We start from the raw sequence: 57,671 nt of genomic DNA, 5'->3' as shown, positions 1-57,671 counted from the left end.
CAGCTGTCAAGATGCCCTCCTACTATGATCTTTTCTTCTGGCAACTCCGAACCTTTTAAAGTAGCTATTACATTCCGTGCTTTAATAGTCCCCGAAAAATTAGTCATATCTAAACTGCCGTATTGATTTTGTGTTTTTAGTTTTTCTTTGGTACGCATACCGTTCTCCAGGCCAATGCAGACTGCCGGGATGGGAATCAATTTACCTGTCACAGAGGCTGTACCTGTCAGCAAGACCCCACCCTTTACTCCATTTATAATGATGATGCCGACTGCACCGTACTTTGTGGCAATAGCTGCTTTTTCCGAACGGTGTAAGGTTTGTGTACCCGGAGCTGAGCCTGGAAGCACGCCAAGATATACCAGTGCTATCTTACCCTTTACATTACCTGAATCCAGGAGATAATCATCTTCCAATCCATTTCCCATATCTCTGATCTCGGCAGTTACATTAGCCTTTACAGGAGAATGCGCTAATGTGACTGAAGTTATCTTTGTCAGATTATTTATATCATTCCCAATTTTCGTTTCATTCGTAAGTCTGCTCCAGCTTTCGACTTCAAATGGCTGAAATTTCACCTCGTAGCCATATGATTTAAGTAATTTAAATGCATAGTCCTCCGCTTGAGCTCCATTTACAGAACCTGTGAGGCGATGACCAATTGTTTCTGTAGCATTCTTTAAGTTGATATAAGCCTTTGAATTGAGTTGCACTTCATTATAAATAGCACTAAAAGCCGAATTAAAATCGTCCTGTGCATAGGCGAATGTTGCCATACAGGACATGAGTAATGACAGCAAGGTTTTCATAATGGTTTACTTTTTACGTTCAGTTGTATAGCGGACCAACTGCTCCAGTCCGGTTCTGGCTTCTCCTGCTTCAAAACTATACAGGATATCGAAAGCTTCTTGCTGGTATTGAAGCATTTTCTGATTGGCATAATGAACGCCATCTTTTGCATTCACAAAATCTATGATCTCCTGTATTTTTTTTGGATCATCCTGATGGTTCTTTACCAGACTCACTATTCTCTTCTTTTCTGATCTTTCTGCTCTGTTTAATGCATAAATAAGCGGAAGCGTCACTTTCTTTTCCTTGATATCAATACCAAGCGGTTTGCCTACATCATCTGTCCCGAAGTCAAACGTATCATCTTTAATCTGAAAAGCAATTCCCACTTTTTCACCAAATAACCTCATTTTCTCCACTGTCTGTTCATCTGCACCTGCAGAAGCAGCTCCACATGCGCAACAGGAAGCAATCAATGAAGCAGTTTTCTGGCGGATCACATCAAAGTACAACGCTTCGCTAATGTCCATCCGCCTTACTTTTTCAATCTGCAGAAGTTCTCCTTCGCTCATTTGTTTCACAGCCTCCGACACAATCTGCAGCAACCTGAACTCACCATTATTAACCGAAAGCAGCAAGCCCTTTGCCAGCAGATAATCTCCCACCAGCACAGCTATCTTATTCTTCCATAAAGCATTGATGGAAAAGAATCCCCTGCGTTCGTAGGCATTGTCCACTACATCATCGTGCACCAAAGTGGCGGTATGTAACAGCTCCACCAAAGCAGCACCCCGGTGTGTAGATTCTATGATCCCGCCACACAGTTTAGCGGCAAAGAACACAAACATCGGACGAATCTGTTTACCCTTCCTTTTTACAATATAATGAGTAATCCGGTCCAATAAAGGGGCGTCACTATGCATAGAAGCTTTAAACTTTTCTTCAAAGACATCAATGTCAGCGGCTATAGGCAGTTTTATTTGATTTATTCCCGGCATTCGTCTAAAAAATGTGTGTGCAAACATAAATTAAATTCCTTTAAAAGCGTACTTTTAGTAAAAAGTTTAAGGTGAAAATAACTTTAGGAATACTATTCTCGCTGCTGCTGGTTGCAACCACGGTCTACCTACTTGGCCCAAGACCTTCCCATCCACACTATGCAACAAAAATGCTCCCTATACCAGAAATTGGACAATTGGAAGAATACATTGACCATATAGAAAGCCTGCACAAAATAAGACCGGATAATGAGGCAGAGATTGTTTGGGCAGACAGCATCCTTAAGCGCCAAACAGAATATGCTGTCGTTTATCTGCACGGATACTCGGCCTCAAAAGAGGAAGGCAATCCGGTCCACAGGTATCTGGCAAAAACACTAAAGGCCAATTTGTATTTGGCCAGGCTGGCAGACCATGGGATAGATACCACATCGGCAATGGAATATATGACGGCCGACCGTCTTTGGGAAAGTGCAAAACAAGCCCTTCAAATAGGAGAAAGACTTGGCAAAAAAGTAATTATTGCAAGTACTTCCACTGGTGGCACACTGGCGCTAAAACTGGCGGCAACTTATCCTGAGGTTAACAGCCTTATTTTGTTATCCCCCAACATCGCCATAAATGACCCCCTCGCCTTTATGCTCAACGATCCCTGGGGTCTGCAGATTTCCAGAATAGTAATGGGAGGAAAGGAAAGAACCCTCGACTGGAGATCTGAAGCTTACAAAAAATACTGGTATGCGAAATACCGTCTGGAGTCTGTAGTTCAGCTACAGGAATTATTAGAGACCACCATGACCAGAGAAACATTTCAGGCAGTTAAACAGCCCGTGCTGTTGCTCTATTATTACAAGAATGAAAAGGAGCAGGACCCTGTGGTAAGGGTGGATGCCATGCTAAAAATGTATGATGAACTCGGCACGCCTTCACACCTGAAATCAAAGAAAGCAATACCCAATGCTGCAAACCATGTAATGGGATCTTACATTACCTCAAAAGACCTTAAAAGCGTAGCGCAGGAACTTAAAATATTTGCGACTAAGATTTCATCGCCTTAGAGGAACAGGCAAAATCGGTTCGTTCGAGCCCTGTAGATTGAATGGCTTCATATCCCCCTGCAATGTCTATTACATGCTCAGCACCCCTTGCCTTGAGTATTGAAGCGGCTATCATAGACCGATACCCTCCGGCACAATGGATGTAGTAAGTTGCTTTTAGATCGATTTCATTAGTCCATTCATTGATGTAATCTAAAGGACGTGTAAGGGAAGATGCTAAATGCTCAGACTCATACTCACCTGGCTTTCTCACATCAAGGATATTGGTGTTTGCATCTTTTTTTAAGATTGCCTCAAATTCCGAAGGGGACACAGATGTAACGCTATCCAACTCTTTTCCTGCAGTTTCCCATGCCGCAATACCGCCATCAAGATAACCTATGGTGTTGTCATAGCCAACGCGTGCCAGCCTGGTGATTGCCTCCTCTTCTTTTCCCTCATCCACAATCAGCAGCAAAGGCTGCTTAAGGTCAGTGATCAACGCTCCTACCCAAGGGGCAAACTGTCCGTTCAGCCCAATATTTACCGATGATGGAATAAAGCCTTTTGCAAAAATCTGAGGTGGCCTCGTATCTAATATCAACGCGCCTGTTTGATTCGCAAGTAATTCAAACGCTGCTGCAGACAATCCATTCAGGCCTTTCTCATATACTTCATCAAAACTTTCATAACCATGTTTGTTCATGGCTGCATTCTTGGCAAAGTATTGGGGGGGTGGCAATATATCGGAAGTGACTTCACGAATAAACTGCTCCTTTGTAGCCGCTTTAAGTGCATAATTGACCTCCTTCTGATGTCCAAGCGTATCAAATGTTTCCTTGCTCATGTGTTTACCACAAGCCGAGCCTGCGCCATGGGCGGGATATACCAACACATCATCTGGCAAAGTCATGATTTTATTATGCAGAGAATCATACAAAGTTGCCGCCATATCTTCCATAGTAAGCGAACCCTGCTGTGCAAGGTCAGGTCTTCCTACATCTCCTATGAACAGGGTATCGCCGGTAAAAATACAATGAGGCTTACCATGCTTGTCCAGCAATAAATAAGTAGTTGATTCAGGTGTATGACCTGGCGTATGTAAAACAGTAATGGTTAATTCTCCAATGTTAAACTGTTCGCCGTCTGCTGCAATGTGCGACTTAAAAGAAGTTTTAGCTGTTGGCCCGTATATGATTTCTGCTCCTGATTTTTCAGAAAGATCAATATGTCCAGATACAAAATCAGCATGAAAATGGGTCTCAAAAATAAACTTTATTTGTGCATTGGCTTTCCTTGCCCTTTTTAAATAAGGCTCAACCTCACGTAGCGGATCAATTATGGCCGCTTCTCCATTGCTTTCAATATAGTATGCGGCTTCGGCCAGACATCCAGTATAAATTTGCTCAATGATCATACAACAAAATTAATATTAAAATTTCCCTGCGAACAACAAATACTTAAGTTTTACTTTAAGCAGTTAATTCACCCCTTAATGGTTGCTCCATCAGTCTCATTACTTCAGTCCGGGGTAATCCTTGTCCCATTAAGTGCATTAATTTGGCAATAGCTGCTTCAAAAGTCATGTCGTATCCGCTAACAATACCTATTTGCTGAAGTTTTTTACTCGTCTCATACATACCAAGCTCCACAGAGCCTTGTTGACACTGGGTAATCCCTACGATGATCTTACCCTCATCCAGCGCTTCCTGAAGACATTCAATGAACCAGCTGGCAGTAGTAGTATTTCCGGCCCCAAAACTTTCCATAACAATAGCATCCACAGGGGAATGTGTAATTGCCTTTACCGCCTGCGATGTGATTCCGGGATACAACTTGAGTACCCCTATGTTTGAATTGACCTTTAAATGAACCTTTAATGGGCAGACCGGGTAAGGCAAAATATAGTTACGAAAGAAAGATAAAGTAACTCCCGCCTCGGCCAGCAAGGGATAATTTGGAGAAAGAAATGCCTCAAATTTTTCTGAATTGTATTTTATCGACCTGTTGCCTCTGAACAATTGATAGTCAAAATAAATACAAACCTCAGGGATCATTGCTTTCCCGTTATTCTTAGTAGCAGCGATTTCCAGTGCGGTAATTAAGTTCTCCTTAGCGTCTGTCCGGATTTCCCCTATAGGCAGCTGAGAGCCTGTAAGCACTACCGGCTTGCTCAAATTTTCGAGCATAAAGCTTAGGGCAGCTGCGGTAAAAGCCATCGTATCAGAACCATGCAGTATTACAAAGCCATCAAAATCATCGTATTTTTTCTCTATCAGTTGCGCCAGCTCCGCCCAGATCACCGGTGTCATATTAGAGGAATCTATTATGGGATCAAATGAATGTACATCCAGGTTGTAGTTTAGCCGCTCCAGTTCAGGTACATTCTGCTGAATCTGTGCAAAGTCGAAAGGGATTAGCGCGCCTGTTTTAGGATCGTTAACCATCCCGATCGTCCCCCCCGTGTATATAATAAGTATGTTGGTCATTACTAAATATTAAAGACAGCGATAGAATTGGCAGTGGTTATCTCAGCCACTTCTTCTGTACTGATCTGGTAAATCTCAGCCACTTTTTCTGCAATATACAGCAGGTAGCTGCTCTCATTGGGCTTACCTCTGAATGGTACCGGCGCCAGGTAAGGAGAGTCTGTTTCAAGAACAATGTGCTTTATGTCAATACCCTTCAGCACCTCTGCCAGTCCGCTATTCTTATAGGTCACCACACCACCGATCCCAAGATAAAAACCCAGGTCAATTGCATGCTTTGCCTGTTCAGTATCACCTGTAAAACAATGAAATATCCCTCTTAACTTTTCATCCTTTTCTTCGTCCAGCACTTCAAATATCTCATCAAAAGCTTCACGGCAATGAATTACAATGGGCAGATCCAGATCTTTGGCCCAGTTGATCTGTTCCTTAAATGCTGCTTTTTGAAACTCAAGCGTGGTCTTGTCCCAATGCAGGTCTATTCCAATCTCTCCAATAGCATACACCTGCCTGTCGGCAATGCGGCCACAGATCTCGTCCAAAACCAGCTCATAATCCTCCTTTACATCACAAGGGTGCAGACCGGCCATGGCAAAGCAGTTTTTCGGATATTTAGTTACCAGATCATCAATTTTGCTAATTGATGCAATATCTACATTAGGAAGGAATAGTCTTTCTACCTTATTATCAAAACAACGCTGCATGAGCAAAGCTTGTTTTTCCTGATCTGTTTCGTAATAAAGGTGCGTATGGGTATCCGTTAAAAGCATGAGCAAAGTTAATAAAAAAACCTACCCTGAACCAATAAATGAAAAACCCTGCCGGTACTATACCAGGCAGGGTTTTTCATTTATTTAATCCAGGAACTTGTCCTTTATCAATTATTTCTTAACTACCGGTGGTGGTGGCGGCGCTATAGTAGCTCCTGCTTTCGGTTTGATGATATCCACTACTTCAACATCAAAATACAAAGGTGAATAAGGGCCGATCTTAGCCTGAGGCTGGCCACCTTCACCATAAGCAAGTGAAGAAGGGATTAGTAAAGTTGCTTTTCCGCCTTTACCCAATAATTGTACACCTTCATCAAATCCAGGAATTGCATTTCCTACTGTAAATGCACGAGGAGCATATTGGGCCATTGCATTGTGAATACCAGCGTCTTTAGCTACTTTCTCGTCTGTGGTATCAAATACATTATCTTTACCGTCAGACTTTTTAGTCAGCAATTTACCAGTATACTTTAATTTGATGGTATCACCAGGCAATGGTTTTACAGCACCTCCCGGTGTGGTAATCACATACTGTAATCCTGAAGGAGAAGTTTGCAGTTTCAAGTTACTATCACCCACAAATTTCTTGATCTTTCCTGCTTCAGCATCTTTCATCTTAGCTACACCTGCAAGGTAATCTTTCTGGAAAAATTCCTGAGCTCTTTTCTGGAATGTAGAATCAGCTTCATTTGCTCCTTTCTTGAATACCTTTTCAATTTTAACTGTAAAAATCAGGTAGGTATCTTTAGCATTCGTCGGTGGCTTTGGCTGACCGGTATTTTTTGCCATTGTATCAAGGTTCAACTTGAAAGTAGCACTATCGCCTTCACCAAAAAGGAAAAGTACGTCATTCATGTCACCAGGATATGCCATTTTTCCAACCGGAAAGATTTGGCCCTGGCCAACATCATATGTATTGAACATCACTGAATCTTTTTCACTTTTCTGAATAAAGTTCACTTTGATTACATCCCCTTCTTTAATTTTCTCATTACCACCATCTTTGTGGATCTGATACACTAAACCTCCCGGTCCTTTTTTGTAATTGTTACAAGCAGCCAATCCAAGTGTAGCTGCGAAAAGAATAATTATACCTTTCTTCATGTGGTTGTTTTAATTTTTCGTTTATATATATATTTTAAAGTTCTCGTTCCTATTGCAATAACTGGGTTTTATACTCTGTCAGTATTGATTTAAATTCAGCTACTGTTTCTTCCAGATTTTTTTCAGAAACACCTCCTGCAGCATTCCTGTGACCACCTCCGCTAAAAAATTTCTTGCAAATTTCATTAGCCGGAAAATCTCCGGTGGAGCGCAAAGATAATTTAACTTTATCAGTTCTTTCAATAATAAATGCAGCTAGTTTAATACCATTAATAGAGAGCGCATAATTCACTATTCCCTCAGTATCACCCGTTACGATATCAAACCTGTTCAATTCTTCTTTGGTAACCGATATAATTGCCGTATTAAATTCTCTCAATACTTCTAATTTATTGCTTATGCAATGACCCAAAAAGCGTAAACGGTTTTCTGTTGCATTATCGTATACCAGCTGATGAATTCTCCAGTGCTCTGCACCGGCATCTATCAAATCTGCAGCAATACGGTAAACAGCAGAGTTAGCAGAAGCAAACCTGAAAGAACCTGAATCCGTCATGATGCCTGTATATAAGCAGGTAGCGATGTCTTTATTCATGCGTGCTGCATCGCCCAGTTCATTTACAATAAAATCATAAACCAGCTGTGCAGCCGCACACGCATTGATATTCCAGTGGCGGTAATCGTCAAAATCTTCCGGTTCCAGATGATGGTCTATCATCAGCTTATAGGCATCTGAGGACCTGACCAGTTCACCAAGCTGATTGATTCTTGTCAGACTGTTAAAATCGAGACAAAATATCAGGGCCGCTTCAGCTACCAGTTTTGCAGCTTCTTCAAGCTGCTCTGTATAGATAATTACATCAGAATTATTGGGCAGCCAATGCAAAAAATACGGATAATCAGTTGGTGTGATTACCTTTACATGATGTCCTAATTGTATTAAATAAGCATATAAACCTAAAGACGAGCCCATGGCATCACCGTCAGGTTTATGGTGCGTAGTAATCACAATTTTCTGCGGCGTAGCCAGCAATGTTTTTATTTCTGAGATCGACAACATAATTTTCGGTCGCAAAGCTAATGAATTAATGATAAATTGAAGCCTATTAAATTTTTATGTAGGTTTCAACCTTTAATATTATAACTATAAAACGTATTTTTGCACAAAATATCAAAATTTAAAGATGAGTACAAACAGAACTTTTACCATGATCAAGCCTGATGCAGTAGCAAACGGCCATATTGGTGCGATTATCAATGACATTACTACAGCCGGATTTAAGATCGTAGCATTAAAATACACCAAACTTACGGCTGAAACAGCAGGTCAGTTTTACGAAGTACACAAAGATCGTCCATTCTATGCTGACTTGGTAAGCTTTATGTCTTCAGGACCCATCGTTGCCGCTATCTTAGAAAAAGACAATGCTGTGGAAGATTTTAGGACTTTAATAGGTGCTACCAATCCTGCTCAGGCAGCCGAAGGAACCATTCGTCAGAAATATGCAAAATCTATCGATGCAAATGCCGTTCACGGTTCAGATTCTGACGAAAATGCTGCTGCAGAAGGAGACTTCTTCTTTACAGCTGGCGAGCGTTTTTAAGATATTACACACGTTAATTAGCCAATAAGCACCCCAACAGGTGCTTATTTTTTTATTTACTTTGTATCTTTCCACACAATTTTATAAAGATGAAGAAGATCATTATCACATTTTTATTGCCGTTATGCGCTTTTACGGCCATGTCGCAAACCAAGAAAACCACAACCGCAGCAAAAAAAGTAACTCCGGTTAAGACGGCAGTAAAAGCGGGCACACAGCCTATTTTCAAATCAAATCTTGATTCTGCAAGTTATGCATTAGGCGCCAAGATGGCATCAGGCATGAAGCAAGACGGACTTACCTTGTTAAACTACGATCTTTTAGTAAGAGGCTTTAAAGACGCATTTGCAGGATCGGCATTTTCTATCCCTGAGGAGAAATTTAAGCAGGCAATCGGTGATCTTTTCAATAAAGTGACCCAACAAAAATATGCTCCCGCAATCGCAGAAGGAAAAAGCTTTTTAGAGAAAAACAAAACACAGACTGGTGTACAGACCACCCCAAGTGGCTTGCAGTACCTGGTGCTTACAAAAGGCACGGGCATAAAGCCGGCAGCATCCGACACGGTACTGGTACACTATAAAGGAACTTTACTTAACGGAACCGAATTCGATAGCTCTTACAAAAGAGATCAACCACTATCATTGCCATTAAACAATGTGATCCCAGGATGGACGGAAGGAGTACAACTTATGTCTACCGGTTCAAAATACAAATTCTTTATCCCTTACAACCTGGCGTATGGCGAGGGGGGTCAGGGCGAAATTCCACCTTACAGCACCTTGGTATTCGAAATAGAATTGCTTAAGGTAAATGGCAAGTAAATTTAAAACCATTATCATAAATATTTGTTAGGTACTAAAAAAACAAAGTTTATGACAATTAAAAGATACTTTCCACTCGCAATTATTGCTTTCCTGTGCACAACTTTAACAAGTTGTGAAGTAATTGGTGACATCTTTAAAGCTGGTATGGTAACCGGAATTATCGTTGTCGTATTAGTTATTGCCGTGATTATCTGGCTGGTAAGCAAAGTATTCTAAAACAGGGTTTTACAGAAATACAATATCCGTAATCACTTCAGTTCCGGCTCGTTCATTAATTTTTTGAATGATGCCGGTCCTGACCATTAGCAATTCGTTTTTTACTACAGACGATTCAATTCTCACAAAAAGCTTCTTCTGGGCTATATAGATCTGCGTAGTCCGGTTTGCAACTGCTTTTCCCATTAATTCCGGCCAAAAGTTAATAACAGAAGTTTCATCAAATCTTCCTTTTAATTTATAGACATTCAGCAGTTTCCCTATTCCTTCTTTGAGGGTAATGTCATTGGGCTTACGCATGATTTTCAATAGCTAGGTTGAATGTTTCCACCATACAAACCTAAATAATATCCTTCATATTTACCATATAAATTAAATCAGCTATGCATGGTTTACTGATCCATTATTTACCTCAAACAGGGTCACCGGCACATTAATTTTATTAAAGATGAACAGCAACCTTTCCCTGCCTGTATCTGTAATAAATATCTGTCCAAAGTCCTGATGAGATACCATTTCCATCAACTTGTGCATCCTATTGTCATCCAGCTTGTCAAAAATATCATCCAGCAACAGTAAAGGTTTAAACCCCTTGTGTTTTTGGAGATACGCATATTGAGCCAGTTTTAGCGCAATTAGAAAAGACTTCTGCTGGCCCTGCGATCCAAATTTCTTTAAAGGCATGTCCGCAATTGTAAAGATCAGTTCATCTTTATGGATTCCGGTAGTGGTCCGCTCCAGTATTTTATCTTTTTCTACAGACTGTGCCAGCAAATGTTTAAAGGCCGTATCGCTAAGCTGGCTATGGTAATGAAGGCTTACACGCTCAATCCCTTCCGTAAGGAACTCATAATATTTATCAAACAAGGGGATGAAATCCAGCATAAACTGCTGTCTTTTAGCAAAGATCTTGATTCCCGAAGCTACCAGCTGCTCATTGTAAATCTCCATGAGTGCGGGATCATAACTCCTCGTTACGGCAATCTGTTTTAGCAAAGCATTCCGGTTTGCCAGGTGACGATTGTACAAGATCAGCTCATCCAGGTAGTATGCGTCGGTCTGCGAGATAACATTGTCCATAAAACGCCTCCTTTCCTCACTACCTTCCATGATGATATTGGTATCATAGGGAGAGATCATTACCAGCGGGAAAAGTCCTATATGACTGGCCAGCTTATCGTATTCTTTTTTATTTCGTTTAAAGGATTTTTTCTGGTTGCGCTTTACCCCACAGGTGATCTTTTCATTTTTGTCTTTACGGTCAAAATCCCCCTGTATCAGGAACAGGTCTTCAGCAGTCTTGATCTGTTGGCTGTCGATGGGGTTAAAATACCCTTTACACAGGCACAAATAGTGGATAGCATCCAGCAAATTCGTCTTACCTGCCCCATTATTACCTACAAATGCATTTACAGTTTTAGAAAAACTAATACTTGCGTCTGTATAGTTTTTGAAGTTGAGAAGAGTAATATTTTTTAACCACATAATGTATCCCTCCAAAGTTACCGTTTACCTTTGTTATATCAATAGAAAGTGTGATGCTTTATACTCAGCGTATTAAATGTTAAAATTAATCGACAAAAGAGGTTGATACTTTGACCGAAAAATGTATTTTTGCAATCCTTAATTTTTTTAAATAAAATGTCCACAACAGAAAAAGAAACAAATGTAGCCGCAAAAAAGGGCTCTTTTTTACAAGAAAACTCTAAGAGTCTTTTGTTTATTGCAGGCGCCATAGTTATACTAATAGGAATATACATCTGGTATCAAAACGTTTACTTAACAAACAGAGCAGAAGAAGCTTCAGCTAAAATGTACAAAGCAGAGCAGTTTTTGGGTGCAGATTCTTTAGCAAACAAAGCCATAAACGGCGAAGGTGGGTATCCTGGATTAGAAACTATAGCAGACGAGTATGCAAATACTAAATCAGCAAACCTTGCCAATCTTTATTTAGGCGGAATTTACCTGCGTAAGGGAGAATACAAAAAAGCCATTGAATCTCTGGGTAAATATTCAGATACCGGCAGTCCTGTAGCAGATCCATTGGCATTAGGTTTATTAGGTGATGCTTACAGCGAACTAAAAGATTATAAACAGGCAGCCACTTATTATAAAAAAGCTGCCGACAAAGCCAGCAACAAGTTTACCTCACCAATGTTTCTTAAAAAACTTGGTTTAGTTTACGAAGCTCAAAAAAGCTTTAAAGATGCTGCAGTGTCTTACAATAAGATCAAAGCTCAATATCCTGAAAGTCAGGAAGCGACTATGATCGACGAATACATAGCCCGTGCAGAAGCACAAGATAAGTAATCACACCGTATTTTGACAAAAGGTTAGCGTTTAACGCTAGCCTTTTTTTATGCCCAATCATTATCTTTGCACTATGGCAACACAATTAAAAAACCTTTCAGACTTTTCACACACTACCGTACCCAATGGTACCGCATACAAATTTGCTATTGCTGTGGCGGAATGGAACGCAGAGATCACCGGCAGCCTTTATAACGGAGCACTAAAAACACTTTTAGCGCATGGCGTGTTGGCCGACAACATACTTTCTATTGCCGTACCGGGCAGTTTTGAGTTAACCAGTGCTGCAGATATACTGCTGAACAAACACGAAGAGCTCGATGCTGTAATCTGCCTTGGCTGCGTGATACAGGGAGATACCAAACATTTTGATTTTATCTGCGATGCAGTTGCAAACGGAATTACCCAGCTAAGTATCAAACACAGCAAGCCGGTAATATTTGGCGTGCTGACCACCAACGACCTTCAGCAGGCCATAGATCGTGCAGGCGGAAAACATGGCAATAAGGGGGATGAGGCGGCCATTACCGCACTTAAAATGGCAGAACTTTCTGCAATTGCCTAATTAATTTGATTTATTCTGCAAAAACCGTAGCTTAGATAATAGTATCTACCACTTAACCATTTACTAATGAAGAAAGTTGCAATATTGTTGCTTGGCGTGTTTTTTGCAATAACCGTTTTAGAAGCTTGCTCTAGCAGACTTTGCCCTGCGTATAGTTCATATCCCGAAGGCAAAAGAAGAAGGGCATAGCCAAAAACTATTTTAACAATACACCATGCAGTGGAAGAATATAACTAACCTTACACAGGTTAATGAAATACAAAAACAACCCGGTTATAGTTTAATTTTTAAACACAGCACACGCTGCTCTGTGAGCATGATGGCCAAAAGGCGTTTCGAAATGGATTGGGAAGTAATACCTGCAGATACCTCGCTATACTTTTTAGACCTGATCAGTTTCAGGGATGTTTCTGCTCAAATTGCTGAGACCTTTCAGGTACATCATGAATCGCCCCAGATCCTGCTCATAAAAGATGGAGATTGCGTGTTAGATGCCTCACACAGTGATATATCGGCAGATGAAGTTGCCGAAGTCATCAATAATTAAAAGAGACCGCCTTTTTAATATCAGGATGCAGGCTGTACATTACAGGACAAGTATTGGCCGACCGTTCAATAATCGTTTTTACCTTATCTGAATAATCACTGGCAGGAAACTGAAAGTTTACTACAATTTCCGCAACCCTCCTGGGTCCTTCTGCCATGACCTTTGTGATCTCGCATGTAGTACCATCAATGTTAAACCCATGTTCATTTGCGGCAATTCCAACAATTGTCAGCATGCAGTTTCCTAGTGAGGTTGCCAAAAGATCAGTCGGCGAAAAGGCCTCGCCCTTGCCTTTATTATCTATCGGAGCATCAGTTATGATCTCCCTGCCCGAGCGCTCATGTATTGAAGTGGTTCTCAAACCACCATTATAGGTTATTTTAGACGTAGCCATATATGATAAAAGTATGGTTGCAAGAATAACGTTAATTTTTAAATTCTTCCAAGTATTTTAGTAAATTTACTTAGTTACGAAGCGCCTTATATTATGATACTTACGATAAACAATATACGCCACGAGGTAAATATCGATGCTGAGGCGACTTTATTAAGTATTTTGCGGGATGAATTAGACCTTACCGGTACCAAGTACGGTTGCGGGGAAGGCGCGTGTGGCGCATGCACTGTCCACGTAAACGGATTGGCTGTTCGTTCCTGCACAACTTCCGCAGGATCGGTAGTGGGGAAGTCTGTCACCACCATAGAAGGACTGGAAACCAATGGGATACTGCATCCCGTACAGCAGGCATTCTTAAAATCAGACCCCCTGCAATGTGCCTACTGTGCATCTGGTATGATCATGTCTGCCGCCGCGCTGCTTAGAGAAAAACCCGCTCCTTCAACAGCTGACATCAATACCGCCATGAATGGCAACATCTGTCGCTGTGGCACTTACCCCAACATTGTAAAAGCCATCAAGCTTGCATCAACTATCTTAACTGCCAAATAAATGAATGCTACAGAAAACCCGTTGGCATTGCCTAACATCGACCGCCGTCAGTTTTTCAAACTGGGTGGCGGACTTGCTGTAGCAATTATTTTACAGGATGTGATTGCTTTTGCTGCTGACCCTTCCGGTACAATTTTGAGTCCGGTGCCTTCCGGTCAGGTAGCTGCCTGGATTCACATTGGGGAAGACAATATGGTTACCGTTTTTACAGGTAAGGTAGAAGTAGGTCAAAACATCCGTACTTCACTAACTCAGCAAGTAGCGGAAGAACTTAATGTAGACGTATCATCGATCAAAATGGTCATGGGCGACACTGATCTGGTTCCGTTCGACAACGGTACCTACGGGAGCCTGACTACTCCGCAGATGGGCACCCAATTACGTCATACAGCAGCTACCGCGCGCCAGGCTTTGCTTGATCTTGCCGCAAAGCACTTTAGTAGTGAGGTGACGTCTTTAAAAGCGGCCGGAGGAATGGTCTCTGACCAAAAAAGCGGAAAAAAAATCAGCTTTGGAGCACTAACAAAAGGTCAGCAGATCCTGATTCCTATTTCCAAACAAATCCCGCTTATTAACCCGGCTGAGTGGAAAACGGCAGGCAAAACAACGCCGAAGGTCAACGACCGTACTTTTATCACGGGCGGACATAAATATGTATCCGATATGAAGATGCCGGATATGCTCTATGCAAAGATCCTTCGCCCACCGGTATACCAGGCTAAACTCCTTACAGTAGATCTGGATGCAGCCAAAGCTATGTCTGGAGTCACCGTAATTCAGGACGGCACCTTTATAGCCGTGGCAGCCGCCAGCCTAAGAAATGCAAATAGCGCACTGTTGGCAATCAAAGCGACCTGGGAAAGTCCTGATCAACCGTCAAAAGCGCAGTTATTTGAATACCTGGTTAAAAACGCGCGCGAAACAGAGCCGGAAACTTCAGAAATAAAACAAAGTCTTACAGCATCGGAACAGCAGCACAGCGATACTTATACTATTGACTACATTGCTCATGTTCCGCTTGAAACGAGGTCGGCACTGGCACAGTGGATCGGCGACAAACTTACTGTTTGGACCGGCACCCAGCGTCCTTTTGGCGTACAACAGGATCTTGCGGCAAAATTTGACATCCCAAAAGAGAATGTCAGAGTGATGGTGCCAGATACGGGCTCCGGATATGGTGGCAAGCACAGCGGCGAAGCAGCGTTAGAGGCGGCACACATTGCCAAAGAAACAAAAAGGCCAGTAAAACTGGCATGGACAAGAAAAGAAGAATTTACCTGGGCCTACTTCAGACCTGCAGGTGTGATAAAAGTCAAAAGCGGCTTTAAAAAAGACGGGGCAATTAATGCGTGGAAATTTGAAAACTACAACTCAGGCAACGCAGGATTGAAACCACAGTACCGGATTCCGAACCAGCAAAATAACTTCCATCCTTCACTCACACCGTTAAAACAGGGTTCATACCGCGGTCTGGCCGCTACTGCCAATGCATTTGCAAGAGAATCGCATATTAGCGATATAGCAAGAATGATCGACATGGACCAGCTCGAGTTCAGGTTAAAAAACCTGGACGATGCCAGGCTAAAAGCGGTATTGGAAGCCGCAGCCAAATCCTTTGGATGGCATACCAAACAAAAACGAAAAGGTTGCGGATATGGGATCGCATGTGACTATGTAAAAGGAGGATATGTTGCTACCTGTGCCGAAGTGATGGTAACAGAGGATAATTTGGTCAAAATTGTGCGGATTACCGAAGCCTTTGACTGCGGCGCCATTGTCAATCCACATCACCTCGAACACCAGATCCTTGGCGCCATAGTCCAGGGCCTTGGGGGAGCCTTGTTTGAATCAGTCGACTTTGAAAATGGCAAGATCCTAAATCCTAATCTATCGGATTACCGCGTGCCGCGTTTCAAAGACACACCCGAAATCACCATCGTAATGGTAAACCGCACTGACATCGCACCTTCGGGAGCCGGTGAGGCACCAATAGTAAGTGTAGCACCCGCCATACGCAACGCCATTCTGCAGGCTACTGGCACAGCACTCAGATCACTTCCGCTCCTGCCGACAGGTAAACTGGAAAGATCTTAAGTGTTTTATGATCTTATTGTGATGCTAAACTCACGCTGGCTTTATAACAATTGAATCCTATTGCTTAACTTTGTGCCATGATCGCACTTCCGGTTGTTTCAGAAAACCCAGTACAACGTAAACCAGATTGGCTTAGGGTTAAGCTTCCTGTTGGCAAAGAATATGCCCAGGTACGCAGTCTGGTAGATACCCATAAGCTTCACACCATTTGCGAAAGTGGCAACTGTCCCAATATGGGCGAATGCTGGGGTGCAGGTACGGCCACATTCATGATCCTCGGCAACATCTGTACCCGTTCCTGTTCATTTTGTGCAGTAGCAACAGGACGGCCGCTTGCAGTTGATCTTGATGAGCCCAACCGGGTAGCCAATTCAGTAAAGCTGATGCAGGTTAAACATTGTGTCATCACCTCTGTAGACCGCGATGACTTAAAAGATGGTGGCTCCATCATATGGGCAGAAACCCTTCAGGCCATCAGACGAGAATCACCGGAAACGACTCTCGAAACCTTGATCCCTGACTTCAGAGGGATCTGGGACAATCTTTACCGGGTACTCGAAGAACGTCCTGAAGTAATGTCTCACAATGTAGAAACCGTAAGGCGCCTTACCAAACAGGTACGTATCCAGGCTAAGTATGACAGAAGCCTGGAAGCACTAAAACGCATTTCTGAATTTGGCTTAAGAACCAAAACAGGCATCATGCTTGGACTTGGAGAAACAGAAGATGATGTATTGGAAGCAATGGACGATCTTGTTGCAAACGGCGTTCACATCTTAACTTTAGGGCAATACCTGCAGCCTACACGCAATCACCACCCAGTGATAGACTGGATCCACCCCGACCAGTTTGCTAAATACAAGGAAATTGGTTTGGCAAAAGGATTAAGATATGTAGAAAGCGGTCCATTGGTAAGATCTTCTTACCATGCAGAAAAACATTTATTCGATTTTTAGTATTCAAACAACCGTCACATAACAATAAAAACAATTCCCTCTTTTTTCTTGTTGTTGTTTCTGTATATTAGCAAATCATTGGCAACAACTAAAAAAATAACCTTTACAGAGGAAGAGCTGGTCAACAGACTGAAAAGTAGGGATACACTAGCTATGAGGGCGTTATACGACATGTATTCCGGCGCCCTCCTTGGTGTCATCTCAAGAATTATCCCTCAGATAGAAGTAGCGGAAGACATATTACAGGAAACTTTTATTAAAATCTGGAACTCTGCAGATAGTTATGACAATACTAAAGGCCGGTTGTTTACCTGGATGATGAATATCGCCCGCAATATGTCCATCGATAAACTACGTTCTAAAGATTTTAAAAATTCCGGTAAAAACCAGGACATTGAAAATAACGTAGATTTCATTGATGCACAAAAAAAGGTAACCTTCAATGCTGATCTACTGGGCCTGAAGGAACTGGTCACTTCGTTAAAGCCAGAATACCATAATGTTGTGCAAATGATATATTTTAAAGGGTACACACACGTAGAGGCGGCAGAAGAATTGAATTTGCCATTGGGTACGGTAAAAACCCGTATCAGGAAAGCGATTTTGGAGTTAAGAAAGTATTTTAATTAAGTGGAAGAAGTAAAGGCATATATTGAATCAGGCATACTCGAACTTTACGTTTTAGGGCAGTTAGCTCCTAACGAACGCGTAGAAGTAGAAGCAATGGCGGCTAAATATCCTGAAGTAAAACAGGAAATTACTGCTATTGAGATCGCGATGGAACAGTATGCATTAGCCCAGGCTTTGCAACCTACAGAAGGCTTGGATAAAGAAATCTTCAATCGTATTGAAAACACCCAAGCCGGCAGTGACCATACTGAAAGTGTGACTATACCATTTAAAATAGCGGATGACGCAAAACAATACGAATCGAAAATAAAAACCTTGCGCTTTGCACTTGTTGCCTGTATCGCTTTGCTGGTAGTGAGTACCGTTGCACTCTACTCCTCTCATACAGAACTGGGCGCCGCTAAAGAACAAATCGCAGACCTTAGCTCAGAGAAAGACCAGTTTACTTCTACAGTAAACTACATGAAACAGACCAACTCCGATCTGCAAAAAATTGCAGACATGGTAGACGATCCTGACTGGAAGACAGTCAGACTTGCCGGTACTGCAATGGATCCAAAGGCAAAAATGACCGTGTACTGGCATATAAAAGGCAATCATGTAATGGTAGACAATTCCAAAATGAAATTGCCTGCCAATGATGATGCACATCAGTACCAGCTATGGGCACTCGTAAATGGTAAACCCGTAGACCTTGGTGTATTTGATGTAAAGCCTGATACAACAGGTATCCTCGTGAATATGAAAAATATTGCCGCTGCACAAACCTTTGCGGTGACCCTGGAGAAACGCGGAGGAAGTCCAAGCCCTACTATGGATCAAATGATCGTAGCAGGTAATGTATCTATTTAATCGCTTACATACCACCTTGGTACTTTAGGGACGTATTCAGCAACTTCCAAAGCCCTGACGTTGGAGCGTGTTTTTGCCAGTTCCGACCCAGCTGCCCCATGAAAAAAACACCCTAATATGGCGGCTTCTTTAGCTGCGTACCCCTGCGCTATATAAGCAGCGATGATCCCCGTCAGGACGTCACCCATACCCCCCTGTGCCATTGCAGGGCTGCCTGTGGAGTTGATATATACAGTCCCGTCTGCATCTATAATAAACGTATATTGATTTTTTAACACGATCACAATGCCCAGCTCCGCCGCCCTTTCCCTGGCAGTCTGCAAACGGCTATACCATGTTTCATGTATACCAAACAACCTGTCAAACTCTTTCATGTGGGGCGTAAGTATGCTGCCTTTCACCAATCCCTGCATCAGCAAGCTGTTTGAAGCCAGCAGGTTCAGCGCATCCGCATCCGCAATTACAGGTCTTTTCAGTTCCAGTATCCGGGACAATAATGCCACAGCTTCCTCAGTAATCCCTACACCCGGCCCAATCGCAACTGCATTATATCTATTTAATGCCTCTTGTTCAAAGAACTTTTCACGTGACAGGTACATTACCTCAGGTAAAGAAACATTTAAAGCCATTAGTCCACTCTCAGGGATACATGCCGTAGTCAGACCAGCTCCCGCATATAAACAACCGCTTGATGCCAGCAAAGCGGCCCCCATGGTAGCACGTTCTCCTGCGATGATTAGCGCATGACCATAGGTCCCTTTATGAGAAAAATCCAAACGGGGCCTGATCAAAGCGCTTATATCCGACTCCTGAATCAATCTATAAGGAGAGTCAGTCGCAGCAGATAAACCTCTGCTCACATCCTGTATCTTGCTTATTGAATCACTATCGGGCAAAAAAGCACTTAATTTATCAGCCATGACTACATTATAAGCCCATTTCCTTTTTCAAAAACTTACCGGTCAGGCTAATTGGATTCTGGATCAGCCCCTCAGGCGTACCCTCAAAAATGATCCTCCCCCCTCCGGCCCCACCTTCTTCACCAAGGTCTATCACCCAGTCGGCCACTTTCACCACATCCAGGTTATGCTCTATCACCAGCACCGTATTGCCTTTTTCTACCAGTTCATTCAATACGCCAAGCAGCACATTGATGTCCTCAAAATGCAAGCCCGTAGTAGGCTCATCCAGTATATAAAATGTTCTTCCTGTATCTTTTTTAGAAAGCTCAGTAGCCAGTTTCACACGCTGTGCCTCCCCCCCCGACAAAGTAGTCGATGATTGTCCCAGTGTGATATAGCCCAAACCTACATCTTTCAATGTCTTGATCTTGCGATAAATAGCCGGCATATTTTCAAAGAAATCTACTGCCTCCTCTATACTCATATCCAGCACATCGCTGATGGATTTACCGCGATAACGCACTTCCAGGGTTTCCCTGTTATACCTTCTTCCCCCACATTCTTCACAGGGCACCTGTACATCAGGCAGGAAATTCATCTCTATCACCTTCATTCCTCCTCCCTGACAAGTCTCGCAGCGCCCGCCTTTCACGTTAAAAGAGAACCTTCCGGGCTTGTAGCCTCTGATCTTGGCCTCCGGCAACTGCACATATAAGTTCCTAATATCAGAAAATACACCGGTATAAGTGGAAGGATTAGACCTTGGTGTACGCCCTATCGGAGCCTGGTCTATCTCAATTACTTTATCTATTTCTTTCAGCCCATTGATCTTTTCATAAGGCAGCGGATGTTTTTTTGCCCTGAAGAAATGATGGTTCAATATAGGGTACAGCGTTTCTGTGATCAGGCTTGACTTTCCGCTGCCCGACACGCCTGTTACCGCTATAAATTTACCGAGAGGGAAATCAACCGATACATCTTTCAGGTTATGACCATGGGCTTTTATGATAGACAATTTATGCCCTGTCCCTTTTCTTCTTTTTTTAGGCACTTCAATGCCTTTTTTTCCATTCAGATACGCCGCCGTAAGGGTGTCAGATTTCAGGATCTGGGCCGGAGTACCCTGCGCTACGATCTGTCCTCCATGCATTCCCGCCGCCGGGCCTACATCTATCACATGGTCTGCCTCCAGGATCATTTCCTTATCATGCTCTACCACCAATACCGTATTGCCCAGATCGCGCAGGTTCTTCAGCGCACCAATCAGCCGCTCATTATCCCGCTGGTGCAGGCCAATACTAGGCTCATCCAGAATGTACATTACATTCATCAACTGAGAACCGATCTGTGTCGCCAGCCTGATCCTTTGCGCCTCACCGCCCGACAAAGTCCGCGCAGTGCGATCCAGCGAAAGGTAGTTCAGTCCTACATCACTAAGGAAACCAAGCCTTGCCCTGATCTCTTTAAGAATCTCCTTAGCAATGGTATTTTGTCTTTCATTCAATCTGCTCTCTACATCCAGGTACCAGTTTTTCAAACTGGCAATATCCATTTCAGCAAGTTCAAAGATGTTCTTGCCATCTATCTTAAAATGCAGGCTTTCCTTTTTCAACCTTGCTCCATTACAAACCGGGCAGGTCTTCAACTTCCTGAACGACTCCATATCATCCGAAATGCCTTCACTTTTACGCTCCTGCTGCTCTTCCAGCAACTTAATGATCCCGTCAAAAGTGATCTGGTAATTCTGAACATTCCATTTATTGTACTCAACAGCTACACTCAGCAACTCATGGGTACCATTTAATATAATGGTTATATTTTCTTCAGTTAGTTTTTCCAGAGGAGTAGACAACGAAAAATTGTATTTTTTCGCCAATGCTTTTAGCACCTGGAACATCCATATATCCCTGTATTCGCCCAAAGGCGCCAGTCCGCCGTTCAATATGCTCAGCTTAGGATTTGGCATCACCGATTCCCGATCTATCACAAAGATATATCCCAATCCGTCGCAATTTTCACACGCCCCGTAAGGCGAGTTGAACGAGAAACTGTTAGGCTGCGGTTCATCATAGGAAATCCCGGTAGTAGGGCACATCAAAAACCTGCTAAAATGCGATACATTATTGTCTTTATCACTGATCTTGATAATCCCCTTGCCCAGTCGCATCGCGATCTGCAAAGAATCCTGAAGCCGCTTCACATCTTTTCTATCGATGACAAGCCGGTCCACTACGATCTCAATATCATGGATCTTATACCTGTCTACCTGCATTTTAGGCGTAATATCCTGGATATCCCCATCAATGCGCACCTTTACATAACCCTGTTTACGGATCTGCTCAAACAACTCCCGATAATGTCCCTTCCGTCCTTTTACCACAGGGGCAAGTATATTTACCGCCAGGCCATCATATTTTTTGAAAATATTATTGAGGATCTGGTCTTCGCTCATGCGCTCCATTTTCTCACCGGTATTATATGAAAAGGCATCAGCCGTACGGGCATATAGCAAGCGCATAAAATCATAGATCTCGGTAATTGTACCGACTGTAGACCGAGGATTTTTACTGGTGGTTTTTTGTTCTATCGCAATTACCGGGCTCAGGCCCGAAACCTTATCTACATCAGGCCGCTCCATCCCGCCCATAAACTGACGTGAATAAGCACTGAAGGTTTCCATATACCTCCGCTGCCCCTCGGCATAAATGGTGTCAAATGCCAGCGAGGACTTGCCGCTACCACTTAAACCGGTAATCACAACCAATTTATTTCTCGGAAAGGAAACGTCTATGTTCTTAAGGTTATGTACCCTGGCACCATATACTTCTACATCTTTTTGCTCACCAAGGTCAACAGTATTTTTGCTCATATATCTATTAAAAACGAATTCACAAAGGTAGTCCATTATAAGGAAAAAATCCTCTATTTTACTGAATTACAGAACAGAATTTACACCTATATGTTTGGCTCTTCACCACACTATAGTCGTCCCATCCGCTGTAGGGTGACCAGTGCACACCAGCACCCTGCCCGCAGCAATTTCATCATCCATCAATACCTCATTGTAATCCATGTGCACCCCACCTTTAATGCAGGTGGCCGTACAAGTACTGCATATCCCCGCCCTGCAACTATAAGGAACATCGATTTTATTTTCAAGCGCCACATGAAGTATCGTTTTATAGTATGGCACATCCAGTTTGTATTCATGTCCCTTCAATTTCAGCACCACTTCATATGTATTTTTATCCTTCACTTCCTTTTCAGTCATGTCGTCCTCGTCTACCTCATCCTCGGGCAGCACAAAGGTTTCTCTTTTAATCTGACTGATATTAAATCCAAGCTTCAGCAACGTGATCCTGCAGGTCACCATATAATCAATAGGCCCGCAAGTATAGAAAACAGCATCTTTTACCTCAAACTTCATGTCTTCCTGTACGATCTTTTCAATAAGGAAAACATTTAAGCGGGCCATGAGCAGGTTTTTGGTCTGACTGGAAACATAAATGATCTTAAACCTGGCTGGATGCTGCTCCTGCAATTTATTTAGCTGATTGTAGAATAGCGTCTCATCAACCGAACGGCTGCTATAGATCAAAACGATGTGAGAATGCTGTTCTGCCAGCAGGGCAGTCTTGATAATAGAGAACACCGGAGTGATCCCCACCCCTGCGGCAAACAGGAAAACAGTTCTTTTCAGCTCTCGCTGGGGCTCATAAACAAACAATCCGTTTGGTGGCAACGCCTGCAAAACATCACCAATGCGTGTCTTATGGTGCAAAAACCTGGAAATTTCTCCATTCTCTACCCGCTTTATGGCAATGGCCAGCGGTTCATCTGCATCCGGAGCGCTGCAAAGCGAATAAGACCTTCTGATTTCCCTACCCTGTATATTGAATACGAGCGTTAAAAACTGACCAGCCAGATAAGATGGCTTTTGTCCGTCTATCACCTCAAAAGTCAGTATAAGCGTTTCTCCCCGACTGTATTCCAGATGCTGTACACGCAGTTTCATCAATTCCATAGCTGAGTAAAATAGTAAATTTCACCTAAAGCACAAAGCCGCTTCGATAAATCGAAACGGCCTTATATTGTAAATGTCTTTTTTTATTCTACCGTAGCGTCCACATTAAATGGCTTTGCATTGTATGCAAGCAATTCTTTTGGTGCCCTAAAACCATACCTTACAGGATCTTCTACAATTTCTTTCATTGAAATCAGCTTATATACGTAACCCGCGGTTTCTTTATTCAGCCTCATCTTAAAATAATTGTCCTGATTTTGCCTGTTGATCTGCTTCTTCATATGGGTATCACCCACATTGTATGCAGCGGCAACCAGTGTCCAGCTATCAAAAATACCATAAAGTTCTTTGATATACTTAGCTGCTGCAATGGTCGACTTACGTAAATTCTTACGTTCATCAACATTTGAGTTGACTCTCAGGCCATAGCTGCGTGCAGTACCCGGCATAAATTGCCAAAATCCTGCAGCACCTTTAGGAGAAGTGCCAGACTTCAATCCTGATTCAACCAGCGGGACATATTTAAAATCCTCCGGAATGCCGTACGCGGCAAGAATAGGTTCAATTATAGGGAACCATTCTGCAGCTTTTCTGTGTAGCATGTTGGTTTGTATCCGACTATAATTGTAAGCAGCGAGCACTTTTTTCATTTTACGTTCCACTTTGGCATCGCCCAATGGAAGTGTCTCTTCTGCGAAATTTAACTGGGCCATCAGTGAGGTAGGCGCCTTTACTTTTGTGGTGGTAGTGGTGGTGGTATTCTTTGTTTTTTGTACTTCTTTCGAAGTACTTTTAGTTGCTTGGGGCATGTGGTAAGCAAACACTTTTGCCATAACCAGTAATGCAATTATTACCGTACATGTTATTATGTGTTTCTTTATCATTTTCCTCCTTTTTTTGGTTAACAATAATAAACTGCTGCAAATGTACGATTTACTAACCTTATTATCAAGTAATTACGAAACTTTGTCTCAAAATCCACGTTTAAAGAAGCTTAAAGGAAGATTATCTATGCCTGATATTAAGTGTTTTCAGGGATAAAAAAACGCAAATTCAGTTCCTTGAAAAATCAGACCTAGATCTTTTCAAATTGCCTGCTACTACCTGCTGGGTTCACCATGTGTTCGCCCTGCGCTCGCTATTGACAGGGTCTTTGCAGGGGGTATCCAGGGCGTTGGTTCGGCCGAAAGCCTGTCAACACTTACTAAACCCTATATATACCCCCTGCAAAGACCCTGTCAATAGCGACTGCATCTAGAGCCAACCCTAAGGTACCACAAAACAACTTCGCTCCACCCTTTAGTAAACACATATAACATTGTGGATTAAAGCAATTTTGACTAACTTTGCCACCCGCATAATTTGCGGCTAATAGCGTATCATGACAAAAGACAATAACAGGAACAGTCGGGATGACAAGTCCAAACCGGGAAACCGAAGCACAACAGGCAGAAGACCAAATGGAACAGACAGTTCATACAAGGGCAAAAGCAAGTTTGACGATAAAGAAGGAAAAGACAATAAATTTGGTGGATCCAGAGATTTCAAACCTAGGGAGGGAGAGAAAAAAGAATTCAGGCCCAGAACGCCAAGAGATGGTGAAAGCAGGGATTTCAAACCCAGAAGCAGTGAAGGCAGAGAATCAAAACCGAGAGAAGGCGACAGAAAAGACTTCAAACCAAGAGGAGCCAGAGATGGAGACTCCAAAAGTTTCAGACCCAGATCAGATAAAGACAATAAAGATTTTAAACCCAGAGGCGCCAGAGCTGCTGAAGGAGACTTCAAACCAAGAGCACCCAGAAGTGCCGATGGAGACTATAAACCAAGAAGCACTGGTGACAGGGATTTTAAACCCAGAACATCCAGAGACGGTGACAGCAAAGACTACAAACCGCGTGCACCAAGGGCCTTCAAAGAAGGTAGCTCAAGAGAAACCCCTCCGGGCGAAAAAACACGCAGTTATATAAAGAAAGATAATTTTGGGGCTAAAGGCGATCAGCCTTTCAGAAAGTTTGACGATAAAAGTTCGCAGAGCTCAAGAAGTACCGATAGCAGACCATTCAGAAAAAGAGACGAATCAGGTAAACCCAATTTTCAGGACCGCGGGGAACGCATAGAAAATGCGCCTACCATGCGAAACAGGAAAAACGCTCCTGTCAAAGATGACGGACTGATCCGCTTAAACCGCTACATTGCCAATTCAGGAATCTGTTCACGCCGCAAGGCAGATGAACTGATCGCCGCTGGTGTGGTATCAGTAAATGGAGAAGTAGTGTCTGAACTTGGCCATAAGGTAGATCCTTTTAAAGATGAGATCAGGTACAATGGCGAACTACTGAAACGTGAAAAACGCGTATATGTATTACTGAACAAACCCAAAGATTACATCACTACCACAGACGATCCCCAGGAACGCCGTACGGTAATGCAGTTGGTAGAAAAAGCAAGCAGGGAAAGGATTTACCCGGTTGGGAGATTGGACAGAAATACTACCGGGTTATTATTGATGACCAATGACGGCGACCTTGCCGATAAATTATCCCATCCTAAAAACGGAATTACCAAGATCTATCATGTAGAACTGAGCAGAAGTTTGAGCCAGGGAGACCTGAACAAAATTCAGTTTGGTCTGGAACTGGAAGATGGGATTATTAAACCAGATTCTGTATCTTACGTTGCCGGAGCGAGTAAGCGTGAGGTGGGTATCCAGATTCATAGTGGTAAAAACAGAATTGTGCGCAGGATATTCGAACATCTGGGTTATGATGTGGTAAAACTGGACAGGGTTGTTTACGGTAATTTAACCAAAAAGGACCTTCCCCGCGGCAGATGGCGCTTCCTTGAAGAACATGAACTGATACAAATCAAACACCTAATAAAATAACACATGAAACGATACCTGCTTTTACCAGTTGTGCTGCTATCTATGCAAACTTATGCACAGAAACACCAGCTAATTATTGGAACATATACCAATACAGGTAAAAGTGAAGGAATCTACGTGTATGATTTTGATGCCAAAACAGGCGATGCAAAGCAAAAAAGCGTAACTAAGGGTGTGCAAAACCCTAGTTACCTTACTGTAAGTGCAGACAACAAGTTTATTTACAGTGTAAATGAGTCGGGTGCAAGCAGTGCGGCCAGTGCATTTAGTTTTGATGCTCCAAGTGCCGAACTTAAGTTCTTAAATAAGCAGTCTGCAGGTGCAGACCCTTGTTACATCATTGCAGATAAAAAACATGTAATTACAGCCAATTATTCAGGTGGCAATGCTTCCATTTATGGTATTGAGGCTGATGGATCACTGGGTGCATTGAAACAATCTGTGCAGCATACAGGTAACGGCTTTAATCCGAACAGGCAAAACAGTCCGCATGTGCATATGGCTTTATTTACGCCAGATCACAGATTTGTGCTGATAAATGATCTCGGCAAAGACAAGGTATATATTTATAAATACAATGCAGATGCGGAGAAAAACGTACTTACACCGCATGACAGTGTCGCCATTGCTCCGGGAGCCGGACCAAGGCACCTCACTTTTAGTAAGGATGGCAAGTTTGCGTATTTACTGCATGAAATGGACGGTGGTGTTACAGTATTCAGTTATAAGGACGGATCACTGAAAAAGATCCAGGATACAAAAATAACCGCTGATGGGTTTAATGGGGAGAATGGCGCTGCCGATATCCACCTTTCGCCGGATGGAAAGTTTTTATATGCGACCAACAGGGGCAGTGAAAACAACATCACCATATTTTCTGTTGCAAAAAGTGGATTATTAAGCAAAACCGGTCAGGTAAGCACAATGGGCAAAGGCCCAAGAAATTTTGTTATTGATCCTTCAGGAAAGTTTTTATTAGTGGCGCACCATTATACGAATGATGTAGTGGTATTCGAACGGAATGCCGCTAGCGGTGCATTAAAAGATACAGGCAAAAGGATTGCCGTTGGCGCACCTGTTTGCCTGGTATTTGCCCCTATCAAGTAATTTTTACTAAATCATGCTACTACTCAGATGCTGCAGAGCAAAATAAATTAAGAATCACTACAACAAAAGGCCTTTGGAAAATCCAAAGGCCTTTTGTTTATATCGTAAATGGCTAGTTTAAACAACCAATTGTTTTTTCTTCGCAGTTTCAATGACTTCGTTATAATAAGCAATATAATCTGGCAGAATTTTCTTTAGATCAAAATCTTTAGCCCTTATCAATGCATTTTCTTTATACTGCTGAAGCACCGCATCGTCTTTAAGAATGGAAATGGCTTTGGCTGCCATATCATCTACATCACCTACATTGCTCATATATCCGCAGAAGCCGTCAATATTCAATTCTGGCAGGCCGCCTGCATTGGAAGTGATTGCAGGAACTTTACAGGCCATAGCTTCGAGTGCGGCCAATCCAAAGCTTTCAGATTCTGAAGGCATCAGGAACAGGTCTGAGACAGACAGGATTTCTTCTATCGCATCCTGCTTACCTAAAAATCGTACGTGATCACATATTCCAAGGCTGCGGCAAAGTTGTTCATCAGACGCCCGTTCGGGGCCATCCCCCACCATCAGTAACTTGGAAGGGATCACTTCCTGGATCTTTTGAAACATTTTGATCACATCTGAGGTACGCTTTACTTTCCTGAAATTGGAAGTATGGATCAGGATCCGTTCATTATTTGGCGCTATGGCCTTTTTGAAGTGATCTTTAGGCTTTAAACTGAACCTTGTGAAGTCTATAAAATTAGGGATCACCCTGATCTCATTGGTAATATCAAAGTGCTTTTCAGTGTCATCCTTTAAGCTTTGGGAAACAGTAGTAACACCGTCTGACTTATTAATGGAGAAAGTAACAACCGGCTTATAGGTTGGGTCTTTGCCCACCAAAGTGATATCTGTGCCGTGCAGTGTAGTGACAAAAGGTATATTAATGCCATAAGTTTCCAGGATCTGTTTGGCCATAAAAGCTGCCGAAGCATGCGGGATGGCGTAATGTACATGGAGGATATCCAGGCCCTCAAAGCGCACTACATCTACCAGCTTACTGGCAAGTGCAGACTCGTAGGGTGCATAATCAAAAAGCGGGTAGTCCCTTACCGATACTTCATGGTAGAATAAATTGGCAGAGAAGAAATCCAGTCTGGCCGGCTGGCTATATGTGATAAAATGTACCTGATGCCCCTCATCAGCAAGTGCCTTGCCTAATTCTGTAGCAACGACACCACTACCTCCAAAAGTCGGGTAACAAACAATACCTATTTTCATTAATTATGTTTTGTTTAACAATGCAAAGTACACTACTTAAACTGACGTTTGTGTTAAACAATTGCAATTATTTCAATTCGCTTAGCTTCTCATTTCATTCTGGATGACAAGATACATCTCATTTGGCCTTTGGGTACCGATGTAATATTCAAATCCGTCAACATCTGTAAGTACCACAACGTCTTTACCGGACGAATAAAAACGGATGCTTCCTTTTCGGTGCAGGTTGTACACCGCATTGTTAAAAAAATAATTGCTATAAACGTCCTTTCTTACCTTCTTGATAGAATTTAAATCAATCTCTACCCGCTTGGCACTCCACAGGCCATCTATTACTATTTTTTTATTCTCAATAGTGATTTTATACTGAATCAGGAACAGCAGGGCGATAGATACCGCAATGATACCAAAACCAACTACCAGGTAGAGGTCCTGTGTATTGTCTCTGTCGCGTTCATATACATATGCGCCAAAGCAAAACGCAGCCATTACCAGCCTGATACAGATACGGATATAATCCCGGCCGATGTATTGTTTTTCAAAATAAGCGTGACGGTTTGCCATTGGTGTAATTTTTATAAAGTTACTTGTTTTCTATATCCCTAATATAATGTAGGTGTAAATCTTTGGTAAGATATTCTATCTGGACGGTAACAGTTCAAATATGGCAGTTTTTTTTGTTGCCCGGGTTATCTTATACCTGTTGTCTTGCCTCAATCCTGCTATCCATACGATCTCTCCGTTTCCGTTCAGCACCAGCGGAATCTGGTCCTTTTCACTAAGGGGTATCTTTTCGTCAATAAGAAAATTGCTCAGCTTTTTGAAGGTTTTCATTCCCAGGGGTATAAACTTATCCCCTTCCTGACGGCTCCTGACCACCAAAGGGAAGATCAGCTTATCTGCATCTATAAATGCTCTATTGGCCGACCTTTCAAAAAAAGGTACATCCGCATAGGAGATCATGATCTGATGGTTCAAAAGCGGCACTACAGTAGCTAAATCGTATATGAACACAAGGGGCTGCTCCTGATTGCTTAAACTGGAAATGATCAGGTCTTCCCGGTCTATTACTATTCGGTGCGAGGTGCTGTAAAAGGAAGTTCCGCTTTGTTTGTCCAGCGCTGATGTTAGATCGCCCACGGTATGTTCTGAAAAGCCAAATGGCCTGAGCAATTCAAAGAGCAATAACCTAATGGGATTGAGGGCCTTTACTTTAGCGATCGACAAATGTATCACACCTTGTTTGTCAACAAACAACTCCTGTTTTAACGTAGCTATCACATTTTGAAGTACCAGTTCTGTATCCGCAAACCGCTGTATGTTGTGCTCAAAAGTCTCACCGAAATTAGGATTGATCTCTTTTAGCTGAGGGATAACTTTGAGCCTGATCTTGTTGCGTGCATAATTGGCTGATAAATTTGAGCTATCCTCTACATAATCAATATTATTCGCTTCAATCAACTGGTCTATTTGCTGGCGTGAAAGAAACAGCATTGGTCTTACCAGCTTCCCGCGTTTGGGAAGTATGCCGTGCAGGCCAGCAATGCCTGTACCCCGTGTAAGATTGAGCAAGACAGTCTCTATGGCATCGTCCTGATGCTGTGCTACAGCGATCAGGTCATATCCCTGTGCAATGCTGATCTGTTCAAACCAGGTGTAGCGCAGTTCCCTTGCGGCCATCTGGGTAGAGATATTGTGCTCGCTGGCATAAGCCCTGGTCTGGAAATGTATTACATGAAAAGGGACGCCAAGTGTGGCGGCCAGCATCCTTACAAAGCTTTCATCCCGTTGCGATTCGTCTGCCCTCAAATTAAAGTTACAGTGCGCTATACCAAAATCGTATCCTGAGAGTTTAAATAGATGGGCCATCAAAACTGAATCCCTACCGCCGCTTACAGTCAGAAGAATTTTGTGCTGATCTGTAAAAAGAGCGTTTTGGATGATGTAATCTTTAAAATCGGGTAGGGGTAACATTTTTCAAAGATAAAAACTAACTTTGTAACGTGCAGAAAATACGCTTTTTCTTTATTTTATTTATGTTTCCGTTGTGCTTGCTGGCGCAACAGAAGACCAAGATTATTTTACAGCATGCTGAGGTCGGACGTACGGTACAAATTGCGGAAGGCGCCGTCAGATCTACTGCATCTCATCTTAAAAAACCAATTTTCAAGCATGAAAATGCGATACTGACTTGTGACAGTGCTATATTTTTTGAAAGCAGAAATGTTTTTGAGGCCTATGGCAATGTACACATCAATCAGAATGACACCATCAATATCTATTCAGATTTTCTGACCTATGATGGTAACACGAAGATTGCCCATTTGACAAGTAATGTGAGGATGATCGACAATAAGTCGACACTGACCACCAACACCCTGGATTATAACACCGGAACTAAGATCGGAACCTATGTAGAGGGGGGTAGGATCGTCAACAAAGACATTACCATCACCAGTAAAAACGGGTACTATTTTTCTAATACTAAGGATGCCTATTTCAGGTACAATGCGGTGGCGGTATCACCAAAAGTAACCATCACTTCTGACACCCTGAGATACAATACAGGCAGCAACTGGGCTTATTTTTATGGCCCCACCAATATAAAAGGCAAGGACGACAACTTATATACCGAAAACGGCGCTTATAATACCAAGACCGAATACGCTTATTTTGGAAAGAAAAACCTGTATACTACTGACAGCAAGTCGCTGAAAGGAGATAGTTTGTACTACGACGGAAAGGCTGGATATGGCAAGGCGGTGAAGAACATCATTTTCCGGGATACCAGCGACAAAACAGTGCTGTATGGCCAGCAGGGATTTTACTATAAGAAGGATGAACGGGCGGTGGTGACCAACAAAGCCTATGTGGGCATGGGTAGCAACGACTCAATTACGGTAAACAATAAGCTGATTCCCGATACACTCTGGATGGGGGCAGATACCTTAGAAACCCAGATGGTATTGCAGAAAACACTAACATTGATAGAATCCCCTATACTGAAAAAGGACAATGAACTGGGTGATGCAGATGATGAGAAAAAAGAAGAGGTGGGAAAAGGAGGCCGTGTGGATATAAAAACAATCAATGCAAAGAAAGGCAGCACTCCGCCGGCAACTGCCAAGCCCATTGGGAAAAATGCCCCACCTTCCAAAAAATTACCGCCTGGTCAAATCTCTAAAGACAGTACCCTTACAGATTCACTGGTCAGACAGCCCATTGCGCTGACGGACAGTCTGCAAATAGACAGTTTACAGAAGGACGGTTTACCGGCCTCAAACAAGCTGCTGAAGGATAGTGTTAGGAAAGACAGCCTTTTAAAAGATAAAGTTCCTGTCAGTAGGAAAGACCTGAAAGCGGCTAAGAAAGCCTTGAAAACTGCTACAAAGGATTCTCTGACAAATGCAGCAAAGGAATCTCTGATGACTGCTGCGAAGGATTCGCTGAACAAGAGTGTCCTTCAAGATTCGGTAAAGACTGCGGTAAAGGACTCGCTGAACACTATGGCCGACAGCCTGTCAAAAAAGACAGGTGTCATTGCAAAGATCCCCGATAGCCTGGGTAAGAAAAAGGCCGACAGCCTGACTAAGAAAGCGTCGGGCGTAATCAGCAAGGCGACAAGTTTAAAAGATTCTGTCCTGACACCGGCAGATACTATAAAAGTGCGGTCAATTAAAGCTTTTCATAAGGTGAGGGTCTATAAAGCAAACATGCAGGCCATAGCAGATTCATTGTTTTATACTAGTGCAGACTCCACATTACGATGGTATGGAGACCCCATCCTTTGGTCTCAGGGATCACAACAAACCGGAGACACCATTTACCTGAGGCTAAAGGACAAAAAGCTAAATACCCTCCAGGTATTGCAAAAGGGCTTTTTGGTAAATGTATACTCGGATTCAGCGAAATTTAACCAGGTGAAAGGAAAACTGATCACAGCTTTCTTTAAGGATGGCGAACTGAGCACTATGTTTGTAGATGGCAATGCTGAAAGTGTATATTATACCAAAAGCGGCAAGGATAGTGTTTACACTGAAATGAACCAAACGGTGAGTAGCAGGATAAAAATGAAGTTCCTAAACAAAGAGATCACCAATATCCTGACCATCAAAAATCCGGAGGGGGTTAGGATTCCAGTGGAGGAAATGAAAGAAGACGTGCTGTTGACTGGATTTATCTGGAAGCCGGAATTAAGGCCGCTATCGAAAAAAGAGGTGATCAATGGAAAATCCAAGGCAAAAGAACCGGCGAAGGCCATAGCAGCGAAGAGTGCCCCACCCAAAAAGCCTGGCAGTACTGCCAAAAGCATTATTGGCGCAGCCAAGGGACTGATAAAAGATCAACTCAATAACAACAATATTGAAATAGATTCCATCCCCGATAATTTAGCTGACACCAGCAAAATTGACCGTGAGAAAGTTAAACAGGAAATTAAAAAGGCCGATTCGGTGATAAAAAAACTTAGTCCTTTTCCTTTAAAAAAGCCATAAGCTTGTTCATAGCCAATGCCCTGTGACTGATCAGGTTCTTTTGGGCCATGCTCATCTCTGCAAAGGTGACTTCATAACCTTCAGGTTCAAATATGGGGTCATAACCAAAACCCTTTTCACCGGCAGGTGCTAATCTTATATTGCCATATATAACTCCCTCAAACAGGTGTTCTTGTCCTTCTTTGATCAAAGCAATCACTGTTTTGAAGTTGGCTCTTCTGTTGCTTATTCCCTCCATCTTCTTCAGCACAAGCCTTAAATTTTCGGCATCATCCCTGTTACCGGAATATCTTGCAGAAAAAATACCCGGTTCATTATTTAAAGCTTCAATTTCCAGTCCGCTGTCATCAGCAAAGCAGTCCATCCCGTAATGTGCGACTACATAGCTGCTTTTAAGCAACGCATTTTCTGCAAAGGAATTTCCCGTTTCCGGAATATCGACATCGCAACCAATATCAGTTAGGCTCAAGACCTTATATTTGCCAGATAGCAGCTTTTCAACTTCTTCGGTTTTATGTTTATTATTGGTAGCGAATACCAGTTCTCTGATCATAGTCCCAGATTTTTAAGACATCCCCAAAGCGCCTTTTTACCATTTGCATCTTCATTCAGCTGTGGCAGTCCGGCAGAAAAAATAAGCTTTACCACGCCTTCATGTATAATGGTGTTTTCAGGATGCACAGCCAGGCCCAGGGCCGAGGGAGATACACCAAAAGCAAATACCACCCCACTATTAAAATATTCCTTTAATAGTGCAAAACTCGTATTGCTGTATTTTGCATAATTGAGTAGGGCAAAGTCATCAGCAGTCAGGTTTACTGATTTTACTATTTTCCTCAATAATTCCCTTCCTGTTTCATCACTTACATCATGCTGGTCATCATTTACAAGGATCAGTATATGGCGCTTGTTTTTTCCTAAGAATTTAAATTCAATCTTTTCTTCCACAATAGCGGCCTTAAAAGCAACTTGCGGTTCGGTAACAATAAGCGCTTCCGCAGGCACTTCAGTAAAAGACTTAGCAACAGGAGCTTCAATCATGACAGGCTCATTGATGAAAGCCTCATTCACAAAATAAATATCTTCTGTAAAAAATAAACGCAGGGCTTCTCCGTTAGTTGAAAGTTGGCTAACCATTTACTTATAGCTTAGTGGAAATAATTTTTGTGTTAAAATTAGTTAAATATCTCGTTATAGCACCTTTATTTATTACTTTTATGCCTTAAAATTACACTATAAATCTTTTGTGAGAAAAGTTTACTGTATCATTATACTGTCTCTTTTTGTGGGTAGTGCCTATGCGCAAAATGTAGCCGTTATAAATAGTAATGCTATTAGTAATAAGGAATTTATCTGGTTTTACAAGAAGAATCATTCTGGTAACTCCAATGCCAGTTATCAGCAACTGGAAGATTACCTGAACCTGTACATAGATTTTAAACTTAAGGTACTTGATGCTAAAGAATTGGGGATGGACAGGGATACGGCATATCTGAGAGAAGTAGCCAATTATGAAGCTGCCCTGCATGCGCAGAAAAGAAGATCAAAAACAAATGCAGAATACCCTTTGATCATTAATGAGTATAAAGATGCAGTTCTGATGTTTAACATTTCAGAAATGAAGCTCTGGAAACAGGCACAGAATGATGAGGAAGAGAAAAAACTGGAGGCCGAATGGATTAGCGAATTAAGAAACCGCTACACGGTCAAGATTGATAAAGAAGAAATAAGAAAGTTAACTAAGCCATAAATTACATGGCAATAGCATAGATATTAGTAAGTTTGCAAAATAGAATATAATTGAACAACCATATAATGAGGAAATTTTTAGCAGTCGCAGGTGCATTGATCTGTTTGTTTTTCAATACCAAAGCACAACCACCGAAAAAAAACATAGATAAAGTAGTAGCAGTATTGGGCAGTAACATCATTTTATTATCTGAACTGAACCAGCAATATGCTCAGTTTTTAAATGCGGGAAATACTGATGATCAAAAGGTAAAATGCTATATACTACAGCAAATGCTTACCCAAAAGCTTTTGAAACAGCAGGCAGAGATTGATTCGATCATGGTAGATGAATCAGCTGTGGATGAAGAGGTAGACAGACGTATGCGCGCGCAAATACAGCGTGCCGGCGGACAAGAGCGACTGGAGCAGTTCCTTAACCGTTCTGTACTGCAATATAAAGATGAGATCAGACCTGATGTCAAAGAGCAACTGATCTCTAACAAAATGCAGCAAAAGATTACCGAAAACATAAGCGTTACACCTATGGAAGTAAAGCGCTATTTTGATTCTTATAAAAAAGACAGTCTTCCCGATATACCTACCGAATTTGAAGTAGGAGAGATTGTATTTAATCCAAAACTTACCAAGGTAGAAAAACAGCGTTTCTATGATAAAATTGATGCCCTCAGGCTGAGGGTTAAAAGTGGTGAAGATTTCGGGTTTTTAGCCAAATCTTATTCTGAAGATCCTGGTTCTGCCCCTGAGGGTGGAGATCTGGGCTTCTTTGACCGTAAGGGCATGGTAAAAGAATTTAGCGCTATGGCTTTTAAAATTAAACCAGGAGAAGTTTCACCTGTTTTTGAATCAGAACATGGCTATCATATTTTACAAGTTATTGAACGCAGAGGAGAGCAGGTACACGCCCGTCACATCCTTATTCGTCCGAAAACTACACCTGAAAGTTTAGAACGCACTAAGCTGCGTGCTGACACTGTTTATAAAAACCTGGCTTCAAACAAATTACCTTTCTCTGCTGCCGCATCATTATACTCAGACAATAAAGAATCTCAATACAACGGTGGGATGCTTTTGTATGCAGACAACGTTACTGCCAGAACCACGTTTATTCCTGCAGACAAACTTGATCCTAAAGTATTCCTTGTGGTAGACACCATGAAAGTAGGCTCAATATCTCCACCAGTAGCTTTCTCTGATCCAAACAATGGTAGCGAAGGATATAAAATTCTGTATCTAAAATCCAAGATTCCTCCACATAAAGGAAATCTTGAACAGGATTACACCAAGTTTAAGGAAAAGGCACAGCAGGAAAAAATTGACCGCACGATCAGCGAATGGTTTGAGAAAAGAAGAGAAAACATCTACATCAAAATTGACGAAGAGTATGCAGGCTGCGATGAATTAAAGATATGGTCCAGCAATAACATTGCTAAAAAATAAGCAGTATGCAGTATGAGAACGACATCAAGGCAGTGGATGCATTGCACCAGGCATACAACACGATTAAAGCAGAAATTGGTAAAATTGTAATAGGTCAGGAAGATGTAGTCAAATCTGTGCTTATTTCCATCTTTAGCAATGGCCACTGCTTATTGGTTGGTGTACCAGGCCTTGCTAAAACATTGCTGGTTCAAACTGTAGCAAATGTAATGGACCTGAACTTTAACCGGATCCAGTTTACCCCCGACTTAATGCCAAGTGATATCATTGGTGCGGAAATATTGGGTGAGGACAGGAATTTTAAGTTTATCCATGGCCCGATCTTCTCCAACATTGTACTTGCCGATGAGATCAACAGAACTCCTCCTAAAACACAGGCTGCACTTTTGGAAGCAATGCAGGAAAAAGCGGTAACGGCAGCGGGATTAAGGCACATGCTGCCCAATCCTTTCTTTGTGCTAGCTACACAGAATCCAATAGAACAGGAAGGCACCTATCCATTACCTGAAGCACAACTGGATAGATTTATGTTCAACATCTATCTGAGCTATCCTAGTTTTGCGGACGAACTGGAAATCGTTAAGAATACCACCAGCAATCGCGACGTGGAACTTAAAAAAGTGATCGATGCAAAACAGATCCAGTATTTTCAGAAACTTGTTCGGAATATCCCTGTGGCAGATAATGTGGTGGAATATGCGGTTAAGTTAGCCAGCAAGACGCGTCCTAATACCCCACTGGCCACTGAAGAGATTAATAAATACATCAGCTGGGGAGCAGGCCCAAGGGCATCTCAGTTTCTCGTGATCGGGGCCAAATGCCATGCCGCCATTAGTGGCAAGTATTCCCCGGACATTGAAGACGTGCAGGCTGTTGCAGAGGCGATCCTGCGTCATCGCATTGTGCGTAATTACCGCGCGGAAGCAGAGGGTCTGACAGTAGAACAACTGATCAGGAACTTATTCTAAAGCTTTATTATAGATATTCGGATAGTCCGTAACCACTCCATCCACTCCCAGATTTATCAGGTATTTCATGTCTTTAACGGAATTTACCGTCCAGGGTATGATCTTTACTCCTGCCTCATGGCAGCGATCTACCAGGCCCTTGCCTACCAATACCGCATATGGGCCATAAACAGTTGGTTTAAAACCTAGTTCCGCTATATTCACTTCAAAATCGATCTTTTCGTCCACCAGCAATCCCGTTTTCGCTTTGGGATACACCTGATGCACATATTGCAATACACGTACATCAAAAGACTGTAGGGTGAACCTGTTAGCGATCTTCTTTTTGTTTACCACTTCGATAAGCAGTTCAACAAACTCTGCTGGTTCAGGATGAAACTCATTGTCGCCCTTTGGAATAGTCTTCACCTCAATGCTATAGTTGGGCTTTGGCAATTTATTCTTCTTCACATAAGCCTCCACAGCATCTATGGTTTCTTCCAGCAAGGGTTTGTAAGCATCGATTTTTTCCTGGTAAGGAAACCTGCTGTGTACCTTATTGCCCACATCAAATTTCTTTACCTCCGCATAATCCATTTTATAGATGTTGTAATTCTTCTGATCCTTAAACGTAATCGCCTTGCCATCAGGGGTGGTGCTGAATTCATGGTTAAAATAAGGTTCCTGTGACAACACTACTTGTTTATCCTTAGATATCGCCACGTTCATAGACAAAGTAGTCACTCCTAATTGCAGTGCCCTCAGCATCCCCGGGATGGTATTTTCGGGCATGATACCCCTTGCCCCACGATTGCCCTGCAGATCAAATTTCTGTGCGGCAACCTGCAGGAAAGTGAATAATGTTAAGGATAGGATCAGCAGGATTTTTCTCATGCTGATCTAGCGCTCTGCCGGTGCAAACACCATAGCGATGAGGTTCCAGTTATGGTCTGCCTGGCGTTCGTAGACAAATACATAATTAAAGCTTTCTCTCAGATCAGCTTTATAATCAAGGGCTGCAATACCATAAGTATAAGCCAGGTCACCACCTTCTGCTTTATCCACTTTAGTGGTTTTCAAAGTTGCCTTGCTGATCATACTATTGAAAAAAGCAATGGCTTTGTCTTTACCCAGAATGGGCTCATAACCTGGAAATAAAATCCTTACATCAGGACTTATGAAACCTGCAAAAGCAGATATACCATAAGATTTGATAGTGGCATCCAGTGTTTTTTCAGTAGTAGCAATGATATTGGCACCTGTAGCCCTTTCCTTATCATTTAAGAATATAGGTTTGAAGGAATCTTTAGGCTCGATGATCTGGACATCCGCTTTATTGAGCGGTTTATTGTGAGAAACCCCCAGATCCAGCGCCAGTTTCCATCTACCGTCTACGGCTTTCCAGACAGAAAAATACTGACCATATGCATCCTCGCCTACTTTAAAAGGGCCCGTGGTAAACCCCCAGTCGCCACTTCTCGATACCCTTGCATATACCGGTGTCCAGCTTACGTCTTTAGCTTCGGGCTGTGCCCTGTAATAGTCTTTTGCATTTACAGGATTGGGTCTGAATACAAGTCCATCTGATGCAGCAAAATCGCTGTATGCAGACTTCGTGCCTTTTTTCGCCAGTGTTTCTGCAAATTCAGTCTCTGCCTTTACCAGTGATTTAGCACTTCCGTCAGATTTTTGGGCATATGCACCCATGGTGATGCTTGCAGCGATAATTGTATAGATGTATTTTCTCATTGTAGGTTGTTGTAAATGTTATATTTTATTCCAGGTCGTACCTTCTTTGCTATCCTTTAACTGTATGCCCATACTTTGCAATCCAAGGCGGATCTTATCAGAAGTAGCGTAGTCTTTATTTTCCTTTGCCCCTCTCCTGATATCTATTACCAGATCAAGCACCCCATTTAGGTCAGTATTGGAAGTCTCCTCATCTTTCAGGCCAAAAATCTCAAATACGAAATCATTCATCAATTTTTTTAGCATATCCAGTTCCTGTGCAGAGATTACCCCCTTCCCATCATGGACAGTATTGATCACTCTAACGGCGTCAAATAACTCGGCTATCACTACCGGACTGTTAAAATCATCGTTCATTGCCTTCACGCAGTTCAGATAAATTGGTTCGATCTCAAAATCACTTTTTTCGGAAGCAGACAATTTATCCAATAGATCTATGGCAGTCATCAGCCTTCTGAACCCTTTTTCAGAAGCATCCAGTGCTTCATTTGAAAAATCAAGCGTACTGCGGTAATGTGCCTGCAGCATAAAGAACTTTACGGTCATCGGACTAAACCCTTTTTTCAGTAGCGGATGATCGCCGCTGAACAATTCACCGGGCAGGAATCCGTTGCCGGCAGACTTAGACATCCGGGCACCGTTTACTGTAAGCATATTGGTATGCATCCAGTATTTTGCAGGCTGCTTATGGCTGCATGCTTCAGACTGTGCTATCTCATTGGTATGGTGTGTAGCCGCAAGGTCCATACCACCACCGTGAATATCAAATTCTTCACCCAGGTATTTGGCACTCATAGCTGAACATTCAATATGCCAGCCCGGAAACCCAACTCCCCAGGGTGATGGCCAGCGCATAATGGTTTCAGGTTTTGCCTTGATCCAAAGTGCAAAATCCAGTCTTCCGCGTTTATCATCCTGTCCGCCCAGTTCACGCGTATTGGCCAGCATATCTTCCAGGTTTCTATTGGTCAGGATGGTATAATTGTATTCTTTACTATACTTCTCTACATCAAAATACACAGTTCCACCTGCTTCATAAGCATAGCCATTGCTGATGATCTCTTTGATCATCTCAATCTGTTCACTGATATGACCGGTTGCAGTAGGTTCAATGCTGGGGGGCAGGGTATTGAACATCCTCATCACATCATGAAAGCCAAGCGTATACTTCTGCACGATCTCCATTGGCTCCAGCTGCTCCAGTTTGGCCCGCTTTGCAAACTTATCATCCCCCTCGTCACGGTCGCCCTCCAGGTGTCCGGCATCAGTTATATTACGCACATAGCGTACTTTAAACCCGTTGTATTTAAGGTACCTGAAGATTAGGTCAAAAGAAATGAACGTACGGCAATTTCCCAGGTGTACATCGTTGTAAACAGTAGGGCCACATACATACATACCTACCAGAGGCGCATTTAGTGGTTCAAAGGGTTCTTTTTTTCGTGTTAAGGTATTGTATAGCTGTAAGCCTGTATTCATTGTGCAAATGTAAAAATTTTAGGGGTTTAATCTTAAATCACTGCGCACCGGGAAATGGTCTGACAATTTAGCCGGTATTACCCGATAATTAAGCACCTGTATATCTTTGGTTGTAGCAATATAATCTATTTGAAAGTTAGGAAATTTTCCGTTGTAAGTACGCCCAAGGCCTGTTCCCTGTTCCTTAAAAGTATTGTTCAAATCCCTCGTCAACTGGGTCACCGCATAAGATGCAGGCGTATCATTAAAATCGCCGGCAATTAAAAACGGTGTAGTGCAGGTCCGCATATGTGCTTTCATAATATCAACCTGTTCGCTTCGTTTCAAAAATGCCGTCCTCAGCATACTGGCTATTCTTTTAGTAGGCACAATATCAGGATCTATCTTATGTGTGATCTTGTCTATATAGCTGTAATCCTGCTCACCAAAAGAGATAGACTGAAGATGGACATTGTAAATCCTCATCTTCTTCTGGTTTACCTCGATATCTATAAATATGCTCGAATTACCGCCTGTATTTTCTCCGAATTTAATTGTTCCTTTATTTAGGATAGGGTACCTGGAGAAAATAGCCAGGCCCGAAGCTTCATAATCATTCTCTGAAGAAGGTACAAAGTAGTAATGCGAAGTCTTCAGTATTCGCTTCAGGCTATCCGTAATATCAAATTCCCCCTTTCTGCGTGTAAAATATTCCTGAAAACAGATCACATCCGGATTTTCGGTTTTAATCAGCTCCAGCATTTGCTGCTTTACCGGTACAATATTCTTTTCGCCATAAGGTGTAAAGCTGTGCACATTATAAGTCATCATGCGCAAATCCTGCGGATTGACCTTAGTACCTTCGCCTTTCTCACCAACTATACCAAATGTAGCGTTCAATGAATTCCAGCCCAATAGGACCACCACCATGGTTCCAAAGGCAATATCCCATCTTTTTCGAATGCACCACCAACCCAGAAACAATAGATTGAGTAGCATTAGATAAGGATAAGCAAGCCCAAAAAATGGAATATATTTGTAATCGCGTGGATCTAAATTTCCTGCGAGAATGCCCAACGACAAAGCAAGGCCCAGTATAATGGCAATAATGCGTACCAGTACATCAAGAAAAGTCGTTTTTGATCGGGTAACTGCCATACAATTCCTAGTGCTTACTAGCTTTAAATAAAGTCTCTTTTTCTTCCCTCGTCAGGTTATCATATCCTGATTTGGAGATTTTGTCAAGTATGTCATCTATCTCACGTTGCTCCACCGCAGGCCCTTGTCGCTTTACAGCAGGCCTTGCGGTTTCACTTCTCTTTGATTGTTTAACATTGTCCCTGACAACCCTCAATTTAGGCTTTTTCTTAAAAAGATTACTCCAGTCCGTCCCGTTCTGCAGCATTTTTATATAACTAAAGCCTAAAACTGCACCACCAATATGCGCAAAACTTCCTCCTGCATTCATAGAAGTAGTACTTATCAGATCTAATACAATATACGCAGCTGCCAGATATTTCAGTTTTACATCGCCAAGGAACAGTAGTCTGATGCTATAATTAGGTACCAGTGTAGCAGTCGCGATCACAATTGCCATTACTGCAGCAGAAGAACCAATAACGGTAGCACCCGAAACCGATCTAAAAACCGGAAAGACATTAAAAGCCAGGGCAAACAATAGCGCACCTAAAAAACCCCCGCTTAAATACACAAAATGAAACTGCCTGGCGTTTAGAAAGTCCAGAAATATCTTTCCCATCCAATACAGCCACAGCATATTGAACAGCAAATGAAAAATGCCATCATGAAAAAACTGATAGGTGAGGATGGTATAGAACCTTGTTGGCAGTGCCGTTAAAGAAGCAGGAAAGCCAAAATAGTTTCTTATAAAGTCGTCATAAATAAGCCCGCCGCGACCCGACAGGAAAAACGGGACATTCACCAGCCCGACCACCACAAAAACCAGTGTACTTATGCCAATGTATAAATACGACGGGTTATCAGAGTGAAATACTTTGTGCTTTAAATCTTTAAAAAGACTGCTATTCATAATATCTGTAAAATCTATTGTTGTCCTTATCTTTCCAAAGTTTAACCAATATAAAGCCCAGCAATGCACCTCCTAAATGTGCATAATGGGCTATTGAGTCACCCGGTATTTTTGCTACCCCAAGCGACAACTCCATAACGATGTAAACCGGAATAATGTATTTCGCTTTTACCGGCACCGGAATAAATAGGATGTACAGTTCCGTATTTGGGTACAACATGCCGAAGGCGACAAGAAGCCCGAAGATAGCTCCTGAAGCACCTACCATTGGTCCGCCATATATACCCAAAAGCGTGTTGGCCTGTTGCTCTGACAAGCCTGGAATGTTGATATTTGCCTGGATATACCCACCGTTTCTACTGACATCAGTAATGGCGTTATTCATAGCAGAACCCGTAATCTGATATACCTCATAAGCCTGAACCCCCATTTGCAGGGCTACCGCCCCCAGTGCCGTGATCAGGTAAAAGTTAATAAAACGTTTTGCCCCCCACCTGTTTTCTATGACACCGCCAAACGTGAATAAAGCAAACATGTTAAAGAAAATATGCATGAAATCGCCGTGCATAAACATGTAGGTAATCAGCTGCCAGCCTCTGAACAACTCTGAATCAAAATAAAATGCCCCAAATAATTCGGCGAGGTCAAAAGAAGTTAAAATATACTTAGCAGCAAAAAAAATCACATTAATGATGAGCAGGTTCTTAACTACAGGTGGTATATGGATATTGTTTATCATACTATTTGTCAAATTTTTTATCTAGTTCTGCAAGACCAATGGTCTGTATTACAGGCTTGCCACTAATGCTAAAGTTAGGGATTTTACACGCAAAAAGCTGCTCTATCAAGGTATTCATTTCTGCCTGGGCCAATACCGTGCCGCTTTTAATGGCGCTATTTCTGGCCATACTTCTTGCCAGCGCATCCCTTTTATCCAGTTTCAGCTCTTGCTGAGAATTTTTAAAGCCTTCTATCAGGTGCTCAAACAACTGTGTCTCATTAATATTATTGCTGCCCAGATCTACCGGAATACCTTCGATCACCAGTGTATTCCTGCCAAATTCACGCACCTCAAACCCAAGGCTCTTGATGTCTTCGAGCAAGCTTTTGGCCAGTTCAAAATCATTCGGACTCAGCGTTACCGTCTGCGGAAACAGACTCTGCTGGGAGGCTCCTTTCCGGTCTTCCAGGTGCAGTAAAAACCGCTCGTACAGAATCCTTTCATGTGCAGCCTGCTGGTCTATCAGCATGAGGCCCGATTTAATCTGCGAAATGATATAGCGGTTGTGCAACTGCATCAATTGCTTCTGTACCGGCACAAACTCATCTTCTGTCTGCGTACCACCCAGTTCCATACTGCTTTGCATTACAGGCTGGTGATTGGCTATTTCATAAAGCGAACCCCAGTTCTTCGTACTTGGCGACATACCGCCCCCGCCACCATAGCTTCTGCTAAAACTGGCGTAAGCATTTTCCCTTGCTGCTGGTTTCTCTTCTGCAAAAGGGTTAAAATCGGGATTAAAATTAATACTCGGCGGTACAATTTCCTCAGGGGCAATCGGGGTAATCATATTGCTAAAACCTGTCTCCTGGTCAAAATCTATAGTCGGACTAATGTTAAACCTGCCCAATGATCTTTTTACCGCCGAATGCAGGATCGCATAGATGGATTTCTCTTCCAGGTATTTGATCTCTGTTTTTGTAGGGTGCACATTCACGTCAATCTTGGCTGGATCTATGTCGATGAACAATACATACAGAGGGAAATTATCGTCCGACAGCAGTTCCTCATAAGCCCTGTTTACCGCATGGTTGAGGTAAGGGTCTTTAATAAAACGGTTGTTGACAAAAAAGAACTGTTCGCCCCTTGTCCTTTTTGCAAATTCTGGCTTACCTATATATCCTTTGAGATTGATGATACTTGTCTCTTCCTCCACGGGGATCAGCCTTTCGTTATAATTATTGCCCAGCAAATGTACTATGCGCTGCTTCAACACAGCTGAGGGCAGCCTGTAAATCTCCGCTCCATCATGGTGCAGGGTAAAAGCAATGGACGGATTTGCCATCGCCACCCTTTGAAATTCATCAATTATATGGCGCATTTCAGCGGGGTTACTCTTTAGAAAGTTCCGCCTTGCCGGTGTATTAAAAAAAAGGTTTTTTATACAAATGCTTGTGCCGAGCGCAGTGGCTACCGGCTCCTGTTTTATGACAGAAGAACCCTCGATCTCCAGGAGTGTCCCTACTTCATCCTCATGCCTGCGGGTTTTCATTTCCACTTGTGCTATGGCAGCTATTGAAGCCATCGCCTCACCCCTGAATCCCATGGTTCTTATGGCAAACAGGTCTTCTGCTTTGCGCACCTTTGAAGTTGCGTGGCGTTCAAAACACATGCGGGCATCGGTCACGCTCATCCCGCAGCCATTGTCTATCACCTGTATCAATGCCTTTCCGGCATCTTTAATGATCAGCTGAATTTTATTTGCCCCTGCATCTATCGCGTTCTCTAAAAGCTCTTTTACTGCCGATGCCGGTCGCTGCACCACCTCTCCTGCTGCTATTTGATTGGCAACGCTATCGGGCAAAAGTTGTATAATATCTGACATCTATATTCCTCGGGTAAAGGTCGCTAATTTACGTATAATAAGCCTCATTCCCGTGTATCTTTTCAGATAATTTGCGTTCCTTGGCATGCTTTTTATACCTTTAAGGCTATGAAGAAACTTATTGCCGGCCTGCTCACTTTATGCTTTTTTACCGCCTGTGCGCAGGACCACAAACAAAACGAACAGATCCTCACCCTTTTCAACAACATCAGTAGCAATGCCGTTCTTTTGAACAATCACAACAACACCATTCCTTTGTTAAACCTTGACAAAAAGAACATTGCTTCTGTTGAACTTGGCTTTTCCAGTCAGCTGGTTTTTGACAGCCTTTTAAGTAAATACACCAAAATCACTTCGTTTTCATCCGCCAGTTATCAGAACTCGGCTACCTTAAACGAACTGGAGGATGACCTCAAATATTTCAATACAGTAGTCGTAGCCCTACCATCAAGTGCAGCCAACGACGCAAGAAACATCAATTTCATCGCCAGTCTGACGGGCAGCAAGCAGGTTATCATAGCGCTGTTTGGTGATGCCCGTACACTTAATTCTTTTGATGCCATTAAGGCTCCAATTGTGTGGACGGACCAGAACACACCTTTGTCTGCATCAGTCATCCCCCAGATCATCTTTGGCGGCATTGCTGCCACCCGGAAACTGACCACTACCATCTCTCCAAAATATACAGCGGGATCGGGTTATACCACTGCTGCCATCCGCTTAAAATACACGCTGCCGGAAGATGCCGGTGTCGATGCGGACAACCTTAAAGAAATTGACAACATTGCGGCTCAGGCCATAAGGGAACGTGCTACCCCGGGAATCGTTGTACTGGTGGCTAAAGATGGAAAGGTCATCTTCAACAAAGCATATGGAAACCATACCTATGCAGATGGTATCCCCGAAAAAGTGACGGATATATTTGACCTTGCCTCGCTTACCAAGACTACGGCTACCACGCCAATGGTGATGCGGCTCTATGAGGAAAACAAACTGAACCTCGACACCAATGTGGGGGCCTACATCCCAAGGGTGCGCTCATTGTCCATGAACCCGATCAAGGTCCGCGAAGTAATGCTCCACCAGGCAGGCTTCATTCCTTACATCCCATTTCATGACGCGATAAAAACAGGAGATTACAGTACCGATTCGAGCGCTGCCTACCCTACCAAGGTGGCCGATAATTACTACATCAGGAAGAATTATTTCAAAGACGTAATGTGGCCAAAGATGCTGAACGCACCGATCCGGACCAGGGGCAAATATGTGTACAGCGACATCAGTATGTATGTAATGAAAGACATTACCGAACGCATCAGCGGGGTACCGCTCAACCAATATGCATGGGATAATTTTTATAGCCCCTTAGGTATGCAAAGTGCTGGTTTTTTACCCCGTAACAAATTTAGCAGGGAACAGATCGTACCTACGGAACAGGACACTTATTTTAGAAAGACCCTGCTGGAAGGCTATGTGCATGACCAGGGAGCAGCCCTGGCAGGGGGTATTTCGGGACATGCCGGATTATTTGCCAGTGCCAATGATGTAGCCATTATTTACCAGATGCTGCTCAACAAAGGAACCTATGGCGGTCAGCAATATTTTAAACCAGAAACAGTAGACCTGTTCACCAGTCGCCAGTCGGACATCAGCAGAAGGGGCCTTGGATTTGACAGAGCAGACCCTGACCTTACGAAGAAATATCCTTCTGAACTCTCCTCCCCGCAAACCTACGGACATACTGGCTATACCGGAACCTGTGTTTGGGTAGATCCTTCAAGGGGGCTAGTATATGTGTTTCTGTCCAACCGTGTACATCCCTCTGTAAGCGAGAAACTAGGCAACTTAAAGATAAGAGGCCGTATTCAGGATGCGATTAATAAGGCAATTGACAGTAAAAATTGAGTAGGTAGTAAAATTGAGTGATCTCATCGAAGACAGCATCTGCTGAAGCTGCGCAACACCAGCGCTATGTCTTCTCTGAGACACTAAATTTTCAATAACCAGGATGCATAACCAGGACGTTTAAGCAGGATGTACAAGGCAGGACGTATAGGCATGAAGTAAATCCTTACGCATAGATGTGAGGTAACCACTATGCTTATCCACCCAGTTCAATAAAAATTTAGTGCCTCAGAGAAGACATAGCGTTATTCGCTTTTTCAGCGAATCATGCCGTCTTCGAAGAGATCACTCAATTTTTACTATCTACTCAATTTTTACCTTTACAACTGATTGCGGGTTACTTTGCCCTTTACAATAAACATTTTTTTAATAAACTCCTTACCAATCACGGTGTCGCCCTTAAAATTGGGATTGGAAGAACGAAGTATGAGTTTCTTTTCATCAGGATGCTCAAACAGTAATTTGACAGTTGCAATGTTGTTGGCCCGCTCATCCGCAACAACCAGGTACGCTTCTCCCCATTGGATGATATCAAAATTACGGATCTCCCTGATTGCTATGATTTCACCACTTGCATATTTAGGATACATGCTATCCCCGTAAATAGGCAAATAAGCATCACAATCATTAAATGGCCTGAAATTGACATAATATTCAGGCGGCTCCATAAACAGGTCCTGCCCGCCAAAATGCATCTCAGATAAGTTCACATTAAAAAAAGGCACACTTGGATAGCTCTCTGAAACAGCAGCTGCTGACGATGGCCCCGCTTTATCAAACATCTCCCCTTCACCTGTTATTAACCATCCTTCACTGATATGGTGATAATTAATAATATCTTTTGACAGTCTCCTTCCTATTTTACGTTTCCCATTCTCTATAGCAGAACAATTACTCACATGCTCAGTAACGGGACTATAAAACTGCTCTAGCGTCATATTCTTGGCTACTCTCGCTTCCTTTAGACGGGAAGAAAAATTATCTTTCTGTAAATCAATCTGTTTCAAAATACTATCATTAATTTAGTCATTTGACTTTTTTATTATATCAAAAGATCATATACTTGTCATATGATTGCTGCTAAGTCCTCTGACTTTAAGCAGGCCGTAAAAATATTCAAATAATTTAGAAACTATGAAGTATAGCAAATTTTGTTGTTACAAACCACACATCAGTTCCCTTACAAACAAGGAAATCGAAAGTCCTTACCTGGTACTAGACGAACTATTCACAAAAAGAACTATGGAGGACTTTCAAAATAGTCTCTGGACACTTCAAAGAACCATTTTTAAAGATAATGAGTGGAGGAATTATGATCCTGCAGATTTTTATATCTTCTGCTATGACCTAATAAGATTCACAGATACTCTCTGGCTAGTCAATAAATACAGCCCGGGGTTAAGTTCTTCTTTAAACAACATAGCAGATGAAAGTTCAGAACCGGGGTTAATGGACAACCTCAATAGACTGTTTACACACCATGGTAATAAGGATGCGCATGAAGAAAATGATAAATCCAGAACTGTGCTCAGCAATTTCTTTGACTACCATTATAACGGGTTCAACCGATCAGACCTCTATTGCTACCTGCAACTTGCGCTTGATGCATCATACATGCGAAATGATAAGTATGAGTACTTTTGCATGGAAGACCACAAACTGGCCTCAGATTTCTTTAACTTATCTGAACTAATTGAAGAAGGGTATAAAATCTATCAGCACGGAGCCCATATACTTCCCCGCCTGCCTTCCTGTAAAGAAACCAAACTTGCCATAGATTATGACCGCCCCACACTTTTATCTTATGAATGTATCGCTAAACCACATGATCTAGCTGGTGATTTCTTCCTTTATTATCTTGACATCTACCACATACATAGCGGTTTAGATAACTGGAAAGCGCTGCTATATGAAAAAGATTTCTGGAAGAAGGCAAACAATCCGGGCAATCTGATTTATTTATATGAATGTCTTATAAAGCTGATCGAATCGATATGGATGATGTGTGTGAAAAATGATCTGGAAAAGTACACCGGCAACTATAAAATAAAAACCGGAGAGACTGTCAGCTTAGCTAGAAATTGCAGTCTGGAAGAACAAGCCAATCCCCTCCTGGCCATACAGCGTTTTTTTGCCTTTAAAAAAATGCATGAATGGAGAACATTGCTACACAAATGGTTGGTGTACAGCTTGAGCAACTCAGAGAAAAACGTTCCTAAAAACCAATATAAAACAGATCTGGCTTTCAATCAATTGTTAAAATTATTAGAAGCCTCCCATTTGATATTCAATACCCAAAAGGAAGCTGAAGATATTGTCGATCAAACCAATCCTTAACTCATAAAAAACAAACATTCCCGCATGAAAAAGCAAAAATTACCACCTATGGCTGCCGACGGACAACCGACCGCAGAAGCCTCAGAGCTTAAGACCATTACAGATTTTATCCTTACACAATTTAAAATTGAGAAGGTCATCTGTTTCGGAAGTATCATAAACAATGTCCAAAACAGCAGTTGTTTTAAGGATGCGGCATCCGAACCTGAGGCAAAACTACAAAACAGCTATTACTTGCTGATAATTCCGGAGGCCGCAGAGATGCTTGCAGACATCGCCATACAGATGAGACTGGAAGAAGACCTAAAAATCCTGGCCAATGTTACCATTATCGTACACCGGATGGAGGAGATTAATGCCGCACTGGAAAATGGCAGTTCATTTTTCACTACCATCTACAAGAAAGGCACTATGCTATACGATCAGGAAAAAGAAGCTTTTGTGGTTCCCGCCCCCGGCGCTGCACTCAACAAACGGATCATCAAACGGGAAGCATTCTGGCACCAGTGGTTTACCCTTTCTGAGGGTTTTCTGAAAGGAGCGGTCTTTTTTAAGAATGATCATCACCATAACCTGTCTGTCTACATGCTCCATCAGGCATTGCAGCATTGCTATTCAGGAATGCTGCGGGTCCTGACCGGCTACCGCACCAATGCCAATGGACTACGAAGGTTAATGAAACTCATTGACAATATATTACCTGACTCTTCTTTTACGAACGTTAAAAAAACTCCTGAGGATGCCCGGCTGACAGGTCTGTTGCTCAAAGGTTTTGGCGATGCGCGGTACAGTGATAAATTTGAAATAACAGAACAGGAATTATCCCTGATGACCGACCGCATTGATGAAATACTAAAAACCGCAAATATCGCCTGCCTTCAGCACATCAAAAAGATAAAGGAAGGAAAAACACCCTACATTGCCTGAAAATTGAGTGATCTCTTCGAAGACTGCATCTGCTGAAGCTGCGCAACACCAGCGCTATGTCTTCTCTGAGACACTATATTTTCTCTGAACTGGATGCATAGGTATAATGGCTACATCAAAACTATGCATTATATTTATAATCAGGACTATACATAATGGTTACCAAAAATTTAGTGTCTCAGAGAAGACATAGCGTTATTCGCTTTTTCAGCGAATCATGCAGTCTTCGAAGAGATCACTCAATTTTTAATTTACTTCTTAAGCCCAATCTCCCTCAACCTTTCATCAAGATACTCTCCCGCTGTCATATCTTCGTATACCTTTGGATGTTCGGCATCAATACAAGAATCCAAAGAGGTCAGGTCCATACTCATTCTTGGATGCAAAAAGAAAGGCACAGAGTAACGCGAAGTCTTCATGAGTTCGCGTGGCGGATTGACTACCCTGTGGGTCGTAGACCTGAGTTTATTATTTGTCAGCCTTTGCAACATATCACCCACATTCACTACGATATCTGTATGACCTGCTTTGATGGGCAGCCATTCATTACTTCTGGTCAGCACTTCCAGTCCGTCAGCACTTGCACCGATCAGTAAGGTGATCAGGTTAATGTCTTCATGTGCGCCTGCACGTACTGCATCGTCCGACAATGCATTGGGATCTTCTATAGGAAAATAATGGATACCGCGCAATATGGAATTGCCATTGTGTACATACTGGTCAAAGTAGTCGACCGGCAAGGTAAGATAGGTAGCAATAGCACGTAACAGGTGCTTACCGTTACCTTCCAGCCGCTGATAAATCTCCCTGGTCACTTCATTAAACTCCGGGATCTCTGTCACAAATTCATTGTCCGGATAGTCGCTTTTGATCGGATCTCCATCCGTTACCACCTGCCCGATCTGCCAGAACTCCTTCAAATCAGCCGTTTTAGCCCCCTTGGCGGTTTCCTTCCCAGGACTCGTGTAACCTCGCTGACCTGCCAGTTCTGCTCGCTCATATTGTTGCTTTTGCTGAGGCGACAAGCTAAACATAGCTTGGATATTTTTGTACAGCTTATCAATCAGATCCTGGCTGAGGCCATGATTGGTAATGGTAACAAAGCCCGAATCATTAAAAGCCCTGCCCAGTTCATCAGAGAATTTTTTGCGCTGTTCTTCATTTCCGTTGACATATGAGCCCAAATCTAAACTTGGAATATAAGGTGTTGACATATCTGTGTGATTTTATGAGTAATAACGACTAATTTAAGAAACTATTTGCGAATAAATATTAATCTTTACCCAGGCATTTATAAGCTGCTGCTAATAAAAATATTAAGTTATGCACAAAAATTAAACCCCAAAATGCTTTATCAGACAATTGTAAACTTAAGAAAGCCAGCTGCTTTAACAAAACTATATCTCCCAGGCTTGCGTATTTTTATATAACAAATGAAATATAACACTGAATCATCATGAAACATATAGTTATTGCGGCATTAATCCTTCTATCAGCAGGGGCTGCCAAGGCTGAACCTGCAAAATTACAAAAAGCTACTTTCGGCATGGGCTGTTTCTGGTGTTCCGAAGCAGTATTTCAGCGCTTGAACGGGGTAACTGCCGTTCGTTCGGGCTATGAGGGCGGCACTACTGCAAACCCGTCATACGACGAGGTATGCACAGGTAATACCGGACATGCAGAAGTGATCGAGATAACTTACGATCCTGCCAAAATAAAATACGAAGAGTTGCTGGAAGTATTCTGGAAAACTCATGATCCTACTACGTTAAACCGTCAGGGTGCCGATGTGGGCACACAATACCGCTCTGTCATTTTCTATCATACTGATGAACAGAAAGCAATAGCAGAGAAGTATAAAAAAGAACTGAACGCAGCCAAAGCGTTCCCTGATCCCATTGTTACCGGCATCAATAAGGCGAGTACTTTTTATGTAGCAGAAAATTATCACCAGGACTACTTCAGAAGAAATGGAAATGCTCCCTACTGCAAAGCAGTAATCCTGCCTAAAATGCAGAAGTTGGAAAAGCTATTTAAATCCAGGTTAAAGTACTAAACCAGTAACTGAAAGAGTAATGTTCTGATAAAGCCTTAGATAAACCTGGTATAAGGCTTATCTAAGGCTTGTATATATTGTTCATTGCTACAGGATTGATTCGTCTTTAAAACATATTTGTATCGACTTGCATTCGAATCAAACACGAACCAAACATGTACCAAACACGACCCAAACACGTCCCAGTGCAAGGGTTTTTCCGAGCTAACTCAAGGCTTAGCCTGTGATTTTTCCAAGGACATTCGCATAGGCTCCTTAATCAGGGATATCATACCAGCGTCATAAGCAGAATTTAATCTACAATTGCATTTATATCATTACTATATTTGCTAACGCTGTTATTTAATTAACAGGCGTTAATAAATGAAATATTATACCTCGCAATTTAAATAAATATTAACATGAGTTTAATAGACGATCTGAACTGGCGATACGCCACCAAGAAAATGAACGGAGAAAAAGTTCCACAGGAAAAAGTAGATGCAATTGTTGCGGCAGCTCATCTTGCCCCTACCTCATCCGGGTTACAACCTTTTAAGGTAATTGTGATTTCCAATCCTGAACTTAAAGAAAAAATCAAAGCAGTAGCTTTTGGCCAATCGCAGATTAGCGACAGCTCCCACCTGCTTGTTTTTGCAGCCTGGGACAACTACACTGAAGAACGGATAAGAGCCGTATACGCGTACGCCAATAGCGAACGTGGCCTGCCAGAATCTGCCAATGCAGATTTTGTAAACCATATGGTTACTCATTTTACTGCGAAAACAGCCGACGAAAGTTATCAGCACGCCGCAAAGCAGGCATACATCGGCTTTGGTCTGTCGATAGCACAGGCAGCGGAGTTGAAAGTAGATGCTACGCCGATGGAAGGTTTTGACCCTGCCGCAATGGATGAGCTACTGGGACTGAAAGAACTTGGACTGCGCAGTACTACCATACTGCCGCTAGGCTATAGGGATACTGAAAATGACTGGCTGGTAAACCTTAAAAAGGTACGCACTCCGTTTGGTGAATTTGCGATAGAACGCAATTAAACAACATTTTTACATCGTAAACAAACAAGGCCATTCAGAAATGAATGGCCTTGTTTGTTTACGATGAAGACAGATCTAACCATAGTATCTTAAATTGCTGCTCTTTTTCAGCTTTTCCAAGTGTCAAAAAATGTTAAAGATCCCTAACAATTAACCGTTTCCGTCATAAATGAATATATTAGCGAGATTAATACCATACAACCATTTTGATGAGATTTTTAAAATTCGTAGTTGCCGTTATATTGCTTTCTGTCCTTACGCAGGTCTCTGCGACTGCGCAGCAGGATAGCATAGTATTAGATAAGGTACTCAGTAAAAGCAAAGCTTTTTCTGAAAGCCGGCCTGTAGAAAAAGTATACCTGCACATGGACAAGCCTTATTATAGTGTAGCTGATACGGTTTGGTTCAAAGCCTATCTGACTATGGAACAAAACCTGCCCTCCCTGCTCAGCAAGATCGTCTATGTGGATGTGATGAGCAGCCGTGATTCATTGGTGCAAACCATTAAACTTCCGGTGGTAAACAGTGTTGCCATTGGCAATATCCCCTTAAATCAGGGTGTTTATAAGCAGGGCAACTACTATTTCAAAGCTTACACGCTCTGGATGCTGAACTTTGGGGAGGAATATTTTTATAGCAAAACGATCCCGATTGGAGAAGCGATAGACAAACAGTTAAGCACACATTTTAGCTACAAAACTACCCAGACAGAAAAAAACCAGACCATAGAAGCTACTGTACAATTTAAGAACAGGGATGGCCTGGCAATTGCCAATAAACCGGTGAACTGGAATGTGACTTCCAATTTTGACAATGTAAGCAAGGGTAAGGGTACCACCGATGCAAATGGATTTTTGAAGGTTAAAATAGAAGCACGCAAGAATGAGCCCATCACCAATGGCGAACTTACCACAGACCTGGTAATGTCAGAATCCGAGACACTCAGCGCCGCATTTAAATTAAAACCTGCAAAGAGCACGCATGATGTGCAGTTTTTCCCTGAAAGCGGAGAACTGGTAGCAGGCATTGCTACTAAAGTTGCTTTTAAGGCGATTAGTGCCGCTGGTACCGGTATCGATTTGAAAGGTACAATTACGGATGCTTCAGGCGCAGTGATCACCAGTTTTACCTCAGCACACCTGGGAATGGGTACATTCTTCTTAAATGCTGAGAGCAATAAAACGTATAAGGCCAATATTACTTTTAAAGACGGAACGGTAAAAAGCTATGAGCTGCCAAAGGCGGTAGCTTCGGGCCTGGCCCTCCAGGTGACGAATACAGATCCGCTGACTGCCAGCATTAAGATACTGGCAAATGAAACCTATTTGGCTGCAAATAAAAATAAATCTGTCTTTATTGTTGGCACACAAGGGGGGATTATTTACTATGCCGCCAAAACACGTTTAAATGCGCTACTTACCAACGCAAAGATCCCTAAAGATCAATTTCCTCCCGGCATAATCCAAATCACCTTATTCTCGGATACCGGCGAGCCGGTAAGTGAAAGGCTTATTTTCAACGCGCAAAAAGCTACTGTTTCGGTTTCCTTAAAGACAGATCTGACCGCATATAAACCCCGTCAAAAAGTAAAACTAACTGTAAACGCTAAAAATGAAGCCGCGGCGTTACAAGGAGATTTCTCCATTTCTGTAATCGATGAACAGAAAGTCCCGTATGATGAGGACAACGAAGTCACCATTTTAAGCTCCCTGCTCCTGACTTCCGATCTGAAAGGGTACGTGGAAAAACCTAATTATTACTTTAACAAGCCTGATGAAAAGAAAGCTGCTGACCTTGACCTACTGTTGCTGACACAGGGTTTTCGACGGTTTAACTTTAAAGAAGTCCTTGAAAATAAACTGGTTCCGATCACGATTTTGCCGGAACAGGATATGCGTATAACCGGAACATTGAGAGACCGTACCGGGATGCCTGTAAAGAGAGGTGCGTTGCGCCTGACGGTAACAGGATCAAAATATGCTGCAGAGGCAACCACCAATCCGACCGGAGTATTTGTATTTCCCCATGTGGAGATCGCTGATTCATCAGAAGTAGTAATCAATGCAAAATATAGTGCCAATGGCTCTAGTCTGATGATACTTCTGGACGGACAGCCATCAGCGCCACTTAGTAAAAATCTAAATCCGGCTGAAGAGGTCATGAATATAGACAGTGCACTGGCCCCCTATCTGGAAAACAGCGCGAAACAATATAGTTATCTGCGTACACTCAAGGAAGTAAAGATTGAGGGTGCTAAAGTTAAAAGACCAAGTCATTCCGACCATCCAAACCTATCAGGTTTGAGTAATATATCGGGCACAACGATCGAAGGGGAGCGTTTTAAAGGCTGTAATTCCGTAGCTCAGTGTCTGCAAAGTATGGCAGTAGGCCTCTACTATTACGAGAACAATTTTTATGTGACCAGAGATTATCAAAATGGCAACCGGACACCCGTTCAGATCTTCCTTAACGCTACCCCGATTGATTATTTTGGACTGACTGGTGTACAGGCCAGCGAAATTGAATCGGTAGAGGTATTTACCAAGGATGAGCTGGGTACGGTCAACAGGCTGTATAACACCAATGGGGTATTGGTTATCAATACCAAAGTGACCCCAAAGGGCACTAAAATAAGTATGGAAGAGTTTAGGAAACTGATCCCTGAGGCCAATCTATTGAAATTTAAACCAAAAGGCTTTAGTAAGCAGCGGGAGTTTTACTCGCCTAAATATGTAAATGCCCCTGCTACGTATAATTACAATGACCTGCGCAGTACAATATACTGGAATCCTAAAGTAGCTACTGATGCTACCGGAACTTCATCTTTTGAATTCTATAATGGTGATGGCAATGGCACGTACAGAGCGGTCATAGAAGGGGTAGACAAAACAGGTAATATATTCCGCTCTGTCTACCGCTATACAGTTAAAAGATAAGGAGGCTACTGCTCCTTATTTTCTTCTCTTTCATGTTTGCATTTCAGGCCGTCAGCTGTCATGATCATTTCCACATAATCACTGCGGTCATCATGGTGGCAGTCCCAGATATTGTAGTTATTCAGGTAACGGTTGATGTCCCTGTTGATGTAGAATGTAGTACCTACGGGAACCTTTAGCGTAAGCCTCACTTCCTGGTGGCGCCATTTTGCCTGGTGGATAAGCCTCAGAACAGGGCTGAAGGTAAGTAATGAATCCTGCTGTACAAATCTGTAGTGGATATTCTGTGCATTCTTTAAAGCATCTTCGAAAGTCGATCCCTGTGAACTATAGTTCTGGTAAACGGATACTGTTTGATCATTACTTTTTTCGATAGATAACCTTACATTGTCCTGCTCATCAAAACCCCCGTATTGGCTGTAAAGTATCTTTTTGCCCTTATAATTATTTGTATCAATGTGATACTTTACACTGTCTTCCTTAGTAAAAAATCTTGTTTTGTCTATCTCCAGCGTAAAGTTTTGGTAAGGTCTGATCATTGCAGTCTGTGCAAACTCAGCATTCTCCTTAAACTCTGAGGATATCTTGGCAACGTGGAATATGGTGATCCCCATGCCTGCAAGCCAGATGATCAGCAATACAAATGAAAGTGTTTTATTGACACCTCTGTCGGTAAAAGCAACGCGAACCGAAAAGAGCAGCAATGCAAGCAGCGGGATGGCACCTGCAAGAAAGGCCCCAATTGTAAGTGCGGTAAAGTACTCATCATTGACAATGCTGAAAGGGAACTGATTGACCACATCAGAATCAGAAACACCCAGTAGCGCTACGAGGGCTACCATCAAAAACACCAGCCCGAAAGCGCTCATAGCAATGATAAAGCCCGATACTATTTTAAAGATCACCTTTCCGGTTCCCTGAATAAAAGTGCCGAGTACATGAAAAGCTTCGGCAATGAACCCACGTGATTCTTTGACAAAGGGTTGTAAATAGCTGTTGGCAAAACCACGAAGGTTGGCTTCTTCCCCACGCATGAACAGTTTCTCTGATTTGGTAGCTGCTTT

At 42.4% G+C, this 57,671-nt stretch carries 52 protein-coding genes (2 of these 52 running past the window's edge); 23 read left to right on the top strand and 29 right to left on the bottom strand.

The features are described 5' to 3' along the window. Together EZ437_RS06580 and EZ437_RS06575 are read right to left on the bottom strand one after the other, a co-directional pair. On the bottom strand, window positions 1-809 hold the 5' portion of the coding sequence (locus EZ437_RS06580; RefSeq protein WP_131594407.1) for a M28 family peptidase. Its footprint begins 637 nt before the window's first position; only the first 809 of its 1,446 coding nucleotides appear in the window; its start codon is at window positions 807-809; the stop codon falls past the left edge of the window. A gap of 6 nt (window positions 810-815) precedes the next feature. Further along, complete coding sequence (locus EZ437_RS06575; protein ID WP_131594405.1) at window positions 816-1,787, bottom strand: polyprenyl synthetase family protein; 972 nt, start codon at window positions 1,785-1,787, stop codon at window positions 816-818. Between the two features lie 71 nt (window positions 1,788-1,858). Between EZ437_RS06575 and EZ437_RS06570 the strand changes: the two genes are divergently transcribed. Continuing rightward, window positions 1,859-2,845, top strand: coding sequence for an alpha/beta hydrolase (locus EZ437_RS06570; RefSeq protein WP_131594403.1), 987 nt, complete (start codon window positions 1,859-1,861; stop codon window positions 2,843-2,845). Here the strand turns inward: EZ437_RS06570 and EZ437_RS06565 are convergent. From EZ437_RS06565 to EZ437_RS06545, 5 genes are all read right to left on the bottom strand, one after another. After that, a complete protein-coding gene (locus tag EZ437_RS06565) occupies window positions 2,826-4,241 on the bottom strand; it encodes an MBL fold metallo-hydrolase (protein ID WP_131594401.1) in 1,416 nt (471 codons plus the stop codon). The two genes, EZ437_RS06570 and EZ437_RS06565, sit on opposite strands and share 20 nt — an antisense overlap. Before the next feature lie 55 nt (window positions 4,242-4,296). Then, window positions 4,297-5,313, bottom strand: coding sequence for an asparaginase (locus EZ437_RS06560; RefSeq protein WP_131594399.1), 1,017 nt, complete (start codon window positions 5,311-5,313; stop codon window positions 4,297-4,299). Between the two features lie 2 nt (window positions 5,314-5,315). Beyond that, complete coding sequence (locus EZ437_RS06555; RefSeq protein WP_131594397.1) at window positions 5,316-6,083, bottom strand: TatD family hydrolase; 768 nt, start codon at window positions 6,081-6,083, stop codon at window positions 5,316-5,318. A 111-nt stretch (window positions 6,084-6,194) separates the two neighbouring features. Continuing rightward, window positions 6,195-7,187: an FKBP-type peptidyl-prolyl cis-trans isomerase gene (locus EZ437_RS06550; protein ID WP_131594395.1), complete on the bottom strand. Its 993-nt coding sequence runs from the start codon at window positions 7,185-7,187 to the stop codon at window positions 6,195-6,197. A gap of 49 nt (window positions 7,188-7,236) precedes the next feature. After that, window positions 7,237-8,247, bottom strand: a complete 1,011-nt coding sequence (locus tag EZ437_RS06545) for a DHH family phosphoesterase (protein WP_131595215.1) — start codon at window positions 8,245-8,247, stop codon at window positions 7,237-7,239. 124 nt (window positions 8,248-8,371) lie between these two features. Between EZ437_RS06545 and EZ437_RS06540 the strand changes: the two genes are divergently transcribed. Next, window positions 8,372-8,791 carry a nucleoside-diphosphate kinase gene (locus EZ437_RS06540; RefSeq protein ID WP_131594393.1) on the top strand — a complete coding sequence of 140 codons (420 nt, stop codon included), beginning with the start codon at window positions 8,372-8,374 and terminating at the stop codon, window positions 8,789-8,791. 89 nt (window positions 8,792-8,880) lie between these two features. Next, the gene (locus tag EZ437_RS06535; protein ID WP_131594391.1) at window positions 8,881-9,615 is read left to right on the top strand and encodes an FKBP-type peptidyl-prolyl cis-trans isomerase; all 735 of its coding nucleotides are present in this window, start codon (window positions 8,881-8,883) and stop codon (window positions 9,613-9,615) included. Between the two features lie 228 nt (window positions 9,616-9,843). Here the strand turns inward: EZ437_RS06535 and EZ437_RS06530 are convergent, their stop codons facing one another. Continuing rightward, window positions 9,844-10,134: a DUF721 domain-containing protein gene (locus tag EZ437_RS06530; protein WP_131594389.1), complete on the bottom strand. Its 291-nt coding sequence runs from the start codon at window positions 10,132-10,134 to the stop codon at window positions 9,844-9,846. An 81-nt stretch (window positions 10,135-10,215) separates the two neighbouring features. After that, window positions 10,216-11,319: a DNA replication/repair protein RecF gene (recF, locus tag EZ437_RS06525; protein WP_131594387.1), complete on the bottom strand. Its 1,104-nt coding sequence runs from the start codon at window positions 11,317-11,319 to the stop codon at window positions 10,216-10,218. A gap of 156 nt (window positions 11,320-11,475) precedes the next feature. Here recF and EZ437_RS06520 point away from each other — a divergent pair, with 156 nt between their 5' ends. The 3 genes from EZ437_RS06520 (at window position 11,476) to ytxJ (ending at window position 13,256) form a co-directional block, all read left to right on the top strand. Further along, window positions 11,476-12,144 (top strand): tetratricopeptide repeat protein, encoded by a 669-nt coding sequence (locus tag EZ437_RS06520; protein ID WP_131594385.1) that lies wholly within the window; start codon window positions 11,476-11,478, stop codon window positions 12,142-12,144. 73 nt (window positions 12,145-12,217) lie between these two features. Further along, window positions 12,218-12,709 carry a 6,7-dimethyl-8-ribityllumazine synthase gene (gene ribH / locus EZ437_RS06515; RefSeq protein ID WP_131594383.1) on the top strand — a complete coding sequence of 164 codons (492 nt, stop codon included), beginning with the start codon at window positions 12,218-12,220 and terminating at the stop codon, window positions 12,707-12,709. Window positions 12,710-12,923: 214 nt separating this feature from the next. Continuing rightward, a complete protein-coding gene (gene ytxJ, locus EZ437_RS06510) occupies window positions 12,924-13,256 on the top strand; it encodes a bacillithiol system redox-active protein YtxJ (protein ID WP_131594381.1) in 333 nt (110 codons plus the stop codon). On the opposite strand, the gene EZ437_RS06505 is transcribed toward ytxJ, so the two are convergent. Further along, window positions 13,246-13,650: an OsmC family protein gene (locus tag EZ437_RS06505; RefSeq protein ID WP_131594379.1), complete on the bottom strand. Its 405-nt coding sequence runs from the start codon at window positions 13,648-13,650 to the stop codon at window positions 13,246-13,248. The two genes, ytxJ and EZ437_RS06505, sit on opposite strands and share 11 nt — an antisense overlap. A gap of 93 nt (window positions 13,651-13,743) precedes the next feature. Here EZ437_RS06505 and EZ437_RS06500 point away from each other — a divergent pair, with 93 nt between their 5' ends. The 5 genes from EZ437_RS06500 to EZ437_RS06480 all read left to right on the top strand — a co-directional run bounded on the left by EZ437_RS06500 (window position 13,744) and on the right by EZ437_RS06480 (window position 18,737). Next, window positions 13,744-14,205 (top strand): (2Fe-2S)-binding protein, encoded by a 462-nt coding sequence (locus EZ437_RS06500; RefSeq protein ID WP_205942658.1) that lies wholly within the window; start codon window positions 13,744-13,746, stop codon window positions 14,203-14,205. Beyond that, complete coding sequence (locus EZ437_RS06495; RefSeq protein WP_205942657.1) at window positions 14,206-16,299, top strand: xanthine dehydrogenase family protein molybdopterin-binding subunit; 2,094 nt, start codon at window positions 14,206-14,208, stop codon at window positions 16,297-16,299. Window positions 16,300-16,376: 77 nt separating this feature from the next. Beyond that, window positions 16,377-17,255, top strand: a complete 879-nt coding sequence (lipA, locus tag EZ437_RS06490; RefSeq protein ID WP_131594375.1) for a lipoyl synthase — start codon at window positions 16,377-16,379, stop codon at window positions 17,253-17,255. Window positions 17,256-17,333: 78 nt separating this feature from the next. Then, entirely contained in the window at window positions 17,334-17,885 is a 552-nt protein-coding gene (locus EZ437_RS06485; RefSeq protein ID WP_131594373.1) for an RNA polymerase sigma factor, read from the top strand. Beyond that, on the top strand, window positions 17,886-18,737 hold the full coding sequence (locus EZ437_RS06480) for an anti-sigma factor (RefSeq protein WP_131594371.1): 852 nt from the start codon (window positions 17,886-17,888) through the stop codon (window positions 18,735-18,737). Here EZ437_RS06480 and EZ437_RS06475 read toward each other — a convergent pair. The 4 genes from EZ437_RS06475 to EZ437_RS06460 all read right to left on the bottom strand — a co-directional run bounded on the left by EZ437_RS06475 (window position 18,734) and on the right by EZ437_RS06460 (window position 24,547). Next, a complete protein-coding gene (locus EZ437_RS06475; protein ID WP_131594369.1) occupies window positions 18,734-19,657 on the bottom strand; it encodes an NAD(P)H-hydrate dehydratase in 924 nt (307 codons plus the stop codon). The two genes, EZ437_RS06480 and EZ437_RS06475, sit on opposite strands and share 4 nt — an antisense overlap. A gap of 7 nt (window positions 19,658-19,664) precedes the next feature. Beyond that, the gene (gene uvrA / locus EZ437_RS06470) at window positions 19,665-22,508 is read right to left on the bottom strand and encodes an excinuclease ABC subunit UvrA (protein WP_131594367.1); all 2,844 of its coding nucleotides are present in this window, start codon (window positions 22,506-22,508) and stop codon (window positions 19,665-19,667) included. A gap of 102 nt (window positions 22,509-22,610) precedes the next feature. Beyond that, window positions 22,611-23,663: a 2Fe-2S iron-sulfur cluster-binding protein gene (locus EZ437_RS06465; protein ID WP_131594365.1), complete on the bottom strand. Its 1,053-nt coding sequence runs from the start codon at window positions 23,661-23,663 to the stop codon at window positions 22,611-22,613. Window positions 23,664-23,746: 83 nt separating this feature from the next. Continuing rightward, window positions 23,747-24,547 carry a lytic transglycosylase domain-containing protein gene (locus tag EZ437_RS06460; RefSeq protein WP_131594363.1) on the bottom strand — a complete coding sequence of 267 codons (801 nt, stop codon included), beginning with the start codon at window positions 24,545-24,547 and terminating at the stop codon, window positions 23,747-23,749. A 497-nt stretch (window positions 24,548-25,044) separates the two neighbouring features. On the opposite strand from EZ437_RS06460, the gene EZ437_RS06455 reads away from it, so the two are divergent. Together EZ437_RS06455 and EZ437_RS06450 are read left to right on the top strand one after the other, a co-directional pair. After that, the gene (locus tag EZ437_RS06455) at window positions 25,045-26,547 is read left to right on the top strand and encodes a pseudouridine synthase (RefSeq protein WP_131594361.1); all 1,503 of its coding nucleotides are present in this window, start codon (window positions 25,045-25,047) and stop codon (window positions 26,545-26,547) included. A 3-nt stretch (window positions 26,548-26,550) separates the two neighbouring features. Beyond that, window positions 26,551-27,654: a lactonase family protein gene (locus tag EZ437_RS06450; protein WP_131594359.1), complete on the top strand. Its 1,104-nt coding sequence runs from the start codon at window positions 26,551-26,553 to the stop codon at window positions 27,652-27,654. Between the two features lie 117 nt (window positions 27,655-27,771). Here EZ437_RS06450 and bshA read toward each other — a convergent pair whose 3' ends face one another. The 3 genes from bshA to tilS all read right to left on the bottom strand — a co-directional run bounded on the left by bshA (window position 27,772) and on the right by tilS (window position 30,894). Next, window positions 27,772-28,920, bottom strand: a complete 1,149-nt coding sequence (gene bshA / locus EZ437_RS06445) for an N-acetyl-alpha-D-glucosaminyl L-malate synthase BshA (RefSeq protein WP_131594357.1) — start codon at window positions 28,918-28,920, stop codon at window positions 27,772-27,774. An 81-nt stretch (window positions 28,921-29,001) separates the two neighbouring features. Further along, window positions 29,002-29,484 carry a hypothetical protein gene (locus EZ437_RS06440; RefSeq protein ID WP_131594355.1) on the bottom strand — a complete coding sequence of 161 codons (483 nt, stop codon included), beginning with the start codon at window positions 29,482-29,484 and terminating at the stop codon, window positions 29,002-29,004. Window positions 29,485-29,559: 75 nt separating this feature from the next. Beyond that, the gene (gene tilS, locus EZ437_RS06435; protein WP_131594353.1) at window positions 29,560-30,894 is read right to left on the bottom strand and encodes a tRNA lysidine(34) synthetase TilS; all 1,335 of its coding nucleotides are present in this window, start codon (window positions 30,892-30,894) and stop codon (window positions 29,560-29,562) included. A 29-nt stretch (window positions 30,895-30,923) separates the two neighbouring features. On the opposite strand from tilS, the gene EZ437_RS06430 reads away from it, so the two are divergent. Further along, window positions 30,924-33,413 carry an OstA-like protein gene (locus tag EZ437_RS06430; RefSeq protein ID WP_131594351.1) on the top strand — a complete coding sequence of 830 codons (2,490 nt, stop codon included), beginning with the start codon at window positions 30,924-30,926 and terminating at the stop codon, window positions 33,411-33,413. Here the strand turns inward: EZ437_RS06430 and rdgB are convergent. Together rdgB and EZ437_RS06420 are read right to left on the bottom strand one after the other, a co-directional pair. Continuing rightward, window positions 33,385-33,963: an RdgB/HAM1 family non-canonical purine NTP pyrophosphatase gene (gene rdgB, locus EZ437_RS06425; protein WP_131595211.1), complete on the bottom strand. Its 579-nt coding sequence runs from the start codon at window positions 33,961-33,963 to the stop codon at window positions 33,385-33,387. The genes EZ437_RS06430 and rdgB overlap by 29 nt on opposite strands. Continuing rightward, window positions 33,963-34,550: a hypothetical protein gene (locus EZ437_RS06420; protein WP_131594349.1), complete on the bottom strand. Its 588-nt coding sequence runs from the start codon at window positions 34,548-34,550 to the stop codon at window positions 33,963-33,965. The genes rdgB and EZ437_RS06420 overlap by 1 nt, the downstream gene beginning before the upstream one ends. A gap of 109 nt (window positions 34,551-34,659) precedes the next feature. Here EZ437_RS06420 and EZ437_RS06415 point away from each other — a divergent pair, with 109 nt between their 5' ends. The 3 genes from EZ437_RS06415 to EZ437_RS06405 all read left to right on the top strand — a co-directional run bounded on the left by EZ437_RS06415 (window position 34,660) and on the right by EZ437_RS06405 (window position 37,570). After that, window positions 34,660-35,163, top strand: coding sequence for a hypothetical protein (locus EZ437_RS06415; protein ID WP_131594347.1), 504 nt, complete (start codon window positions 34,660-34,662; stop codon window positions 35,161-35,163). A gap of 65 nt (window positions 35,164-35,228) precedes the next feature. Further along, window positions 35,229-36,602 (top strand): peptidylprolyl isomerase, encoded by a 1,374-nt coding sequence (locus EZ437_RS06410; RefSeq protein WP_131594345.1) that lies wholly within the window; start codon window positions 35,229-35,231, stop codon window positions 36,600-36,602. A 5-nt stretch (window positions 36,603-36,607) separates the two neighbouring features. Continuing rightward, complete coding sequence (locus EZ437_RS06405; protein WP_131594343.1) at window positions 36,608-37,570, top strand: AAA family ATPase; 963 nt, start codon at window positions 36,608-36,610, stop codon at window positions 37,568-37,570. On the opposite strand, the gene EZ437_RS06400 is transcribed toward EZ437_RS06405, so the two are convergent. Genes EZ437_RS06400 through mutL form a run of 7 tightly spaced genes read right to left on the bottom strand, consistent with a single transcriptional unit; the run spans window position 37,562 to window position 45,412 of the window. Then, on the bottom strand, window positions 37,562-38,443 hold the full coding sequence (locus EZ437_RS06400; RefSeq protein WP_131594341.1) for a glycerophosphodiester phosphodiesterase family protein: 882 nt from the start codon (window positions 38,441-38,443) through the stop codon (window positions 37,562-37,564). The two genes, EZ437_RS06405 and EZ437_RS06400, sit on opposite strands and share 9 nt — an antisense overlap. A gap of 6 nt (window positions 38,444-38,449) precedes the next feature. After that, entirely contained in the window at window positions 38,450-39,298 is an 849-nt protein-coding gene (locus EZ437_RS06395) for a DUF4440 domain-containing protein (protein WP_131594339.1), read from the bottom strand. Between the two features lie 18 nt (window positions 39,299-39,316). Next, window positions 39,317-40,777: a cysteine--tRNA ligase gene (gene cysS, locus EZ437_RS06390; RefSeq protein WP_131594337.1), complete on the bottom strand. Its 1,461-nt coding sequence runs from the start codon at window positions 40,775-40,777 to the stop codon at window positions 39,317-39,319. A gap of 18 nt (window positions 40,778-40,795) precedes the next feature. Further along, complete coding sequence (locus EZ437_RS06385) at window positions 40,796-41,914, bottom strand: endonuclease/exonuclease/phosphatase family protein (RefSeq protein WP_131594335.1); 1,119 nt, start codon at window positions 41,912-41,914, stop codon at window positions 40,796-40,798. A 7-nt stretch (window positions 41,915-41,921) separates the two neighbouring features. Further along, entirely contained in the window at window positions 41,922-42,806 is an 885-nt protein-coding gene (locus EZ437_RS06380) for a rhomboid family intramembrane serine protease (RefSeq protein ID WP_131594333.1), read from the bottom strand. Then, complete coding sequence (locus EZ437_RS06375) at window positions 42,799-43,545, bottom strand: rhomboid family intramembrane serine protease (RefSeq protein WP_131594331.1); 747 nt, start codon at window positions 43,543-43,545, stop codon at window positions 42,799-42,801. Before EZ437_RS06375 ends, EZ437_RS06380 begins: the two co-directional genes overlap by 8 nt. A 1-nt stretch (window position 43,546) precedes the next feature. Then, window positions 43,547-45,412 (bottom strand): DNA mismatch repair endonuclease MutL, encoded by a 1,866-nt coding sequence (gene mutL / locus EZ437_RS06370; protein WP_131594329.1) that lies wholly within the window; start codon window positions 45,410-45,412, stop codon window positions 43,547-43,549. A 108-nt stretch (window positions 45,413-45,520) separates the two neighbouring features. On the opposite strand from mutL, the gene EZ437_RS06365 reads away from it, so the two are divergent. After that, window positions 45,521-47,317: a serine hydrolase domain-containing protein gene (locus EZ437_RS06365; RefSeq protein ID WP_131594327.1), complete on the top strand. Its 1,797-nt coding sequence runs from the start codon at window positions 45,521-45,523 to the stop codon at window positions 47,315-47,317. Window positions 47,318-47,637: 320 nt separating this feature from the next. On the opposite strand, the gene EZ437_RS06360 is transcribed toward EZ437_RS06365, so the two are convergent. Next, window positions 47,638-48,324 (bottom strand): LexA family transcriptional regulator, encoded by a 687-nt coding sequence (locus tag EZ437_RS06360; protein WP_225869512.1) that lies wholly within the window; start codon window positions 48,322-48,324, stop codon window positions 47,638-47,640. Window positions 48,325-48,451: 127 nt separating this feature from the next. Between EZ437_RS06360 and EZ437_RS06355 the strand changes: the two genes are divergently transcribed. Together EZ437_RS06355 and EZ437_RS06350 are read left to right on the top strand one after the other, a co-directional pair. After that, entirely contained in the window at window positions 48,452-49,654 is a 1,203-nt protein-coding gene (locus EZ437_RS06355; RefSeq protein ID WP_131594325.1) for a hypothetical protein, read from the top strand. A 24-nt stretch (window positions 49,655-49,678) separates the two neighbouring features. Beyond that, window positions 49,679-50,581 carry a HEPN domain-containing protein gene (locus tag EZ437_RS06350; protein ID WP_131594323.1) on the top strand — a complete coding sequence of 301 codons (903 nt, stop codon included), beginning with the start codon at window positions 49,679-49,681 and terminating at the stop codon, window positions 50,579-50,581. Window positions 50,582-50,832: 251 nt separating this feature from the next. Here EZ437_RS06350 and EZ437_RS06345 read toward each other — a convergent pair whose 3' ends face one another. Further along, window positions 50,833-51,795 carry an isopenicillin N synthase family dioxygenase gene (locus tag EZ437_RS06345; protein WP_131594322.1) on the bottom strand — a complete coding sequence of 321 codons (963 nt, stop codon included), beginning with the start codon at window positions 51,793-51,795 and terminating at the stop codon, window positions 50,833-50,835. A gap of 242 nt (window positions 51,796-52,037) precedes the next feature. Between EZ437_RS06345 and msrA the strand changes: the two genes are divergently transcribed. From msrA to EZ437_RS06330, 3 genes are all read left to right on the top strand, one after another. Further along, on the top strand, window positions 52,038-52,637 hold the full coding sequence (msrA, locus tag EZ437_RS06340; RefSeq protein WP_131594321.1) for a peptide-methionine (S)-S-oxide reductase MsrA: 600 nt from the start codon (window positions 52,038-52,040) through the stop codon (window positions 52,635-52,637). A 401-nt stretch (window positions 52,638-53,038) separates the two neighbouring features. Beyond that, window positions 53,039-53,671 carry a nitroreductase family protein gene (locus tag EZ437_RS06335; protein WP_131594320.1) on the top strand — a complete coding sequence of 211 codons (633 nt, stop codon included), beginning with the start codon at window positions 53,039-53,041 and terminating at the stop codon, window positions 53,669-53,671. A 209-nt stretch (window positions 53,672-53,880) separates the two neighbouring features. Continuing rightward, on the top strand, window positions 53,881-56,607 hold the full coding sequence (locus EZ437_RS06330; RefSeq protein ID WP_131594319.1) for a carboxypeptidase regulatory-like domain-containing protein: 2,727 nt from the start codon (window positions 53,881-53,883) through the stop codon (window positions 56,605-56,607). A gap of 5 nt (window positions 56,608-56,612) precedes the next feature. On the opposite strand, the gene EZ437_RS06325 is transcribed toward EZ437_RS06330, so the two are convergent. Then, window positions 56,613-57,671, bottom strand: the 3' portion of a protein-coding gene (locus EZ437_RS06325) for a PspC domain-containing protein (RefSeq protein ID WP_131594318.1). 483 nt of this gene lie beyond the right edge of the window; the window shows 1,059 of its 1,542 coding nt (coding positions 484-1,542); the start codon falls outside the window, past its right edge — the gene reads right to left on this strand; it ends in the stop codon at window positions 56,613-56,615.

Origin of the sequence: Pedobacter psychroterrae (genome assembly GCF_004331695.1) — a bacterium.
GTDB classification, from domain to species: Bacteria; Bacteroidota; Bacteroidia; order Sphingobacteriales; family Sphingobacteriaceae; genus Pedobacter; species Pedobacter psychroterrae.
This window is presented reverse-complemented; position numbering and strand designations above follow the sequence as displayed.

Bases quoted from the DNA above. Each gene is read 5' to 3' on its own strand.
- EZ437_RS06465 (WP_131594365.1), bottom strand. From the start codon at position 23,663: ATGGAATTGATGAAACTGCGTGTACAGCATCTGGAATACAGTCGGGGA.
- EZ437_RS06405 (WP_131594343.1), top strand. From the start codon at position 36,608: ATGCAGTATGAGAACGACATCAAGGCAGTGGATGCATTGCACCAGGCA.
- EZ437_RS06355 (WP_131594325.1), top strand. From the start codon at position 48,452: ATGAAGTATAGCAAATTTTGTTGTTACAAACCACACATCAGTTCCCTT.
- EZ437_RS06530 (WP_131594389.1), bottom strand. From the start codon at position 10,134: ATGCGTAAGCCCAATGACATTACCCTCAAAGAAGGAATAGGGAAACTG.
- EZ437_RS06335 (WP_131594320.1), top strand. From the start codon at position 53,039: ATGAGTTTAATAGACGATCTGAACTGGCGATACGCCACCAAGAAAATG.
- EZ437_RS06495 (WP_205942657.1), top strand. From the start codon at position 14,206: ATGAATGCTACAGAAAACCCGTTGGCATTGCCTAACATCGACCGCCGT.
- EZ437_RS06385 (WP_131594335.1), bottom strand. From the start codon at position 41,914: ATGGCAGTTACCCGATCAAAAACGACTTTTCTTGATGTACTGGTACGC.
- bshA (WP_131594357.1), bottom strand. From the start codon at position 28,920: ATGAAAATAGGTATTGTTTGTTACCCGACTTTTGGAGGTAGTGGTGTC.
- EZ437_RS06440 (WP_131594355.1), bottom strand. From the start codon at position 29,484: ATGGCAAACCGTCACGCTTATTTTGAAAAACAATACATCGGCCGGGAT.
- EZ437_RS06475 (WP_131594369.1), bottom strand. From the start codon at position 19,657: ATGGCTGATAAATTAAGTGCTTTTTTGCCCGATAGTGATTCAATAAGC.
- EZ437_RS06345 (WP_131594322.1), bottom strand. From the start codon at position 51,795: ATGTCAACACCTTATATTCCAAGTTTAGATTTGGGCTCATATGTCAAC.
- EZ437_RS06365 (WP_131594327.1), top strand. From the start codon at position 45,521: ATGAAGAAACTTATTGCCGGCCTGCTCACTTTATGCTTTTTTACCGCC.
- EZ437_RS06540 (WP_131594393.1), top strand. From the start codon at position 8,372: ATGAGTACAAACAGAACTTTTACCATGATCAAGCCTGATGCAGTAGCA.
- EZ437_RS06410 (WP_131594345.1), top strand. From the start codon at position 35,229: ATGAGGAAATTTTTAGCAGTCGCAGGTGCATTGATCTGTTTGTTTTTC.
- EZ437_RS06330 (WP_131594319.1), top strand. From the start codon at position 53,881: ATGAGATTTTTAAAATTCGTAGTTGCCGTTATATTGCTTTCTGTCCTT.
- mutL (WP_131594329.1), bottom strand. From the start codon at position 45,412: ATGTCAGATATTATACAACTTTTGCCCGATAGCGTTGCCAATCAAATA.
- EZ437_RS06500 (WP_205942658.1), top strand. From the start codon at position 13,744: ATGATACTTACGATAAACAATATACGCCACGAGGTAAATATCGATGCT.
- recF (WP_131594387.1), bottom strand. From the start codon at position 11,319: ATGTGGTTAAAAAATATTACTCTTCTCAACTTCAAAAACTATACAGAC.
- ytxJ (WP_131594381.1), top strand. From the start codon at position 12,924: ATGCAGTGGAAGAATATAACTAACCTTACACAGGTTAATGAAATACAA.
- EZ437_RS06565 (WP_131594401.1), bottom strand. From the start codon at position 4,241: ATGATCATTGAGCAAATTTATACTGGATGTCTGGCCGAAGCCGCATAC.
- EZ437_RS06545 (WP_131595215.1), bottom strand. From the start codon at position 8,247: ATGTTGTCGATCTCAGAAATAAAAACATTGCTGGCTACGCCGCAGAAA.
- cysS (WP_131594337.1), bottom strand. From the start codon at position 40,777: ATGAATACAGGCTTACAGCTATACAATACCTTAACACGAAAAAAAGAA.
- msrA (WP_131594321.1), top strand. From the start codon at position 52,038: ATGAAACATATAGTTATTGCGGCATTAATCCTTCTATCAGCAGGGGCT.
- EZ437_RS06555 (WP_131594397.1), bottom strand. From the start codon at position 6,083: ATGCTTTTAACGGATACCCATACGCACCTTTATTACGAAACAGATCAG.
- EZ437_RS06420 (WP_131594349.1), bottom strand. From the start codon at position 34,550: ATGGTTAGCCAACTTTCAACTAACGGAGAAGCCCTGCGTTTATTTTTT.
- EZ437_RS06375 (WP_131594331.1), bottom strand. From the start codon at position 43,545: ATGATAAACAATATCCATATACCACCTGTAGTTAAGAACCTGCTCATC.
- EZ437_RS06395 (WP_131594339.1), bottom strand. From the start codon at position 39,298: ATGAGAAAATACATCTATACAATTATCGCTGCAAGCATCACCATGGGT.
- uvrA (WP_131594367.1), bottom strand. From the start codon at position 22,508: ATGAGCAAAAATACTGTTGACCTTGGTGAGCAAAAAGATGTAGAAGTA.
- EZ437_RS06450 (WP_131594359.1), top strand. From the start codon at position 26,551: ATGAAACGATACCTGCTTTTACCAGTTGTGCTGCTATCTATGCAAACT.
- EZ437_RS06575 (WP_131594405.1), bottom strand. From the start codon at position 1,787: ATGCCGGGAATAAATCAAATAAAACTGCCTATAGCCGCTGACATTGAT.
- EZ437_RS06520 (WP_131594385.1), top strand. From the start codon at position 11,476: ATGTCCACAACAGAAAAAGAAACAAATGTAGCCGCAAAAAAGGGCTCT.
- EZ437_RS06560 (WP_131594399.1), bottom strand. From the start codon at position 5,313: ATGACCAACATACTTATTATATACACGGGGGGGACGATCGGGATGGTT.
- tilS (WP_131594353.1), bottom strand. From the start codon at position 30,894: ATGTTACCCCTACCCGATTTTAAAGATTACATCATCCAAAACGCTCTT.
- EZ437_RS06350 (WP_131594323.1), top strand. From the start codon at position 49,679: ATGAAAAAGCAAAAATTACCACCTATGGCTGCCGACGGACAACCGACC.
- ribH (WP_131594383.1), top strand. From the start codon at position 12,218: ATGGCAACACAATTAAAAAACCTTTCAGACTTTTCACACACTACCGTA.
- EZ437_RS06535 (WP_131594391.1), top strand. From the start codon at position 8,881: ATGAAGAAGATCATTATCACATTTTTATTGCCGTTATGCGCTTTTACG.
- EZ437_RS06380 (WP_131594333.1), bottom strand. From the start codon at position 42,806: ATGAATAGCAGTCTTTTTAAAGATTTAAAGCACAAAGTATTTCACTCT.
- EZ437_RS06455 (WP_131594361.1), top strand. From the start codon at position 25,045: ATGACAAAAGACAATAACAGGAACAGTCGGGATGACAAGTCCAAACCG.
- EZ437_RS06505 (WP_131594379.1), bottom strand. From the start codon at position 13,650: ATGGCTACGTCTAAAATAACCTATAATGGTGGTTTGAGAACCACTTCA.
- EZ437_RS06550 (WP_131594395.1), bottom strand. From the start codon at position 7,187: ATGAAGAAAGGTATAATTATTCTTTTCGCAGCTACACTTGGATTGGCT.
- lipA (WP_131594375.1), top strand. From the start codon at position 16,377: ATGATCGCACTTCCGGTTGTTTCAGAAAACCCAGTACAACGTAAACCA.
- EZ437_RS06400 (WP_131594341.1), bottom strand. From the start codon at position 38,443: ATGAGAAAAATCCTGCTGATCCTATCCTTAACATTATTCACTTTCCTG.
- EZ437_RS06460 (WP_131594363.1), bottom strand. From the start codon at position 24,547: ATGATAAAGAAACACATAATAACATGTACGGTAATAATTGCATTACTG.